The 57,671-nt window shown below is 41.1% G+C and carries 48 protein-coding genes and 1 tRNA gene (2 of these 49 only partly in view); 35 read left to right on the top strand and 14 right to left on the bottom strand.

Annotated elements, in window-relative coordinates:
- Positions 1–659: the 3' portion of a class I SAM-dependent methyltransferase gene (locus tag ACE01U_RS03095; protein WP_395578678.1), read on the top strand. The gene continues 94 nt to the left of window position 1, outside the view; only the last 659 of its 753 coding nucleotides appear in the window; the start codon falls outside the window, past its left edge; its stop codon occupies positions 657–659.
- 10 nt (positions 660–669) lie between these two features.
- Here ACE01U_RS03095 and ACE01U_RS03090 read toward each other — a convergent pair whose 3' ends face one another.
- The 4 genes from ACE01U_RS03090 to ompR all read right to left on the bottom strand — a co-directional run bounded on the left by ACE01U_RS03090 (position 670) and on the right by ompR (position 5,406).
- On the bottom strand, positions 670–1,089 hold the full coding sequence (locus ACE01U_RS03090) for a GNAT family acetyltransferase (protein WP_086209068.1): 420 nt from the start codon (positions 1,087–1,089) through the stop codon (positions 670–672).
- Positions 1,090–1,216: 127 nt separating this feature from the next.
- Positions 1,217–2,734, bottom strand: a complete 1,518-nt coding sequence (gene scpC, locus ACE01U_RS03085; protein ID WP_086209067.1) for a succinyl-CoA:acetate CoA-transferase ScpC — start codon at positions 2,732–2,734, stop codon at positions 1,217–1,219.
- A 205-nt stretch (positions 2,735–2,939) separates the two neighbouring features.
- On the bottom strand, positions 2,940–4,400 hold the full coding sequence (locus ACE01U_RS03080) for an ATP-binding protein (protein WP_110974190.1): 1,461 nt from the start codon (positions 4,398–4,400) through the stop codon (positions 2,940–2,942).
- Between the two features lie 241 nt (positions 4,401–4,641).
- On the bottom strand, positions 4,642–5,406 hold the full coding sequence (gene ompR / locus ACE01U_RS03075) for an osmolarity response regulator transcription factor OmpR (protein ID WP_086209065.1): 765 nt from the start codon (positions 5,404–5,406) through the stop codon (positions 4,642–4,644).
- 335 nt (positions 5,407–5,741) lie between these two features.
- Here ompR and ACE01U_RS03070 point away from each other — a divergent pair, with 335 nt between their 5' ends.
- On the top strand, positions 5,742–8,093 hold the full coding sequence (locus ACE01U_RS03070; protein ID WP_151706967.1) for a Tex family protein: 2,352 nt from the start codon (positions 5,742–5,744) through the stop codon (positions 8,091–8,093).
- A gap of 57 nt (positions 8,094–8,150) precedes the next feature.
- On the opposite strand, the gene ACE01U_RS03065 is transcribed toward ACE01U_RS03070, so the two are convergent.
- From ACE01U_RS03065 to ACE01U_RS03050, 4 genes are all read right to left on the bottom strand, one after another.
- Entirely contained in the window at positions 8,151–8,468 is a 318-nt protein-coding gene (locus ACE01U_RS03065; RefSeq protein ID WP_151706968.1) for a hypothetical protein, read from the bottom strand.
- A 93-nt stretch (positions 8,469–8,561) separates the two neighbouring features.
- Positions 8,562–8,885 carry a hypothetical protein gene (locus tag ACE01U_RS03060; RefSeq protein WP_395578677.1) on the bottom strand — a complete coding sequence of 108 codons (324 nt, stop codon included), beginning with the start codon at positions 8,883–8,885 and terminating at the stop codon, positions 8,562–8,564.
- A gap of 117 nt (positions 8,886–9,002) precedes the next feature.
- Complete coding sequence (locus tag ACE01U_RS03055; protein ID WP_086209061.1) at positions 9,003–9,890, bottom strand: SDR family NAD(P)-dependent oxidoreductase; 888 nt, start codon at positions 9,888–9,890, stop codon at positions 9,003–9,005.
- 307 nt (positions 9,891–10,197) lie between these two features.
- Positions 10,198–11,475, bottom strand: a complete 1,278-nt coding sequence (locus ACE01U_RS03050; protein ID WP_395578676.1) for an O-acetylhomoserine aminocarboxypropyltransferase/cysteine synthase family protein — start codon at positions 11,473–11,475, stop codon at positions 10,198–10,200.
- 295 nt (positions 11,476–11,770) lie between these two features.
- Between ACE01U_RS03050 and ettA the strand changes: the two genes are divergently transcribed.
- Positions 11,771–13,432, top strand: a complete 1,662-nt coding sequence (gene ettA, locus ACE01U_RS03045; RefSeq protein ID WP_086209193.1) for an energy-dependent translational throttle protein EttA — start codon at positions 11,771–11,773, stop codon at positions 13,430–13,432.
- Between the two features lie 65 nt (positions 13,433–13,497).
- Here ettA and ACE01U_RS03040 read toward each other — a convergent pair whose 3' ends face one another.
- From ACE01U_RS03040 to ACE01U_RS03020, 5 genes are all read right to left on the bottom strand, one after another.
- Positions 13,498–14,301 carry a DUF4198 domain-containing protein gene (locus ACE01U_RS03040; protein WP_395578675.1) on the bottom strand — a complete coding sequence of 268 codons (804 nt, stop codon included), beginning with the start codon at positions 14,299–14,301 and terminating at the stop codon, positions 13,498–13,500.
- A gap of 143 nt (positions 14,302–14,444) precedes the next feature.
- The gene (locus ACE01U_RS03035; RefSeq protein WP_395578674.1) at positions 14,445–14,786 is read right to left on the bottom strand and encodes a hypothetical protein; all 342 of its coding nucleotides are present in this window, start codon (positions 14,784–14,786) and stop codon (positions 14,445–14,447) included.
- A 153-nt stretch (positions 14,787–14,939) separates the two neighbouring features.
- Positions 14,940–15,015: transfer RNA gene (locus ACE01U_RS03030), tRNA-Glu, on the bottom strand.
- A gap of 92 nt (positions 15,016–15,107) precedes the next feature.
- Complete coding sequence (gene gltX, locus ACE01U_RS03025; protein ID WP_086209058.1) at positions 15,108–16,616, bottom strand: glutamate--tRNA ligase; 1,509 nt, start codon at positions 16,614–16,616, stop codon at positions 15,108–15,110.
- 144 nt (positions 16,617–16,760) lie between these two features.
- A complete protein-coding gene (locus tag ACE01U_RS03020; protein WP_086209057.1) occupies positions 16,761–17,045 on the bottom strand; it encodes a hypothetical protein in 285 nt (94 codons plus the stop codon).
- A 402-nt stretch (positions 17,046–17,447) separates the two neighbouring features.
- Between ACE01U_RS03020 and ACE01U_RS03015 the strand changes: the two genes are divergently transcribed.
- The 9 genes from ACE01U_RS03015 (at position 17,448) to ACE01U_RS02975 (ending at position 27,915) form a co-directional block, all read left to right on the top strand.
- A complete protein-coding gene (locus ACE01U_RS03015; RefSeq protein WP_086209056.1) occupies positions 17,448–18,446 on the top strand; it encodes a sulfate ABC transporter substrate-binding protein in 999 nt (332 codons plus the stop codon).
- A gap of 252 nt (positions 18,447–18,698) precedes the next feature.
- Entirely contained in the window at positions 18,699–19,718 is a 1,020-nt protein-coding gene (locus ACE01U_RS03010; protein ID WP_086209055.1) for a sulfate ABC transporter substrate-binding protein, read from the top strand.
- Between the two features lie 187 nt (positions 19,719–19,905).
- Positions 19,906–20,829 (top strand): 16S rRNA (cytosine(1402)-N(4))-methyltransferase RsmH, encoded by a 924-nt coding sequence (gene rsmH / locus ACE01U_RS03005; RefSeq protein WP_086209054.1) that lies wholly within the window; start codon positions 19,906–19,908, stop codon positions 20,827–20,829.
- Complete coding sequence (gene ftsL / locus ACE01U_RS03000; protein ID WP_086209053.1) at positions 20,829–21,161, top strand: cell division protein FtsL; 333 nt, start codon at positions 20,829–20,831, stop codon at positions 21,159–21,161. The genes rsmH and ftsL overlap by 1 nt, the downstream gene beginning before the upstream one ends.
- 12 nt (positions 21,162–21,173) lie before the next feature.
- Positions 21,174–22,997, top strand: coding sequence for a penicillin-binding protein PBP3 (ftsI, locus tag ACE01U_RS02995; RefSeq protein ID WP_395578673.1), 1,824 nt, complete (start codon positions 21,174–21,176; stop codon positions 22,995–22,997).
- Positions 22,998–23,004: 7 nt separating this feature from the next.
- Complete coding sequence (locus ACE01U_RS02990) at positions 23,005–24,501, top strand: UDP-N-acetylmuramoyl-L-alanyl-D-glutamate--2,6-diaminopimelate ligase (RefSeq protein ID WP_291373356.1); 1,497 nt, start codon at positions 23,005–23,007, stop codon at positions 24,499–24,501.
- A 9-nt stretch (positions 24,502–24,510) separates the two neighbouring features.
- Complete coding sequence (locus ACE01U_RS02985) at positions 24,511–25,920, top strand: UDP-N-acetylmuramoyl-tripeptide--D-alanyl-D-alanine ligase (protein ID WP_395578672.1); 1,410 nt, start codon at positions 24,511–24,513, stop codon at positions 25,918–25,920.
- Positions 25,921–27,039, top strand: a complete 1,119-nt coding sequence (gene mraY, locus ACE01U_RS02980; RefSeq protein WP_058870423.1) for a phospho-N-acetylmuramoyl-pentapeptide-transferase — start codon at positions 25,921–25,923, stop codon at positions 27,037–27,039.
- 69 nt (positions 27,040–27,108) lie between these two features.
- Positions 27,109–27,915, top strand: coding sequence for a putative RNA methyltransferase (locus ACE01U_RS02975; protein WP_395578671.1), 807 nt, complete (start codon positions 27,109–27,111; stop codon positions 27,913–27,915).
- A 39-nt stretch (positions 27,916–27,954) separates the two neighbouring features.
- Here ACE01U_RS02975 and ponA read toward each other — a convergent pair whose 3' ends face one another.
- Positions 27,955–30,486, bottom strand: a complete 2,532-nt coding sequence (gene ponA / locus ACE01U_RS02970; protein WP_119063244.1) for a penicillin-binding protein PBP1a — start codon at positions 30,484–30,486, stop codon at positions 27,955–27,957.
- Between the two features lie 165 nt (positions 30,487–30,651).
- On the opposite strand from ponA, the gene ACE01U_RS02965 reads away from it, so the two are divergent.
- From ACE01U_RS02965 to glf, 23 genes are all read left to right on the top strand, one after another.
- Positions 30,652–31,710 carry a pilus assembly protein PilM gene (locus ACE01U_RS02965; protein WP_110974177.1) on the top strand — a complete coding sequence of 353 codons (1,059 nt, stop codon included), beginning with the start codon at positions 30,652–30,654 and terminating at the stop codon, positions 31,708–31,710.
- Complete coding sequence (locus ACE01U_RS02960; protein WP_110974176.1) at positions 31,710–32,366, top strand: PilN domain-containing protein; 657 nt, start codon at positions 31,710–31,712, stop codon at positions 32,364–32,366. Before ACE01U_RS02965 ends, ACE01U_RS02960 begins: the two co-directional genes overlap by 1 nt.
- Positions 32,363–33,088 carry a type IV pilus inner membrane component PilO gene (locus ACE01U_RS02955; protein WP_110974175.1) on the top strand — a complete coding sequence of 242 codons (726 nt, stop codon included), beginning with the start codon at positions 32,363–32,365 and terminating at the stop codon, positions 33,086–33,088. Before ACE01U_RS02960 ends, ACE01U_RS02955 begins: the two co-directional genes overlap by 4 nt.
- Positions 33,085–33,612: a pilus assembly protein PilP gene (locus ACE01U_RS02950; RefSeq protein ID WP_110974174.1), complete on the top strand. Its 528-nt coding sequence runs from the start codon at positions 33,085–33,087 to the stop codon at positions 33,610–33,612. Before ACE01U_RS02955 ends, ACE01U_RS02950 begins: the two co-directional genes overlap by 4 nt.
- A 19-nt stretch (positions 33,613–33,631) precedes the next feature.
- Positions 33,632–35,707: a type IV pilus secretin PilQ gene (locus ACE01U_RS02945; protein ID WP_291374970.1), complete on the top strand. Its 2,076-nt coding sequence runs from the start codon at positions 33,632–33,634 to the stop codon at positions 35,705–35,707.
- Between the two features lie 37 nt (positions 35,708–35,744).
- The gene (gene aroK / locus ACE01U_RS02940; RefSeq protein ID WP_086209042.1) at positions 35,745–36,278 is read left to right on the top strand and encodes a shikimate kinase AroK; all 534 of its coding nucleotides are present in this window, start codon (positions 35,745–35,747) and stop codon (positions 36,276–36,278) included.
- A gap of 30 nt (positions 36,279–36,308) precedes the next feature.
- Complete coding sequence (aroB, locus tag ACE01U_RS02935) at positions 36,309–37,394, top strand: 3-dehydroquinate synthase (RefSeq protein ID WP_086209041.1); 1,086 nt, start codon at positions 36,309–36,311, stop codon at positions 37,392–37,394.
- 7 nt (positions 37,395–37,401) lie between these two features.
- Positions 37,402–38,238, top strand: a complete 837-nt coding sequence (locus ACE01U_RS02930) for a hypothetical protein (protein WP_395578670.1) — start codon at positions 37,402–37,404, stop codon at positions 38,236–38,238.
- A gap of 447 nt (positions 38,239–38,685) precedes the next feature.
- A complete protein-coding gene (gltB, locus tag ACE01U_RS02925) occupies positions 38,686–43,161 on the top strand; it encodes a glutamate synthase large subunit (RefSeq protein WP_171264439.1) in 4,476 nt (1,491 codons plus the stop codon).
- 72 nt (positions 43,162–43,233) lie between these two features.
- Entirely contained in the window at positions 43,234–44,655 is a 1,422-nt protein-coding gene (locus ACE01U_RS02920) for an FAD-dependent oxidoreductase (RefSeq protein WP_395578669.1), read from the top strand.
- 223 nt (positions 44,656–44,878) lie between these two features.
- Positions 44,879–45,757 carry a metal-dependent hydrolase gene (locus tag ACE01U_RS02915; RefSeq protein WP_395578668.1) on the top strand — a complete coding sequence of 293 codons (879 nt, stop codon included), beginning with the start codon at positions 44,879–44,881 and terminating at the stop codon, positions 45,755–45,757.
- A gap of 148 nt (positions 45,758–45,905) precedes the next feature.
- A complete protein-coding gene (locus ACE01U_RS02910; protein WP_058870410.1) occupies positions 45,906–46,496 on the top strand; it encodes a LemA family protein in 591 nt (196 codons plus the stop codon).
- Between the two features lie 37 nt (positions 46,497–46,533).
- On the top strand, positions 46,534–47,613 hold the full coding sequence (locus ACE01U_RS02905; RefSeq protein ID WP_395578667.1) for a TPM domain-containing protein: 1,080 nt from the start codon (positions 46,534–46,536) through the stop codon (positions 47,611–47,613).
- Positions 47,607–48,167 (top strand): TPM domain-containing protein, encoded by a 561-nt coding sequence (locus ACE01U_RS02900; protein ID WP_395578666.1) that lies wholly within the window; start codon positions 47,607–47,609, stop codon positions 48,165–48,167. Before ACE01U_RS02905 ends, ACE01U_RS02900 begins: the two co-directional genes overlap by 7 nt.
- A gap of 196 nt (positions 48,168–48,363) precedes the next feature.
- A complete protein-coding gene (locus ACE01U_RS02895; RefSeq protein ID WP_395578665.1) occupies positions 48,364–48,789 on the top strand; it encodes a pilin in 426 nt (141 codons plus the stop codon).
- Positions 48,790–48,868: 79 nt separating this feature from the next.
- A complete protein-coding gene (locus ACE01U_RS02890; protein ID WP_395578664.1) occupies positions 48,869–50,836 on the top strand; it encodes a hypothetical protein in 1,968 nt (655 codons plus the stop codon).
- Complete coding sequence (locus ACE01U_RS02885; RefSeq protein WP_395578663.1) at positions 50,829–51,683, top strand: glycosyltransferase family 2 protein; 855 nt, start codon at positions 50,829–50,831, stop codon at positions 51,681–51,683. The genes ACE01U_RS02890 and ACE01U_RS02885 overlap by 8 nt, the downstream gene beginning before the upstream one ends.
- 6 nt (positions 51,684–51,689) lie before the next feature.
- Positions 51,690–53,402, top strand: a complete 1,713-nt coding sequence (locus ACE01U_RS02880; protein ID WP_395578662.1) for an ABC transporter ATP-binding protein — start codon at positions 51,690–51,692, stop codon at positions 53,400–53,402.
- A gap of 408 nt (positions 53,403–53,810) precedes the next feature.
- On the top strand, positions 53,811–54,653 hold the full coding sequence (locus tag ACE01U_RS02875; RefSeq protein WP_395578661.1) for a glycosyltransferase family 2 protein: 843 nt from the start codon (positions 53,811–53,813) through the stop codon (positions 54,651–54,653).
- A gap of 1 nt (position 54,654) precedes the next feature.
- Positions 54,655–55,719 (top strand): glycosyltransferase family 2 protein, encoded by a 1,065-nt coding sequence (locus ACE01U_RS02870; RefSeq protein ID WP_395578660.1) that lies wholly within the window; start codon positions 54,655–54,657, stop codon positions 55,717–55,719.
- Between the two features lie 11 nt (positions 55,720–55,730).
- Positions 55,731–56,711 (top strand): glycosyltransferase family 2 protein, encoded by a 981-nt coding sequence (locus ACE01U_RS02865; RefSeq protein WP_395578659.1) that lies wholly within the window; start codon positions 55,731–55,733, stop codon positions 56,709–56,711.
- Between the two features lie 8 nt (positions 56,712–56,719).
- A complete protein-coding gene (locus ACE01U_RS02860) occupies positions 56,720–57,625 on the top strand; it encodes a glycosyltransferase (RefSeq protein WP_395578658.1) in 906 nt (301 codons plus the stop codon).
- Between the two features lie 9 nt (positions 57,626–57,634).
- Positions 57,635–57,671 carry the beginning of a UDP-galactopyranose mutase gene (gene glf, locus ACE01U_RS02855; RefSeq protein WP_395578657.1) on the top strand. The gene runs 1,055 nt beyond the window's last position, so only the first 37 of its 1,092 coding nucleotides appear in the window; its start codon is at positions 57,635–57,637; its stop codon lies beyond the right edge, outside the window.

The following is a 57,671-nucleotide window of genomic DNA, read 5'->3' as shown; positions in this document are numbered from 1 at the left end:
TTACTCCGCAATTTGCATGGGATTGTGGTGCGGGGTCGGGACAGCTGACTCAACTGTTGGCACCTTATTTTGATGCCGTGGTGGCGACAGATATCAGTACCCAGCAGTTACAGCATGCGCCATATTTTGAAAATGTCAGTTATCAAGTTCAGTCCGCAGAGCACACCAGCTTTGCTGAGCAGAGTTTTGATTTAATTACAGTGGCACAAGCGATTCATTGGTTTAACTTTGATCGGTTTTATGCAGAGGTGAATCGCACATTAAAATCAGATGGAGTTCTCGCTGTCATCGGCTATGGCCTTATTCAACTGCAACATCCTGAGCTACAAGCTTGTATCGAAAGGCTCTATTTTAGAACATTGAAAGGCTATTGGGATGCTGAGCGATGTTATATCGACGAGGCCTATCAAACGATTCCCTTTCCCTATGAAGAAATTCCCATGCCTGAATTGTCGATGTCGTTTCAGTGGTCTGCTGACCAATTGTTGGATTACTTCAATACTTGGTCTGCGTTGAAGCATTATCGAGTGAAAAATGCCGATGACCCTTTATACGAGTTAAAAGTATTTTTTGCGCTTGATGATCATGTGAGCCAAATCTTTGACCTTACATTTCCAATTTTTGTAAGATTGGGACGTCTAGCGGTATCGGTGCATTAAATGTCTATGCTTAATCGGTAATCAAGCGTTTCCCAAAACAGACCACATCAATTTCTTCATAGCCCAGTTGTTCATAGAAGCTCTGCACGTCGATATTTTCTTTACGTACAAGCAACTGTAGTTTGGGGCAGCCCAAAGCAATCAGGCGCTTCTCTAGCTGCTGTATGAGTGCGGTTGCGACCCCATTGCGTTGAAAGTGTGGATGTACCGCCAAATAATTAATCCAACCACGGTGACCGTCATAACCCCCCATCAAGGTTGCGATCAGTTGCTCATCTTTGACAGCCAATAAAAACAGACCATCTTTTTGTGCAGTCTTTCTAAAAATATCAATTTCAGGGTTGTTCCACGGGCGAGTGAGGTCACACACCTCCCAGAGGGCAATGACGTCTTCTAAATCGGTTTCGAAATAGGGGCGAATAATGAACATGAGCTTGGCATTTTTATTTTTTGGATGCCTTTAGATTAATTGAGTTTTTTTATTTTGATAAGTGTTTTATTACACTTTTCATCAGATATAAAAAAACGCCCAACTGGGCGTTTTTTAAAGCTTTGAATTAAGCCGATTTTGCTTCTGCTTGTACAGGAAGCATGTGACCTGTTTCTTCAAAGTTAGAATGCCAAGACAATGCTTCACGAAGGATATGAGGAGTATGACCGCCTTTCTCACATGAACGTGTGAAGTAGTCATTTAATGCATCACGGTAAAGTGGGTGAGCACAGTTGTCGATAATCGCACGTGCACGCTCACGTGGTGCTAAACCACGAAGGTCAGCCAAACCTTGTTCAGTGACTAGGATGTCAACGTCATGTTCAGCATGGTCTACGTGAGAGGCGAATGGAACGATTGATGAAATATCACCGCCTTTTGCAATTGATTTGGTCACGAAAATTGCCAAGTGTGCATTACGGGCGAAGTCACCTGAACCACCAATACCATTCATCATTTTCGTACCGCAAACGTGAGTTGAGTTTACGTTACCGTAAATGTCGAACTCAAGTGCAGTATTGATGCCGATAATGCCAAGACGACGAACCAATTCAGGGTGGTTTGAAATCTCTTGTGGGCGCAGTACTAACTTATCTTTGTATGCTTCAAGGTTATTAAATACTTTCTCGCCATATTTAGCAGAAAGGGTAATTGAAGAACCTGATGCAAATTTCATTTTACCCGCATCAATCAATTCAAAAGTACAGTCTTGGAGTACTTCTGAGTACATGACCAAGTCTTCGAAGTTTGAATCTTTAAGGCCTGTAAGTACAGCATTGGCAATTGAGCCAATCCCTGCTTGTAATGGGCCTAAGTTTTTAGGTAAGCGATTTTCAGCTACTTCTTTTTCAAAGAAAGCAATGAGGTGATCTGCAATACCTTGAGTTTCATCATCTGGTGCCGTTACGGTAGATGGAGAGTCGTGTAAGTCGTTGTTGATGACGATACCGACAATTTTTGCAGGGTCGATATTGATTGCATGTGTACCAATACGCTCATCGACTTGAGTTAGTGGAATCGGTTGGCGTGTTGGACGGTAAGTTGGAATATAAATATCGTGTAAGCCTTCAAAAGCAGGGCTTAAGTTGGTGTTGATTTCAACAATGACTTTTTCAGCAAAAATGGCGAAGCTTGCAGAGTTGCCGACAGACGTTGTAGGAATGATGCCACCATCTTCAGTAATTGCGACTGCTTCAATCACAGCAATATCAGGTTTTTTCAACTGAAGGTTACGCATTTGTTCAACAGTTTCAGACAAGTGTTGGTCAATGAACATCACTTCGCCTTTGTTGATTGCTTTACGTAAAGTGTTGTCTACTTGGAACGGTAAACGACGTGCCAATACACCTGCTTCAGTCAATTGCTTGTCTAGGTCATTGCCTAAAGAAGCGCCTGTAATTAGTGTGATTTTTAAAGGATTTGTGTGTGCACGTTTAACCAATGCCAAAGGTACAGCTTTTGCTTCGCCTGCACGAGTGAAGCCACTCATCCCTACAGTCATGCCATCTTCAATAAAAGCAGACGCTTCTTCTGCACTGATGACTTTATCGTGAAGTGAAGCTAAACGGATACGATCTAAAGACATGGTTTACTCTCGTTAATATTCTGGATCTGGCACCGATTGTACCGATCAAGAACGACATTGTGCATACCTGTTAGGCTAAGGTCTAATTTTTTGAAAAAATGTGGGTATAAGCTTTTCTGATGATTTGTAAGTATTTGAAATATATTTGGTAAAATTAAATTGTTGAATAGTTAAACAAAATCATTTGCTCAACTATTGTTCAATATTAAAAATGCTCTACTAGTGTTTGCTTGAGTTTTTCGAGCGGATTGTTGTTTGAAATTTCAACATCTTGCTGAGTATTTAAGGGGAGAGAAATAATTGCTTCGAGTCCACCTTGTGCACGATTATGAATAATCAATTCGCCTTGATGAATATCCACAATTCGCTTCACAATCGCGAGACCTAAGCCACTACCTTGTACGGTTCGGGCTTCATTACCACGGACAAAAGGTTGCATGAGTTCTTCAATTTGGTCTTCTGGGATCCCTTCGCCATGATCCGCTACGCTAATTAAAATGTGTTCATTTTCAAGTGTTGCGGAGAGTTCAATAGGTTCAGCACCATAACGTTTTGAATTATTGATGAGATTACCGATTAGGCGTTTGAGAGATAAACTGCGTGCTTGAATAATGGGAAGTTCTGTTGCGTCAAAACGAATATCTAGAGGTTTGAACTGCACCACCAATTCTTGTAACAACATATTTAAATCGGTGTCTTGGATTTCCTCATCTGAACCGTCGCGCATATAGGAAATGAACTGATTTAAGATCGCATCCATGTCCTCGACATCATAAATCAGACCTTCTTTTAAAAAATCATCATCAGGCATCATTTCTGCACTGAGTCGGATACGGGTCAATGGTGTACGTAAGTCGTGGGAAATCCCTGCCAACATAATTCGACGGTCACGTTCAGTTTGATCTAAGGTATAGATCATGTGGTTAAAAGCCTGATTGACCTCACGGATTTCTTGTGGCCCATGGTTGGTCTCGAGATAAGGGGCTTTTCCTGTCTTACTGTAATTATTGGCAGCATTTTGCAGTCGACGTAGCGGGCGGTTAAGTTGGCGAACAAGGGTTAAAATAATGGCCGCTGCAATCAGGGGAACACCAAGTAACCAGCCAAAAATCAGCTCTGGACTATAGTTGGCATAGGTTTTGAGTGGTTCACGTACCCAGTTACCATTCATTTCTGGGGTTTGAATCCAAATACGTGGACTCGGTTTAAATTGAAAATAAACTGTAGCATGTTCTACATTCAGCTCTTTGGCGAGCTTGGCTTCAATTTGGTTGGTAAAGAATTCAGCAATGACCTTGTCTTTGACATTTGGATATTCTTTGGGGTTGGTAACGTATTCAATGCCCACCCGACTTCTTAGCCAGTCATCGACATCAACTTCCGCATCTTTATGATAAATACGCAAATCAGGGTTGTTGAGTATTTCTAATTCAACCGCAAGATAGCGGGCGTGTTGTTGAATTTCAGGTAGATATAAAGTTCGCCAGAAGAACCATAAGGACATAAATAAACTAAAGAACACCACAAACAACACCAGCACAGTGGTGCGCATGGCAGCAGAGCGTGGCTTAATTTTGTCGAGAAACCGTTCCCAACGCGTGCGCTTTCTCTCTGAGTAAGCTTCGTAATCTGTAAATTTTTGAGGGTCGATGGGTTCGAGTTTCACGCCAGCTTCCTGTGGACTATTTTTTATCAATATTACTGAAATATACACGGTGGAGTCTTACCGTATTTATCAGTAATAGAAGGAGCTCATTCTGTTACTTTTTAAAAAGTAACCAAAACTTTTGCCATTCGCTGAACTCGCAATTAAAGTTGACAAGCCTTGAAAGTAAAATTGGCTCAAACAGCAGCGAATGGCTTTTAGGGACAATAAGTTCGGTGAACGTTTACATTATTGGAGCTTATTATTCCGCGCCATCTGGAACAAAGACATAACCCACACCCCAAACGGTTTGGATATAACGCGCACGAGCAGGGTTTTCTTCTACTAGACGACGTAGGCGAGATACTTGAACATCAATCGAACGTTCCATTGCACCCCATTCACGGCCACGCGCAAGGTTCATCAATTTGTCGCGAGTCAAAGGCTCACGTGGGTGTTGTACCAAGGCTTTCAGTACCGCAAACTCACCTGTAGTTAAAGTCACGACTTGACCTTCACGCGTTAGGGTACGTGTTGATAAATCAAGTGACCATGGACCAAAGCTGACCACTTCCATTTGTTGGCTTGGTGCGCCTGGAACTTCACGGACTTGGCGGCGTAATACGGCGCGAATACGTGCTAATAACTCATTTGGATTAAATGGTTTCGGTAAGTAGTCATCTGCACCTGCTTCTAGACCTGCAATACGGTCTGAATCACTGCCACGTGCGGTCAGCATGATGATAGGTGTGTCAATATTGGATTGGCGTAGACGACGACAGATACTTAAGCCATCTTCTACAGGGAGCATGAAGTCGAGCACAATCAGTGAAAACAGTTCGCGCTGTAAGAGACGATCCATTTGGGTCGCGTCATGCGCTGTTTTTACCACAAAGCCTTTATCTTCTAAAAAGCGTTGGAGTAGCGTACGTAAACGTACATCGTCATCTACCACTAAAATGCGTTCAACGCGATCGGCGTCGTTATGTACGGCATCTGTTTTTTCAGCAGGTACAACTAAACTCATTGAAGTGCTCCTTTATTCTTTATTGTCATCGTAAACAAAAGTCGGGGTAGTCTTGAGTATACGACTCATTTGTATGTCTTTACTATGCTCTAAAGCAACAAATATTGCAGGTAAAATCAAGACATAGATACCAAATGTATACATCTTAGCCCATAGAAAAACATGGCAAAGAATGACTAAAAATAAGATTTAACACTGAAAATAATATGGATTTATGAAATTTGCCCGAAATATGTCACATTTAAGCGGTGAAATTCATAAAACAGTTGTGGATTTTATAGTCTTGGTCTTTATAATCATGGCTTTTAGTACATATCCTTGTGGGATCACATACGATGACTGACTTAGTTCAGCAGTTGGCAAAAGAAATTGCCGTACGTCCAAATCAAATCGAGGCTGCCATCAAGTTGATTGATGAAGGTGCTAGCGTTCCATTTATTGCGCGTTACCGTAAAGAAGTCACGCAAGGCTTGGACGATGCGCAGTTACGTCAGCTCGATACACGTTTGGCTTATTTGCGTGATTTATTTGAACGTCGCGAAAAGGTAATCGAATCATTAAAAGAACAAGATAAATTGTCTGATGATTTGTTGGCACGTGTAAATGCTGCTGAAACTAAAAATGCCTTAGAAGAAATTTACGCACCGTACCGTCCAAAACGGACCAGTAAATCATTTAAAGCTAAAGAAGCAGGCTTGGGCCCGATTGCAGAAAAAATCTTTGCAGAAGCGGTTGATCCTGCTGAAGCATTGGCAGGCTTTAGCCATGAAGATTATCCAGATCTAGAAAGTCAGTTGGATGCGATTCAACATATTTTAATTGATGACTGGGCGCAGAATATTGCACTGACAACTGAACTTAAAGCAATGTTTGCAAAAACAGCCACTTTAAAAAGTTTAGTGGCAAGTGATGAGAAGAAAGAAGTTGGCAAAAAATTCCGCGATTACTTCGATTTTTCTGAAAATTTAAACAAAGTCCCATCACACCGTTTATTGGCGATGTTACGTGGTCGTCAAGAAAACGTTTTAGGTTTAAAAGTTGATGGCGAAGATGATGCAGCATTGGCGCGTATTGAAACAGAATATAGCCTTGAAACTGCACAGCCACAAGCGCGTCAAGATTACTTAAAGCAAACGGCAAAATTGTTCTGGTTAGGCAAGGTTCGTCCAAGCATCGAACACTCGTTGCTCACTGAAAAACGTCTCGCAGCTGAATCTGAAGCAATGGATGTTTTCGCTGAAAATTTACGTCATTTATTGTTGTCTGCACCTGCGGGTGCACGTACAACCTTAGGTGTAGACCCTGGCATCCGTACAGGGGTGAAATTGGCTGTGGTGAATGCATCAGGTGATGTACTTGCACATAGCACGGTTTATCCATTTGCACCTAAAGAAGATAAAGCAGGTTCAATTGCAGAACTGGCGCGTTTATGTCGCGAGTTCAATGTTGACCTGATTGCCATTGGCAATGGTACAGCAAGCCGTGAAACAGAAAGCGTTGTGGCTGAAATGATGGCTGCAAACAGTGATTTAAAACTGACCCGTGTTTCAGTATCAGAAGCGGGTGCATCAGTTTATTCAGCATCTGAATTGGCATCTGCGGAGCTACCAGAGCTAGATGTGTCGATTCGTGGTGCTGTGTCGATTGCACGTCGTTTACAAGATCCATTGGCTGAGCTGGTAAAGATTGATCCAAAGTCGATTGGTGTAGGTCAGTACCAACATGATGTGAACCAAACTGGTTTGGCAAAAACGCTTGAAGCGGTGGTTGAAGACTGTGTGAACTCGGTGGGGGTGGATGTTAATACTGCATCATCTGCTATTTTGGGTTATATCGCAGGTTTGAATAAGTCGATTGCACAGCAAATTGTCGATTTCCGCAAAGAAAATGGTCGTTTTGACAACCGCCAAGATTTGAAGAAAGTGCCACGTTTAGGCGAGCGTACTTTTGAACAAGCGGCAGGTTTCTTACGTATTCAAGATGGTTCAGAGCCATTGGATGCTTCTGCAGTTCACCCAGAGTCTTATGCATTGGTTGCTAAAATTGTTGAAGCGAAAGCGACAACAGTAAAAGACATCATTGGTAACTCTGAAATTATTCGCCAAGTGAATGCAGAAGAATTTACAGATGAGAAATTTGGTCTACCAACCATTCAAGATGTGTTGTCTGAACTAGAAAAACCAGGTCGGGATCCGCGTCCAGAGTTCCGTACCGCAAAATTCCGTGAAGATATTACGGAAGTAGCGCAGCTAGCAGAAGGCATGCAGCTTGAAGGTGTTGTGACCAATGTGACGAACTTCGGTGCTTTTGTGGATGTGGGTGTACACCAAGACGGTTTGGTCCATATTTCAGAATTGGCGAATGAATTTGTTGCAGATCCGCATAAAGTGGCGAAACCAGGTCAAATTGTGCAAGTGCGTGTACTCAGTGTAGATGCGGAGCGTAATCGTGTGAATTTGTCGATGCGCCCTGAAGGTGCTGATGCGCCTAAAGCTGTACGTCAACCACGCCGTGAAAATGCAGAGCGTAGTGAACGTAAACCACAAGGTAAACGTCCACAACAAGCACGTCCGCAAGGCGAGCGCACTCAAACAAACAAGAAGCCACAAGCGACTAAACCTCAAGAAAATAAAATTGGTGGTTTAGGTGCATTGTTGCTTCAAGCGGGGATTAAAGGTTCTAAATAATCTTTTAATGTTTAAATAAAAAAACCTCCCAAGTGGGAGGTTTTTTTATGGTTTCTTTTATCCGTTGATGATTGGCACGATCCAACTGGTGATGATTAGCATAATGCCAAAATGCCCTAGCTTTCGACATACTTTGACAAAAGTCGGTGCAGGTTGTTCTAGTCTCGTCGCATAATCTTTCAGGCTCATAGCTTGCGTGCTACGACTATGCCAAAGGAAAACAGCAAGGTCGATACAGATCAGAATCGTGCCGATATTGGCCACGACATCCATCATCACATAATCTTGTAAATACAGGCTGCTGCCTACGCGGTAGCTGAGGTAAATCGCAAAGGCGATACATACGTATTGCAGGACGAAAGAAAAATTGCGCATAGACTCACAAAACAAAAAATGACGGCTGTTTATAACACAAAATGTGAGATTGCATCGTCATCTTTATTTTTGTCTATAAAAAATAGTGGGTCTCTAGTTTATTACACTTTGAGCAAGTAGCCCTGAAAGCGTCGATATCAGCCCTATTTTTAATAAAATATTGCTATATAAACGAGACGGTGGGGGAGTTTTTACTGGTGTAGAGTCTGTGTGATTTTTATTGTTTAAATGAGAGCTTGAGCATTGGGCAGCGAGTCGGCTACTGAAAGCAAATTCGATCAAAATCATCATTAGCCCACCATAAACCATAACTTGCCAAATTGAATGATCAGGAAGGCGAAGTTCTATATATAGATTAAAAGCCATAAGTGAGGCAAAAATGAAACAAAAGAGTTTGAAAATATAAAGTGCCTGCATTTTTATCTCCTTTTCTTCTTATTTTTATATTGGATTTTATTTCTTAACGATCTGTTAAAACTTGCAAAATGTGCAAACCCAGCCTTTCAATGAAAAGCTGGGTCATGATCAGGAAGCTTACCAGTGTTCACCTGGGAATAAGCGTGCATACGCTTTTTGTACCCAGTTGAGTTTTTGTGGCTCACCTACCGATGCGCTAGAGCTTGGGAATAAGTTATAGCCAATCGACATGAGTTTGTTGTTGATATCTGGTGCAATTGAATAAGTGATAGATGCCAAACGACCGAGGTTGGTTGCGACTTTCTTCGGACGCTTCACAATCGCGTACGCGACTAAATCTGCTGCTTGTTCAGGTGAAAGCGTGGGTACGTACTTATAAATTTTTGTTGGTGCAATCATCGGTGTGCGGACTAAAGGCATATACACTGACGTAATCGCAATTTTATGTGAATGTACTTCGGCTGAGAGACAACGGCTGAACGCATCTAAAGCAGCTTTAGATGCTACATACGCTGAGAAACGGGTAGCATTTGCCAATACACCAATTGAGCTAATGTTAATAATATGACCATCACGACGAATCATCATTTGTGGCAAGATGTTCATCACTAAACGCACGGCACCAAAGTAGTTGAGCTGCATGGTGCGTTCAAAATCATGAAAGCGCTCTGTTGACTCATGTACCGCGCGGCGAATTGAGCGTCCTGCGTTGTTAATCAAAATATCAATATGATCTACTGAAGCTAAAATTTGTTTAGAAACTTCATCAATGGAATCTAAATCATTTAAGTCACAAGGGAAAACCGTAGCTGAACCACCTTTGGCTTCGATATCTGCTTTGACTTCTTCTAAGGTTTCTTTGGTGCGTGAAACTAATAGTACATGTGCGCCTGCATCAGCCAGTTTATGTGCAACTGTTAAACCAATACCACTTGAAGCACCTGTAATTAAGACGGTTTTTCCGTTTACACGTTCTTTAAAAAGTCTATCAATTCTTGAATTCACTTTATCTTTCCTGATCTAAATAGAATATTTGAGGGTTATGGCTGTTTTTGTATTCGATTATTTATGCTGGATTTTTGGACCAATGCAGCTGCTTTCCTTAACAATATGATACCTAAACTGCTTCAAAATATCACGGCATAAGTTATTGAATTAATAAATAATTTTAGAGTAAAAACTCTATTTTGCTTATTCTAATAATTAACTTTTATCACGAATCAAAATGAAATTAAAGGGCTATAAATATAAAAGACAGCTGTATAAAAAACCTCAATCATGTGATTGAGGCTTTTATTTTATAGGATGCATTTCAGACTTGGGCTAAGGCTTGCTCTAAATCTGCAATTAAATCATCAATATGTTCAATCCCTATGGATAGGCGCACCATATCGGTACTCACGCCTGCTGATAGCAGTTCCGCTTCATTCAACTGACGATGCGTGGTCGTTGCAGGGTGGCACGCTAAACTTTTGGCATCGCCAATATTAACTAAGCGTGTAAACAGTTGTAGGGCATCAATAAAACGAGTCCCACCTTCAAGGCCATCTTGTACCCCAAAAGATAAAATTGCGGACGGCTGCCCTTTGACATATTTTTGTGCCAAACCATGCTGAGGGTGATCTTTCAATCCAGCATAGTTAACCCATTTTACTTTGGGATGGGCTTGTAAATGTTCTGCGACTTTCTGCGCATTGAAGATGTGACGTTCCATACGCAAGTTGAGTGTTTCTAAGCCTTGCAGAATCAGGAACACACTGAGTGGGCTAATCGCAGCGCCAGTATTGCGCAATGGAACGACACGAGCGCGAGCAATATAGGCTGCTTCGCCCAAAGCTTCAACATAGTTCACGCCGTGATAACTTGGGTCGGGTGTATTCAGCACTTTAAAGCGCTCAGGATATTTGCCCCAAGGAAACTTGCCACTATCAACAATCGCACCGCCAATCGAATTGCCATGTCCACCAATATATTTAGTGAGCGAGTGAATCACGATGTCAGCACCATATTCAAACGGTTTAAGCAAAGCAGGGGTTGCAACCGTATTATCGACCACTACAGGTACTCCATATTCGTGGGCGATTTTGGCAATTGCTTCTAGGTCGATAATATTGCCCAGTGGATTACCAATGGATTCAACAAACACCAACTTGGTTTTTTCATCAATTAAACCACGTAGGGCTTCCGGATCTTGATAATCAAAGAAGCGTACCTCAATGCCTTGTTTCGGCAGAGTGTGGGCAAACAGGTTATAAGTGCCACCGTACAAGGTCGATACTGAAGCAATGTTGTCACCTGCTTCAGCAATGGTTTGAATAGCATAAGTAATGGCAGCCATGCCCGAAGCCAAAGCCAAAGCTCCAATACCTCCCTCGAGTGCAGCTAAACGCTGTTCGAGCACCGCAGTGGTTGGATTCATAATACGGGTATAAATATTGCCTTGGACTTTCAGGTCAAATAGGTCAGCGCCGTGTTGCGTATTATCAAAGGCATACGAGGTCGTTTGGTAAATCGGCACAGCCACAGCTTTAGTGGTGGCCTCAGGGCTATAACCAGCATGGATAGCCAAAGTTTCGTCTTTATAGGTCATGTGACTTCATCTGCGTGAGTTAAATATTACACAGTCTACCATTAATGAATATAAGTGAAATTGCAAAAAAATATGAATGTTTATCTAAAATTTTCATAATGAAGTGTAAGTTTTAACTTGGTAAGCATATAAAAACTGCTGAAAACAAGCGTTTAAAAAACACTCGAACTGAAAGTTGTAACATTGCATTGAAGATCGGTTTAATGCCTTATTTTTTCAGCGCATTCATCGTATAATGCCCCAAAATATTTTTCGCTGTTTTGCGATTTTTTGGTTTTCTATTGAGGAGTCCTGCGTGGCCCAATATATTTATACGATGAACCGAGTGTCTAAGATGGTTCCGCCTAAGCGCGAAATCTTGAAAGACATCTCTTTGTCATTTTTCCCGGGTGCAAAAATTGGTGTGCTTGGTTTAAACGGTGCAGGTAAATCGACCTTGCTTCGTATTATGGCTGGCGTAGACAAAGATTTCTCTGGTGAAGCTCGTGCGCAACCGGGTATCAAAATCGGCTATTTAGAGCAAGAGCCACCACTCGATCCAAATAAAGATGTTCGCGGTAACGTTGAAGATGGTTTACGTGAACCATTAGATGCTTTGGCACGCTTGGATGAAGTATTTGCTGAATATGCGGCTGAAGACGCAGACTTTGACAAATTGGCAAAAGAGCAAGAAAAATTAGAAGCGATTATCCACTCATGGGATGCACATAACCTGAGTAACCAAATGGATCAAGCTGCTGCAGCATTGAACCTTCCAGCTTGGGATGCAGACGTAACTTTACTATCAGGTGGTGAGCGTCGTCGTGTTGCATTATGTCGTTTGCTTTTATCTAAGCCAGACATGTTGCTTCTAGACGAACCGACGAACCACTTGGATGCAGAGTCTGTATCTTGGTTAGAGCGTTTCTTGAAAGACTTCGCGGGCACGATTGTGGCGATTACGCACGACCGTTATTTCTTGGATAACGTCGCTGAATGGATTCTTGAGCTTGACCGCGGTATGGGCATTCCATATCAAGGCAACTATTCTGCTTGGTTAGAGCAAAAGAATGCACGTTTAGAGCAAGAACAGAAGCAAGAAGAATCTTTTGCTAAAGCATTGAAAAAAGAACTGGAATGGGTTCGTTCAAATGCTAAAGGTCAACAAAAGAAAAACAAAGCACGTATGGAGCGTTTTGAAGAACTTAACTCACGTGAGTTCCAACAGCGTAACGAAACGTCTGAAATCTATATTCCACCTGGTCCGCGTCTAGGCAATAAAGTGGTTGAAGTAGAAGGCATCAGTAAATCATTTGATGGTCGCGTACTCTACGAAAACTTAAGCTTTACCGTACCACCTACAGCAATTGTGGGTATTGTGGGACCAAACGGTGCAGGTAAAACCACACTATTCCGTATGATGACGGGTGAACAACAGCCTGATACAGGTACGGTGACACTAGGTGAGTCGGTTAAAGTCGCTTATGTGGGTCAGATCCGTGATACTTTGGATAACAACAAAACCGTTTGGGAAGAAGTTTCTGGCGGTTTGGATATCCTAAGAATTGGCGAATACGAAATTGCATCACGTGCTTATATTGGCCGTTTTAACTTTAAAGGCCAAGATCAGCAAAAACGTGTAGGTGAATTGTCAGGTGGTGAGCGTAACCGTTTACAACTGGCGAAAATCCTGCAAATGGGCGCTAATGTCATCTTACTGGATGAGCCATCGAACGATTTGGATATCGAAACTTTACGTGCACTTGAGGATGCAATTCTTGTATTCCCAGGCACGGTAATGGTGGTATCGCATGACCGTTGGTTCCTTGACCGTATTGCAACGCATATCTTGTCGTTTGAGAACGAACAGCCTGAGTTTTATGAAGGCAACTATGCCGAGTATGAAGCATACCGCTTGGCTCGTTTAGGTGAAGATGCTGTACAAAAACGTACTAAATACAAGAAAATTGGCGGTTAATACTGTCGTTAGCCAATAAAAAAACCAGCCTTCGGGCTGGTTTTTTTATGTTTGTTAATTGTTTTCTAAGGAGTTTTAGAGGCATTCACTTGTAAGCTGATAATGCTGTAATACTGATTTTTAGGTTTTGCTTTGGCATCGACCTTTTCGCTCACTTCAATCAAGTATTGTCCAACCTGTTCAAAAGTGAGCGTGGCATTGCCTTGTGCATCAACAGGTGTGCTTTTTGCTTGCTGTTCAAGCTCACCTTGAGCGCGAACCATAAGCTCTGCATGCGCAAGAGCTTTGCCTGCTTGCGTAATTTGCAGTTGTACAGGTTGCTGTACATTGATTTGGTTGGGATGGGTTTTAAAGCTGACTTGAATTGGGGCTGGTGTTACAGCGACAGGTGAGGTGCTGTCCTTGCTGACATAGCTTTGAATGCTCCATTCACGAACCGTAGAGACCTTGCTTGGCACTTTACCTTTAAAGTCACTTGGAATGACATAGTCACGCTCACTCAGAGCAGGAACTTTGTCTGCTGCTACATCGGCAAAAATTTTCCACTGATGATTGTGTTGTACGTAATCAATTGGATACGAAGTCTTTGCGAAAATGGTATAGGTACCCTTTTCAGGAAGTTTGAGATCAAACGTTGCTGCTGAGTTTAAATTTTTTACGGGTTGAACGGCACTTTGAGTTTGGTTGGGCTGAAAAACAGTGAAGGATGTATCTTTTAAAGCGTATTCAGGATGAAAAGCTTGTTCTGCATAAGCACTGAGAACAGGAACTTGGGTATTCTCTGTGAGATAGGCTAAGGGTGCGACATAGGGTTCATGGGCTTGAGTCGCAGTGCTTAGAGCAAGCGCACAAAAGAGCATATTTCTCATGGCAATAAAGTTCCGAATAAAATCAAAAAGTGGGTTGATTATATCGAGAAAAAATACCATTTGATAATAATTATTATTTATAATTTGCCTGAAGAAAAAGGAGAGCTTGGCCTCTCCTTGATCTGCTGATATTAAGAGGGGATTTAAATTTCCCACTCATGGTCGCATTCGCGGCATTTCCATTTTTTTTGGGATTGCATAAAGCCTTGCATCGAAATTTTAAAATCTGGAAGATCTCGGTAAAACAAGAAACCCGCAACTACACATACGATAAACACGACAACCGTTGCAATTTGAAGTGTTGAGCCTGCACCATCCCCAAAGATCCACATTGCAATGCTAATTAACACCAGAAGTAATAACACAAAGATAGCAGGGATTAGAAAAACTAAACTTTTAGGCACAACTGGACGTGTTGCTGGAGCGCCTGCTTGAGCAACAGGCATAATTTTTGGACTTTGGCATTGAGGACAGCGGTATTGCATGACGACTCCGAAATTCTAATCTATGTTGTATTCTAATCGGATTAGTGCAGAAAGCCAAAAAAAGCGTTGGAATGGATGGCTAAGAAATTTCAGGCAATAAAAAACCCAAGTCATTATGCTTGGGTTTTTTATCAGATGTTGCCATCTTAAATATGGCGTCCCTACGGGGATTCGAACCCCGGTTACCGCCGTGAAAGGGCGATGTCCTAGGCCTCTAGACGATAGGGACTTATTGAGGCATCACGTTGAGTGGTTAACACCGTCTCTCTGTGTGAGCGCTATATTAGGGATATAACGTTCATGCGTCAACTAAAAAATCAATTAAGCGTTATCAACTGCATCATTTTTCGGCAATTTTAAGCTTTCATTTAGTTTTTCCCATACTTTTGCTTCTTTTTTGCTTGGACCGCCTACAATTTCAAGTGCATGACGTAAGCGCGCGAAGGTTAAGTCAGGGCCGATGGTAACCATGGTTTGCATCACAGGGGTTGAAGCAGTCGAACCTGCAATCGCAATAAAGAACGCTGGCATAAAGTCACGCAGCTTAATCTCCATCTGGGTGGCTAAGTCCATCAATGTTTGGCTTACTGTATCATTGTTCCACGTAAACATGCTTTCTAAGCGCCAAATCGCAAATTGAAGGCTCTGACGAACTTGCTCTTCGGTCAGCTTTTTGCTTTCAAACTGTTCTTTGCTCAGTGCGGGGAACTGATTAAAGTAGTGCGCAGACCAGTTTACGGCTTCTGAAAGTAAGTTGATCCGCGGTTGAATCGCTGCTGCGATGTCTTCGAGCATCTTGCGGTCAGATTTCCATGCCAGTAGTGTATCTAATAGTTCAGCTGGGCTTAAGCCTTTGATCCATTGACCATTGAGCCAATTGAGTTTTTCTACATCAAAAATTGGGCCACCTAAAGAAACACGGTGAATATCAAAATGCTCAATCATCTCAGCCAGATTGAACTTTTCACGTTCATCTGGCATTGACCAGCCCATACGACCTAAATAGTTCAATAGGGCTTCTGGCAAGACACCAATGTTTTTATAGTACGTGATTGATGTTGGATTTTTACGTTTTGACAATTTTGACTTGTCTGGGTTACGTAGCAAAGGCATATGACCCAGTACAGGCATTTCCCAACCAAAATATTGGTAAAGGAGCTGGTGTTTCGGTGCAGAAGGCAACCATTCTTCACCGCGGAACACGTGAGTAATTTGCATGAGATGGTCATCGACCACATTGGCAAGGTGATAGGTTGGCAAGCCATCTGTTTTCAATAAAACTTGCATGTCCACTTGTGCCCAAGGAATTTCTACTTCACCACGTAGCAAGTCATTGACTGTACAAATCCCTTCTTCAGGTACTTTCATTCGAATCACATGTGGCTCACCTGCAGCAAGTCTGCTTTGAACTTCTTCGGCAGATAGTTTTAAACCACGACCATCATACTTTGGTGTTTCACCACGGGCTTGCTGTTCAGCACGCATTTGATCAAGTTCTTCGCTTGTTGCAAAGCAGTAAAATGCATGACCTTTCTCAACCAAATCAAGAGCATATTGTTTATAGATATGCATTCGCTCAGACTGGCGATATGGTGCATGTGGACCACCGATGTCTGGACCTTCTGACCAATTCAGGCCTAACCAACGAAGAGAGTCTAAAATCATTTTTTCAGATTCAGGTGTTGAACGCAGTTGGTCGGTATCTTCGATACGTAGAATAAATTCACCACCGTGTTGCTTGGCATAGCATAAGTTAAATAATGCGATATACGCTGTGCCCACATGTGGGAAGCCTGTTGGAGAGGGAGCAATACGAGTACGAACAGTCATGGCCAATAATGATTCAGAATGTAAATTGAGGTCTATTATAACGAAAAAGCCCGACCACTTAATGCTTAATTCAACATTCCGTGATCAGACTTTTAATCGGCAACATCATCGCTTGAGAGAGGCGCTGATGTGATGCTTTTTTATTTAGAGGAAGAGCGATTGCACAAAACGACTGAAGCGTTGGTTTTGTGTAGCAAAGAAATTTTGTGTCGGTGCAACTTTAATTGAGGTCATGATTTTTAAATCAGTATCCGTCAATGTGTTTTTTTCACCACTTTTTTGTTGGCTGAGCGCTTTCTCAATCAACGATGTTTTTTCAGCAGGCATTGCAACTTTATCGTTGTTTTGAATTGCGGCACTGTGTCCTATTTGGCTCATACATGCCAAGCCGATACTTAAAGTAACGCTGTGTAAAAATGTTGCTTTCATGTCCTTATTCCCCCTCTCAACATGGTATTAGAACAGATTTTTATTAAAAGTCTTTTTCAATCTAGTTTCAATTTAACCAGTTTTACCAATAAAAAAGTGTAACTGTGTCACAAAATTTACAAAAATATAAAGAAAGTTTGGTTAAATTGACATTTCTAAATAGAAAATACAAATCGTTTGGCTTTTTGTACCAAACAAGTGTGGAGATAACATGAAGATTTCAAAATTTTAAGTGCGTAAATCAGTGTTTGCTCCGCGATGATTATGAGAAAAAGTATAGAGCTTAGTCATTCAAAAGATATCTTTTTATTCGATTTTGAAGTCATAATTAATTATAACTAGATGATTGTATTGATTTTTTGTTGTTTATATAGTGGGAAAATTCACTAAGAGTATAAAGCAATGAAAAAAATATTAGCGACATCTGTTTTTGTGTTACTGGGGGGCTGGGCTGCAACGACGTATGCAGCAAAAGATTTCTTAAATGTGTCTTATGATCCGACTCGTGAGTTCTATCAAGAATATAACCAAGCTTTTGGGCAATATTGGAAAACCCGAACAGGTCAGGAGGTAAACTTTAAGCAGTCGCATGGTGGTTCTGGCAAGCAAGCACGGGCGGTTGCAACCGGGCTACAAGCTGATGTAGTGACTTTAGCATTGGCCAATGATATTGATGAAATCGTCAATACGGGACAAATTGATAAAAACTGGCAAAAAGAATTTCCAAATAACTCTGCTCCTTATACTTCAACCATTGTGTTTTTGGTACGTAAAGGTAATCCAAAGCACATTAAAGATTGGAATGATTTAACCAAGCCAGATGTTGAAATTATTACCCCTAATCCCAAAACGGGAGGGGCTCCACGCTGGATTTATTTATCAGCTTGGGGTTATGCATTGAAACAGCCAGGTGGAAATGATGCCAAAGCCAAAGAGTTGGTCAAAAAGCTGTATCAAAATGTCAAAGTACTGGATTCAGGCGCACGCGGTTCATTAACCACATTCGCTGAGCGGGGGATTGGCGATGTGCTTTTGTCTTGGGAAAATGAGGCTTTACTGGCAACGCAAGGTTTGGGTAAAGACAAATACGATATTGTTTACCCGTCTATTTCGATTCTTGCTGAGCCATCAGTTGCGATTGTGGACAAAACCGTCGACAAAAATGGCAATCGGAATTTGGCCAAAGGCTATTTAAATTATTTGTATTCGCCTAAAGGGCAAGAGTTGGCTGCGAAGCATTTTTTCCGCCCGCGAAATAAACAGGTCGCGAATAAATATATTGCACAATTTCCAAAACAAAAAACATTTAATATTAATGATGTCTTTGGTGGATGGGCTAAAGCGCAAAAGACTCATTTTGTGAATGGTGCGATTTTTGATCAAATTTATACTGAAAAATAAGTAGCTTAGCTTAATAAATGAATGTTTGATCAGTGAAAGTGAATAGTTATATATTCACTTTCTGCATATTTAAAGCATAAAAATCTATTTAATTGGAAGAAATAAAGAGCGGATTATTATTTTGAATAAAAACAGTGGATTAATCCTGTTTAAATTAAAGGTCGCAACAATTTAATCATGAAACACGAATTGTGGTTTGTGATTTTGTTTCATATATTTAGCATAATTTTAGATATTTAATTTAATGTTGCTATGAAAACCCATTTAAAATTTATTCTGACTGCTGCTTTATTTGCATCAGGCCTGACATTGAGTGTTACTTCAGCACAAGCTGCGGATCGTACTATGCTCAATGTATCTTATGATGCAACACGTGAGTTTTATGATGAATTTAATCAGTCTTTTGCTGCTTACTGGCAAAGTCGTACAGGACAAACGGTCGAGTTTAAACAGTCACATGGTGGTTCAGGTAAGCAAGCACGTTCGGTGGTGGATGGTTTAAAAGGCGATGTAGTGACTTTGGCTTTGGCCAATGATATTGATGAAATCGTGAAGTCTGGTCAAATTCAACCAGGCTGGCAAAAAGAGTTTCCAAATAACTCGGCACCTTATACATCGACCATTGTATTTATGGTGCGTAAAGGTAACCCGAAAAAAATTAAAGACTGGTCTGATTTAACCAAACCGGGTGTACAAATTATTACGCCAAATCCAAAAACAGGCGGATTGCCACGGTGGGTGTATTTGTCCGCTTGGGGTTATGCATTGAAACAACCTGGTGGTAATGACACCAAAGCGAAAGAGTTTGTCAGTAAAATGTACCGTAATGTAAAAGTCATGGATTCTGCAGCACGTGCTTCAATGACGACATTTGCGGAACGTCGCATAGGTGATGTGTTATTGACGTGGGAAAATGAAGCCTTAGTGACACAAAAAACATTAGGTAAAGACCAGTTCGAGATTATTTATCCTTCGATCTCGATTTTAACTGAGCCTTCTGTCGCAATCGTAGATAAGACCGTTGAAAAAAATGGCAATAAGTGGTTAGCCAAAGGTTATATTAACTATTTATATTCACCGATCGGTCAGGAAATGGCTGCGAAATATTTTTACCGTCCGCGTAATGCTGCGATTTTAGAAAAATATAAAGCGCAATTTCCACCCTTACAAACTTTCACCATTGATGAGGTTTTTGGGGGCTGGGCGAAAGCGCAACAGACTCACTTTGTGAATGGGGCAATTTACGATCAGATCTCAAATAACCGTAAATGAGTTAGGCTCGCTTTGCTGATGCTGTTTAAAAAGTCTCCTACGGGAGGCTTTTTTTATGACAGTGGCTGTTTTGAAACGGTTTTGTCTATGAAAAGTAATATTTCCGTACAAAAAGTCGTTTGGAGCTTTGTTAAAACAAGGTAATAATGTGCAGTTACATTTTTCCTTCCGATCGTATTGAGTCTTTATGTCGCATATTTCTGTATTACTTCACGAAACTGTTGATGCTTTGGTAGCAGATCGCAATACAGGAATTTTCATTGATGGCACGTTTGGTCGTGGCGGACATACCCGTTTATTGTTATCTAAACTGGATGAAAATGCGCGTGTCTATGGCTTTGATAAAGACCCACAAGCACTGGAAACAGCGGCTATTTTAGAACAAGAAGATCCACGTTTTAAAATTATTCATGCCAGCTTTGCTGACCTGAAATATGAGCTCGAAGCACGTGGGATTGGCTTGGTTGATGGAGTCATGGCAGATTTGGGTGTGTCTTCACCGCAGCTTGATCAGGCGGAGCGTGGCTTTAGTTTTATGAAAGATGGTCCGCTTGATATGCGTATGGACAACTCGCAAGGTCCAACGGCAGCGCAGTGGTTGGTGAATATTGAAGAAGAAGCCTTAGCCAATGTTATTTTCCAATATGGCGAAGAGCGTTATAGCCGACGTATTGCGAAAGCTATCAAGGCTGCAGGGTTGATTGAAACCACAGCTCAACTGGCCGAGATTGTGAAAGTGGCACACCCGAAATGGGAAAAAAATAAACATGCTGCAACCCGAACTTTTCAGGCCATTCGTATTGCCATTAATAAAGAATTAGAAGATATTGAAGTTTTTCTACCGCAGGCGGTAGATGTGTTAAAGCCGAATGGTCGTTTGGCGGTCATTAGCTTCCATTCACTAGAAGATCGCTTAATTAAACAATTTATTCAAAAAGAGTCGACACTTGAAGAAGATTTGGGCTGGGGCATGCCACAACAACGCGTAGATACGCGTCGTTTAAAGAAAGTATCACGTGTGAAAGCAAGTGATGCCGAAGTGAAAGCCAACCCACGTTCACGTAGTGCATGGCTTAGAGTTGCAGAACGCTTAGTAGCAAAAGGCGAATAATGAAAACTGAAGTCGTTGAAAAAACTCCAACAAAGTTAAAGTTTAAGAAGTTCATTGCTTATGCCATTTTATTGGTGCTGGTGTTTATCAGTGCCATGATGGTGGTCTTACAAGTTTTTGAATATCGACATGACTATCGTGAAATGAGCTCTTTTATGCGAGAGCGCGATGACCTGAATGCAGAATGGGGGCGTTTGTTGATTGAACAGCAAACCTTTGGCGCAACTGCACAAATTGGAACGCGCGCAGTGACACAACTTCGAATGTATTCACCTCCTGCGGCACAAACCGTAGTAATTTCTTTACCCACGACTTCAGAAAATAAAAAATAAGGCCGCTGCAACATGGTAGAAAAGCGTAAACCCACCCGTAAAAAACAGCAAGCGGTGACTGAAAAATCAGCGTTACAGGTTGAGATGTGGCGTTTTTATCTGATGTGGGCAGTGGTTTTAGCCTGCTTCTTTGCTTTGGTCGGACGTGCTTTTTATGTTCAGGTGATTAATACTGAATTTTTACAAAACAAAGCCAATGCCAATATTTTAAGAACTGAAAAAATTAAGGCCATGCGTGGCGTAATTTATGACCGTCATGGTGTACCTTTGGCGATCAGTACACCAATTATGAAAGTGGTGATTGATCCTCGTGATTATTTTGATAATAAAAAGTTATTTGATGAAATCACCGCTGAATTAGCCAATGATCCGCATAATCGTAAATTGAAACGTCAATTGCCTGATAAAAATTTAAATTTAGATGAGTTGGCTGATGCTGTTGGCATGGATCGGGCCGAGTTAAAGCAAAAGTTGAACGAGCGCCCTCGTTCACGGTATTTGGTTTTGCAAAAAGAAGTCCCGCCACAGCAGGCAGAGCTGATTATGAAGCGAGGCTTCCAAGGGGTGTATACCGAAAAGAACTACAAGCGCTATTATCCTCAGCCCCAGCCGAATGCACAGATTATTGGTTTGACCAACAGTGAAGGTTCAGGCATTGAAGGTCTGGAAATGCAGCTCAATCAACGTCTTTCAGGTATTGATGGTGAACAGCAAGTCGTTCGTGACAAAAAGGGCAATCGCTTTAAAGATCCAGAAGTAATCAAAGAAGTTGAGCCAGGGGAAAATATTACCCTCAGTATAGATTCGCGTTTGCAGTACATCATGTACCGTGAGTTGACTGCTGCGGGTGTAGCGAACAATGCCCGTTCTGCAACAGCCATTGCGGTGGATGTAAAAACGGGTGAAATTTTAGCGATGACGTCATGGCCATCGTATAACCCGAATGATAAAAATAGTTTATCGAATAAAGATGCCATGCGTAACCGTGGAGCGGTTGACTCTTTTGAACCAGGTTCAACCATGAAACCTTTAACCATTTCTATGGCTTTGGAAAGTGGAAAATATCAACCTAATACCGTGGTGAATACTACTCCAGGTTCGATGCGGGTCGGCAACCATACCATTCGTGATACGCATAACTATGGCCCATTGACTTTGGGTGGCATTATTCAAAAGTCCTCGAACGTCGGTGTGGCAAAAATTGCGCTTTCACTCCCTTATTCAACTTTGCCAACGTTTTATAAGCGTTTGGGCTTTGGTCAACGTTCGGCAGTGAAATTTCCGGGTGAAAGTGGTGGTCTAATCTTACCACCAAGTAAATGGAATATTTCCGAAGTTGCAACAATGGCTTATGGCTATGGCTTGAATGCCACTGTGCTGCAAATGGTAGATGCTTATGCCATGTTGGCAAACAAAGGGGTAAAAATGCCTTTGAGTTTGTATAAGTTGGATGCACCACCTCAAGGTGAGCAAATGATTGATCCAAAAATTGCGGATCAAGTCTTGCTGATGATGGAAACTGCAACCTTGCCAGGTGGTACAGCGACTCGTGCGACCATTCCGGGCTACCGTGTAGGTGGTAAAACAGGTACAGCACATAAATTACGTGCTGACCGTAAAGGTTACTCAACCAACGAATATCGTGCGCTTTTTGCTGGCGTTGCACCTGTGAGTGATCCACGTTTGGCGATGGTGGTCGTGGTTGAAAACCCACAAGGCACTTACTATGGTGGTACTGTATCGGCACCTGTGTTTGCCCGTGTTATGCAAGAATCCTTGCGTTTAATGAACGTTCCTTTAGATAAACCCTTAGATTCTCCCGAAATCAAGAGATAGGTGATGAATGTCTATTACATTTCAACAACTCTACACCGTTAACTCAACTGCTGAATGGATGACACAGCCATTTCAGGGTTTTGTTCTTGATAGTCGTAAAGTACAGGCAGGACAAATCTTTATTGCCCTGACCTCGTTCTCACAACCTGAAAAGACAGCTCAATTTGCACAAACGGCCTTAGACAAAGGTGCCTTGGCGGTGGTGAGTGAAATTGACCTCGGGCTTGAAAACAGCATTGTAGTGCCGAATGTGCGTCACCTCATGGGAGAGTGGCAGAAACGATATTTGTTGACGTGTCATCCTTTTACGCCTGCGCGGATTTTAGCGGTCACGGGAACCAATGGTAAAACCACGATTTCTCGTTTGGTTGCAGAACTGTTGATGCTCCAAGGTAAATCATGTGCGGTGATGGGAACCACAGGCAATGGTATTTTGCCGAATCTAGAAGCCTCTTCACATACCACATTAGATGCTGTGCATTTACAAAATGCGCTATATACCTATGCGACTCAAGGTGCGGAATTTGCTTCTATTGAGGCTTCTTCACATGGTTTAGAGCAAGGCCGTTTAGCGGGTTGTGAAATTGAAATTGCAGCCTATAGCAATTTAAGTCGTGATCATTTGGACTATCACGGCACACTTGAGGCTTATGCCGAAGCCAAATCTCGCTTGTTTCAATTTCCGTCATTGAAGGTCGCTGTGATCAATCTGGATGATGAGCACGCTGGGGTCATGATGCAAGCCGCGCAAAATAATCCAGCTCAACCAAAAATATTGACTTACTCAACTACCCAGCCTGCCGATTATCAGGTGAAGAATATTCAATATAGCCTGACAGGTGCAAATTTTAGCTTGTGTACGGAACATGCTGAATATCACATACAAAACCCATTACTCGGTCATTTTAATATTGAAAATTTGGTCGCAAGTTTAATTGTGGTGGAACAAGCAGGGTTCGATCTGACCACTGTTGTTGCAACAACAGCACAGCTCAAAGGTGCACCAGGCCGTATGCAAGTGATTCGAGATGATGCACGTTTGTTTGTGGTTGATTATGCACATACGCCTGATGCTCTGGTGCAAGTTTTAAGCACGTTGAAGCGTCATGTAGAACACCAGCTTTGGGCAGTATTTGGCTGTGGTGGAGACCGTGATCGCGGTAAACGCCCACTCATGACCCAAGCTGCATTAAATGGGGCAGATGTGGTGATGTTAACTTCAGATAATCCACGTACCGAAGATCCTGAGCAAATTTTTTCAGATATGAAAGCAGGCATTGATTTTGCAGATCGCGTGGTGCATGAAATCCGTGATCGTCGTGAGGCAATTAAATTTGCCGTTCAGCATGCCAAAGCGGGTGATATTGTGGTTATTGCAGGCAAGGGTCATGAAAATTATCAAGAAATAGAGGGTGTTCGGCATTGGTTTGATGATGTCGTTGAAGTCCAGTCAGCCATTGATACCCAAACCCACACTACAGATTCTGCTTACCCTGCACACTAAGGAAGTCGTATGCATACCTCTACAACAAGCACAGTGCCTTTAATGCCATGGACAGCAGCACAATTGGTCGAAGCAACCCAAGGTTATTGGTTGAACGACAAAGCACCCAATACGGAGATTAAGCGTATTTTGACGGATTCACGTCATGCAGAAGTGGGTGATGCATTTTTGGCACTCAAAGGTGAGCGTTTTGATGCGCATACTTTTATTGCACAAGTTACTGAACAAGGTTGTCAAGTTGCCATTGTGAGCCAACCTATTGATGCAGAGATTTGCCAGTTGGTGGTACCTGATACGCGTTTGGCACTGGGGCAGCTAGGAGCTTACCGCCGTGCACAGTATCCACAGTTAAAAGTGATTGCGCTGACGGGCAGTAGTGGTAAGACCACCACCAAAGAAATGCTAGGCAGTATTTTGTCACGTATAGCGCCCACCTTGGTGACACGAGGCAATCTGAATAATGACTTGGGTGTACCAGTCATGTTGCTTGAGCTTCGTCCTGAACATCAATATGCGGTGATGGAGCTAGGGGCAAGTCATCAAGGTGAAATTGATTATACTTCGAACTTGGTCCAACCTTTGGTTGCAGGCATTATCAATATTGGTACAGCACACTTGGGTGAATTCGGTGGACGCGATGGTATCTGCCGTGCCAAGTCTGAGATTTATGCGCATATTACTGCAAATGGTACAGCGATTGTTCCTGCGGCCGATGACTTTGCCGATAGCATTCGCCAAGCTGTACAAACTGAACAGGTGCTCAGTTTTGGTCAAGGTGGTGACATTTTTGCCACTGAGATTGAATTACATGCACAATCGGCAACCTTTCGCCTAAATACACCTCAAGGGGGGCGTCAGGTAGATTTGCCGTTTGCTGGGGAACATAATGTTCAAAATGCAACTGCTGCAGCCGCTTTTGCGTTGGCAATTGGTATTGCTTTAGATGATATTGTACTGGGTTTAGAGCAAGCGGTCGGGGCGAAGGGGCGTTTAAACTTTATTCAACAGGGTGCGCATTTGTTTATTGATGATACCTATAATGCCAATCCAACCTCTATGCGTGCTGCTGCCGAAGTACTTGCACAGCAAGATGGTATTCGTGTGATGGTGACGGGTGATATCGGTGAGCTAGGCAGTGCTGCGGCACAGCAACACTATATGTTGGGACGTGATTTGGTTTCGGTGAAAGGGCTGAATTTCGTCGTTGCTGTAGGTGAGTTTGCACCTGCTGCACAAGAAGGTGCACGCAGCACTCAATATGGCAAAAAAATGCAGGCTTTTTTAACTCAAGAGCAGGCATTGCCTTTTTTACATAGTTTAATTGAAACACATCAACCCCAGTCAATGAGTTTCCTCTTTAAAGGTTCTCGTTATACCCATATGGAAACGTTGATGGCTGATTTGATGGAGAAACTCTAAATGTTGTTATGGTTATTTGAACAACTGGCGGGCTACCATAGCTCGTTTCAGGTGGTTCGTTATTTGACATTGCGTTCTTTGCTCAGTGTTTTAACCGCACTGACCATTGGTCTAGTGCTCGGTCCTGTGATGATTCGCAAGTTGCAAGCACTCAAATATGGTCAAGCCGTGAGTTCATATGCTCCTGAAAATCATGCCAAAAAAATGGGCACGCCAACTATGGGTGGTGTGTTGATTTTAATGTCGATTGGTATTTCAACACTGTTATGGGCAGACCTATCTAACCCTTATGTGTGGATCGTCTTGGCGGTGATGGTGATTTTTGGTGCCGTGGGTTGGGCCGATGACTGGATCAAGATTCGCTATAAAGACAATGCGGGTTTACCTGCACGTAAAAAATTCTTTTGGACATCGGTTGCGTCATTAGGGGCAGGTATTGCACTGTATGTGATTGCACAGCAACAGACCAATCCTGTGCATACTGCAAATATGCTGGATTTGCTGATCCCGTTTTTTAAAGATTTAAGTATTCCTTTGTCGGTGATTCCACTGGGGATTGGTTTTATCATTTTCACCTATTTGGTGATTAATGGTGCTTCTAATGCTGTAAACCTCACTGATGGTTTGGACGGTTTAGCAATTATGCCCGTGGTGTTGGTTGCTGCGGGTCTGGGGGTATTTGCTTATTTGGCTGGCGATGTGCGGTTTGCCAATTATTTACATATTCCTTATGTGCGCTTTGCTTCAGAGTTGGTAGTGATTTGTGCTGCGATGATTGGTGCAGGTTTAGCTTTCCTTTGGTTTAATGCACATCCTGCACAGGTCTTCATGGGTGATGTGGGTGCATTATCATTGGGTGCAATGCTCGGTACAATCGCTGTAATGGTTCGTCAGGAAATTGTCTTTGCCATTATGGCTGGTGTATTCTTGGTGGAAGCCATTTCAGTCTTCTTACAAATTGGTTCACTCAGAATGCGTAATAAGCGGGTATTTCTGATGGCACCTTTACACCATCATTATGAGAAAAAAGGCTGGCGTGAAACTCAAGTGGTGATTCGCTTCTGGATTATCACAATTATGCTGGTAGTTTTAGGGCTAATGACCTTAAAATTGCGCTAAGCAAAAGGATGAAAACAGTCGGCATTTGCCGGCTTTTTTTATGCCTGAGGTAATGTCTTGGAGAAAATAATGAATCTGCTCATGTGTCCTGTGTGTCGTGAGGCTTTAACTTTAAACGAAAGAACATGGCGCTGTGCGAATTCACATAGTTATGATGTGGCAAAACAAGGCTACGTCAATCTGCATGTCGTACAACACAAGCACAGTAAGAACCCGGGGGATACACCAGCGTCTGTACAAGCACGCCGTGCATTTTTAAGTGCAGGGTATTATGCGCCTTTACAGCAAGCCGTAGTGAACAAAGTACGCGAGCTTCGGATTGAAAACTTACTGGATATTGGTTGTGGTGAAGGTTATTACACAGACGCGATGCAGGCAGAAGTGCTGCAATGTGTTGGTGTCGATATTGCGAAAAATGCAGTGCAAGTGGCTGCGAAAATCAATAAAAATATCACGTGGGTGGTGGGTACTGGGGCGACCTTACCTGTACTGGATCAGTCAATTGATTTATGCAGCAGTTTATTTAGTCCGATTCCAAAACAGGAAATTTTAAGGGTGCTCAAGCCGCAAGGATATCTATTGGTGGTGACGCCTGCGCCTCAGCATTTATATGCAATGCGTGAGGCTTTGTTCAAAGAGGTCAAGCCGCATGAACCAAGCAAATTTGTAGAACAGTTGAGTGATGTGTTCGACTTGGTGAGTGATGATGTGGTTGATGCTGAATTTAAGCTTAATCAGCAGGACTTAAAAAACCTGATTGCGATGACGCCTTATGCCTATAAGGCAAAATCAGAGCGCCGTGAAGCTTTGGAGGCGCAAACAGCTTTTGAGTTACACGCCCAGTATCAAATTTTACTGTTTCAGAAAAAAGCATGAGTATAAAAAAGCCCGCAATCTAATCTGCGGGCATTTTTATTATTGGACTTGATCAATCAAATGATCGAGTGCATCGGCTTTCGGTTTAGGTTGTTCTTTGGGCGGCGTTTGCATGGTTGGCGGAGCACTGTTCTGTGGAACCAGTGTTTCCTCTTCACCCGGTAAATCATCAAAGTCTCGTTCAGGAGAACGCGGCACCACCACTGGTGCAGGTCGATACAAGGGCTGTGCTAAAGGCGGAGTCGGGCCTAAATTACTTTGAACAGCTCCTTTTTGATGGCGCTGAACTGGAGCTTTGGCTTTGGCGTCCAGTTGAACCCAAGAAGAAGGTGTACCTTGTAAGGCTTTAGCCATAAAATCTGTCCAAATTGGCAAGGCAGCTACACCACCGTATTCACGGCGTCCTAAAGTCGTCGGTTGATCGAAACCGACCCATGCCACAGTTACCAATTTACTATTAAAGCCTGCAAACCAAGCATCTTTCGCATCATTGGTGGTTCCCGTTTTCCCCCCTAAGTCATCCCGCCCAATGCGTAGAGCAGCACGACCTGTACCATGTTGAATCACGTCTTTTAAAATATTGGCCATATCATAAGCAGAGCTGGATTTTAAAATACGTTGTGCTTGGCGATAGTCACTATTGATCTCCACTGGATTCGCTGATTTTTCAGCAGAGTTTAGATCTTGGTTGGTGACTTCAATCACTTCATCATCAGGTGTTATGGTCTCAGCAGATTGAGGGTTTGATTCTTGTTGAGAAATACAACTGATACATGCATATTCAGGGTTGTTCTGATAAATGATTTTGCCATAAGCATCTTCAATACGATTGATGAAGTGTGGTTGAATGCGATAACCACCATTGGCAAAGGTTGAGTAACCTGTAGCCATTTGAATTGGTAAAACCTGAGGTGTTCCGAGTGCAATTGTATAGTTGCGTGGAATCTGTTCATCGGTTAAGCCGAAGTCCATGAATAATTGGCGTGTCCGCTCAATCCCCACTGTTTGTAAGAGTCGAACAGAAACGGTATTCCGCGATAAATACAATGCACGACGCAGGGGAATCATACCCAAATAGCGACCATCAGCATTACGCGGTGACCATTTTCCAATAGTGATTGGACTGTCATTGACCATGCTATACGGTGTCATACCGCGTTCTAAAGCGAGTGCGTAAACAAAGGGTTTAATAATTGAACCGGGTTGGCGCCAACCTTGTGTGGTTCGGTTAAATTTAGACTGATAAAAGTTATAACCACCGACCAACGCTTCTACAGCCCCATTGTTTGGGTTCAGTGCAATCAGCTGGCCCTGAACTTTAGGTAGTTGCACCAAAGCCCATGAGGTTTTGTTGTCATTCGGGCGCAGGCGTACAATGTCTTTCACTTGAACAATTTGGGATGCTCTTGATGGCGCACCACCTACCGCATTGGCATTGCGATAAGGGCGTGTCCAAGACATACCAGACCATGGCACGGTTACTGTTGAGCCATCTTGCATTAAGGCATCAAAACTATTTTGATTGACACGGGTGACTTCGGCAGGGAAGGTGTTGGCAAACGCACTAAAGTTACTTAAAGGTTTGTCATGAGCTTCTGCACCACGCCAGCCATGACGACGGTCATAGGCTTCTAAACCATCTTGCACCGCTTGTTCAGCATAGGCTTGGCGTTCACTGTTGATGGTGGTGTAAACCTTATAACCAGAGTCAATGGCATGCTCGCCAAACTTTTCAATCAGTTCGCTACGGACCATTTCACCGATGTAGGGAAATCGGTTACTTACCCCGCGATCAGGCATATCGAGGTTAATCGGTTCCGCAATGCCTTTTTCATATTGGCTTTGATTGATGTAGCCGAGTTGGAGCATGCGACCCAAAATCCAGTTACGACGTTCTAAAGCACGTTCTGGGTTGACCACTGGATTGTATTTCGAGGGTGCTTTAGGCAGACCTGCAATCATCGCCATTTGTGCGATGCTAAGCTCATCTAAGTTTTTGTTGTAGTAAATTTTAGCTGCCGCTGCGATACCGTAGGCATTTTTACCCAAGAAAATTTTGTTGACATAGAGGGTTAAGATTTCCTCTTTCGTCAAATTCTGTTCAATTTTTCGTGCCAGAAAAACCTCAGTCAATTTACGTTTTAATGTGCGCTCGGGACTGAGATAATAGTTTTTCGCTACTTGCATGGTGATGGTCGAACCACCCGTTTGTACATTTGAGCCTGTAATGCTCTCACTCACAGCACGGCCTAAACCTTTAAAGCTAATGCCACTATGTTCAAAAAAGGAAGAATCTTCCGCCGCTAAAAAGGCATGAATAAAACTTTGTGGGATCTGATCGTAATCAACGGGTACAGATAGCTTGCCACCATATTCCGAAATGAGTTGGTTATCCGCACTATAAACCTGTAAAGGTTTTAGTAATGGTGCCTTTTTTAGAGTTGTCATTTGCGGCAAAGATGGGGCAATATAGAGATACATGCCATAAAAACCCATTGGAATTGAGACCAACATTATAATAATGATCAAAAAAAATGGATGAACACGGCCCGAACAAGATAGCTTTTTCATAACAAGTAAGTTTTAATAAGAGCTAATGGCAAACTAATTAGCGGTCAGTATATCCTGTACACATACGGAATGTTAGATGAGTTATTGTATCCGTATAAAAATATAGACGTAGACTAATTAGTGAGTTACTTTTTTTGGGGATAAAAAAATAATAGGAATGATATTGTGCTCAGGTTATATCGTAAGCCAAGTAAGGGGTTAATAGGAGTAGATATTAGTTCGACTTCTGTTAAGGTTTTGGAACTTTCTGTTAAAAACAATCGGTATTGGGTGGAGAGCTATGCGCTTGTCCCTTTACCAGAAGGAAGTGTGGTCGAAAAAAATATATTGAATCCAGAAGCAGTTGGTGATGCCCTTGAGCGTGCGGTAAATTTGGCCAATGTCCAATCCACTGATGTCGCGTTGGCTGTTCCGACCTCCATGGTGATTACTAAAATCATTGAAATGGATGCCGATATGAACGATGACGAACGTGAAATTCAGATTCGTGATGATGCTGAGCAATATATTCCATTCCCATTAGATGAAGCGAGTTTGGACTTTGAAGTCCTTCCAGACCGTTTGGCCAATCCCAATCGTGTCAATGTACTCCTTGTTGCAACACGCATTGAGAATGTTGAAGCACGTGCTGAAGCATTAGAGCTTGCGGGTTTGACACCGAAGATTGCCGATGTTGAAAGTTTTGCCATAGAAAATGCATTTAAGGTCTTTTCTGACACTCTACCGATGGGTGTGAATACAGTTGGTATTTTAGATATTGGTCACACCATGACCACACTCTCTGTCATGCAAAACAATAAAGTGATTTATACGCGTGAGCAGGTCTTCGGGGGGAAACAATTGACCCAAGAAATTCAAAACCGTTATGGTTTGTCTTTTGAAGAAGCTGGGCGTGCCAAAAAAAGTCGTACATTACCTGATGATTATGACATTGAAGTACTTGAGCCTTTTCTTGAGGCTGTGGTACAGCAAGCTGCACGTTCTTTACAGTTCTTCTTTTCATCTTCTCAATTCAATGAGATCGACCATATTTTATTGGCAGGGGGGAATGCCAATATCCCAGGACTGGCGAAATTATTACAACAAAAATTAGGTTATCGGGTCACCATTGCCAACCCATTTTTACAGATGGGCTTTTCTCCACAAATCGACATTAAAAAAATTGAAAATGATGCTTCATCACTCATGGTGGCATGTGGATTGGCATTGAGGAGTTTTGATTAATGGCAAAAATAAATTTACTCCCTTGGCGTGATGCGTTAAGAGAGAAACGAAAAAAAGAATTTATTGCTTACTGTATTGGGGCCGCATTTGTTGGGGTTTTAGCTGTTGCCTTAGCTTGGTTTTATTATGGTCAAAAACTTGAAGACCAAGAGCAAGCCAATCAGTTGGTGATGAGTACTAATCAAAACTTAGATGTGCAATTAAAGTCATTGGAAGGTCTACAAGAACAGCGTAATGCAATTGTAGAGCGAATGAAGTTGATTCAAGGTTTACAAGGGCAACGCCCTGTAGCAGTTCGCTTAGTCGATGAAATGGTACGTGTCACCCCAAGTAATATGTATATTACTAAATTTGTGCGTTCTGGGGATAAGTTTACTATTGAAGGCAAGGCCGAGAGCCCAAATACGGTGGCTGAGTTCTTACGTAACTTAGAGGCGTCTGCTTGGTATCGAAATGCATTTATGAATTCGTTCTTGGCTGTAGAAGAAAATAAAGATAAGGCACCAAGTTCAATTGTGCCACGAGTGGAAGAGGGATATGGCACATTTGTGGTTACGGCTGATTTGGATGAAATTGCTCAGCCAGTTGCATCTGATGCAGCTGCGCCAGAACAAGCAAATGCAGTGAATAATTCAACAGCGGGGGCAGCACAATGAGTCGCGATGAATTTGACGAATTAACACTAGAAAATCATGCTGCACCAAAGAAAAAGATGACTGTTGATAAATTTTTTCAGCAGTTCAATACGCTGGATCCGAATAATTATGGAAGCTGGCCTTTTTCGGTTAAGTTGACCTGCTGGCTCTTTATCATTTTACTGATTTGTGCTTTAGGTTATTTTGTTGTGATCAAGCCTAAACTAGATGCAATATCTAATGCCCGGGCACAAGAGCAAAATTTACTGAATGAGTTTCGCGAAAAGGACTCAAAACTGCGTAATTTGCAACAATACCAAGCGCAGCTTCAGGAAATGCAAGCAAATTTTGAACAGCAATTATTACAACTGCCGAAAGAAACCGAAATTCCAGGCTTGGTTGAAGACATTAACGTCAGCGGCGTGAATTCAGGTCTTAAATTTAAAAATATTCGTTTAGAGCCAGAAATACGCCAAGAATTCTTTATTGAACAACCAATCTCAATTGAAGCGACGGGTGATTATCATTCCTTTGGTTCATTTGTTAGTGGGATTGCTGCTTTGCCTCGTATTGTAACTTTGCATGATTTTGATATCTCGGCATCAAGTGCTAATGATAAAAAAACGGATATTCCACAAATTTCATATAGTGTGAAAGCTAAAACCTATCGTTATGTAGGAGCGACAGCGACTACAGACGCAGAAAATACGACGAAAGCCGATGCAGGGGAGGCTAAAAAATGAAATATCAAAAACTTTTCCTAAGTCTCTGTATTGGGTTATTCGTTGTGGGCTGTGATTCACGCATTGATGCAGTCAATATGCAAATGGCAGAAATTCGCAATCAACCTCCTTTAGCAATTGATCCTGCACCAAGCTTTCCCCCAGTGCCAACATTCAGTTATGCTGCGCACCAATTAAAGAGCCCCTTTATGCCAAGTTCTTTGGCAGCTGAATTGCGAATTATGGCTGGGAAACGTGTTTATCCGAATTTGTCTCGCCAACCGCAGCCTTTAGAAAGTTATGCGATTGAAACGCTTAATATGAAAGGCAGTATGCGTGGTCAAAATGGACAAATTTTGGCGCTGATTCAAACACCAGATGGGGAAATTGAGCGCGTGCAACGGGGAAGTTACTTGGGGATGAATCATGGTCGCGTGATCAATATCACCGCAACGCAGATTGATTTGGTTGAAATTATTCCAGATGGGCGTGAGGGCTATGTCGAGCGCCCAAGAAGCCTAGTGTTAATTGGGCCAGCGCCTTAAAAAAGGAAAAGGAATAAAAATGAAAAATAGTGTTAGAGATTCTATATTTGGGGATGGCAATACGATGAACCATATGTTCCGTCAGTTTTCAATGGGTGCAATTGCAATAGCGGTGATGCAGGTTGCAAATGCGCAAGTGAGTATTACCAATATTGTCCCGATGCAAATTCCAGGACAAGGAACAGAAATTCGTGTCATGTTTAACGGGTTGCCACCCCAACCACAAGCATATCAACTAGAGCAGCCATCTCGACTGGTATTAGACTTTGATAAAGCACAACAAAATTTGAAGCAAGGCAGCATTGCAGTTGCAACGACTGAGGCAAGTTCAGTAGATGTAACTTCAGATGCGCAGCGTTCGCGTTTAACAGTGAATTTGGCAGATGCGGGTGCATTTACGACACGAGTTGAAGGTAATACTTTTATTTTAAAGATTAATTCGGCAAATCCGACTACCGCAACGCCTATAGCAGCACCACGTTATGAACAAGGGATTTCAAATATTGGCTTCCAACGCGGTTCAGACGGTGAAGGTCAAGTTGTTATTGATTTAAAAGGTAATAACACTCCTGTCGATGTGAAGCAACAAGGCAGTAAAATTGTGGTGCGTGTTTTGGGGAATAAAATTCCTGCGCATTTATCACGTCGTTTGAATGTGAACGATTTTGCAACGCCTGTCTCAACGATTGATGCTCAAAATGATGGTTCAAATGGATTGATTACGATTCAATCTAATGGCAGTTTTGAATATATGGCTTATCAAGCGGAAGATAAGCTTACGATTAGTTTGAAGCGTCCTGAAGATAAGAACCCTCTGAAGCCTAAAGCACCTGGGGCATATACTGGCAAAAAGATTTCTTTAGATTTTCAAGATATCGAAGTGCGACGTGTGTTACAGCTATTGGCTGATTTTACAAGTATTAATATGGTGGCTTCGGATACGGTACAAGGCAATATTACCCTACGCCTGAAGGATGTACCTTGGGATCAGGCACTTGATATCATTATGAAAACCAAGAATTTGGATAAGCGACGTAATGGTAATGTAATTTGGATTGCGCCTGTAGCCGAATTGATTAAATCTGAGGAAGATGAAGCGAAAGCCATTGCACAGAACCTTAAACTTGCACCGATTCAAACAGATTATATTCAACTAAGCTATGCAAAAGCAGCAGATGTGTTGAAACTGTTAGAAGATTCTCGTGATGGCAAAGGAAGCGTAGCAAACCGTACGGCGGGCACAGATTCTTTGGCGTTGGAAAGTCTGCTAAGTGCTCGTGGTAGTGCTGTTTCTGATTCTCGTACCAATACTTTAATTATCAATGATACGCAACAGAATATTGATAAAATTCGCCGTATGATTGATTTGCTTGATGTGGCGGTAAAGCAGGTGATGGTGGAAGCCCGTATTGTGACTGCGACTACAGATTTTTCTCGTCAGTTGGGGATTAAGTGGAGTGCAGATAAGCTTGGTACTACAACTTGGGGCGGGGACTATCAGCCAAGTTTTGATTTGGGTGTGGATTTAACGACATCAACAGCTGGAACTTTTAGCTTTGGCCTATTAAAAATTTCTGATTATATGTTGAATCTCGAATTAACGGCACTACAGGCGGATGGTCATGGTGAGGTTTTGTCTGCGCCGAAAGTACTGACAGGGGATAAACAAAAAGCCTATATTTTAAGGGGTACAGAAATCCCATATCAAACGTGGAGTGCGACAGAGGGTTTAAAAACAGAATTTCGTGCGGCTAATTTAAAATTAGAAGTTACGCCAAGTATTACCCCTGATGGTAGAGTACAAATGGCGCTTATGGTGGAAAAAGACTCGGTTGGTGATATTACCAACGACGGTCTTGCAATTGACACCAGTGAATTGCAAACTAACGTACTTGTGGATGATGGCGAAACTGTGGTGCTTGGTGGTATTTTTGATGACACAAAGCGTAGTGACTATCAAAAAGTGCCATTCTTTGGGGATTTACCAGTAGTGGGTAATTTATTCAAGAGTAGTACTAAAACCACGATACAAACTGAGCTATTGATTTTTGTGACACCACGAATTGTTAATGACACTGTTTCAAGAAATCATTAATATATTTTCAATTTGAACAAATCTAAAAGGTGACTCCTTGCCAAGCAAAGAGTTTGAAACCCTACCAAATATTTATTTGGTAGGGCCTATGGGGGCAGGAAAAACAACTGTAGGACGACATTTAGCTGAACTGTTAGGGCGAGAGTTTCTTGATAGTGATCATGAGATTGAACGCAAAACAGGGGCAACGATTCCATGGATCTTTGAAAAAGAAGGTGAACTGGGTTTTCGTAGTCGTGAAACAGTTGTTATAGATGAGTTAACGTCTCGACCTAATTTGGTCTTGGCCACAGGGGGTGGGGCAGTAACTCAGGCTTCCAATCGCGCATTTTTAAAACAACGTGGTATTGTTGTTTATCTTTATACTCCTGTAGAAATTCAACTGCAGCGAACCTATCGTGATAAAAATCGCCCACTGCTTCAAGTGGAGAATCCAGAACAAAAGTTACGTGACTTGTTGAACGTTCGTGATCCTTTATACCGTGAAGTTGCACACTATATTATAGAGACTAATCAAGGGGCTGCTCGTGATCTTGCGCAGCGTATTTTAAGCTTGATTCTTGTAAAGTAATTTTGATTCAGTTTTGAAGTGATTTGATCCATGCAAACCTTATATGTTGAACTTGGCGAACGCCGTTATCCGATTTTTATTGGTAGTGATCTAGATCCGAAAGCCTTGCTTGAGCCTTATATTCACGGTCGACAAGTGATGATTGTGAGTAATGAGACTGTTGCGCCGTTATATTTAGACCGTTATGTTACAGCGATTGAAGCGTTGGGAAAAACAGTAGCAACCTGTATTTTGCCTGATGGTGAAAAATATAAGAACATTGAGCACTTGAACCTGATTTTTGATGCATTACTAGAGTCGGGCTTTAATCGCGATTGTACGGTTTTAGCTTTGGGTGGCGGTGTGATCGGAGATATGGCTGGTTTTGCGTCGGCATGTTTTCAGCGCGGAGTTTACTTTATTCAGGTGCCAACCACACTTCTTTCGCAAGTCGATTCCAGTGTAGGTGGAAAAACAGGGATTAATCATCCACTCGGTAAAAACATGATTGGGGCTTTCCAACAGCCCCAAGTGGTTTTGGCAGATATGTCTCAGCTTAAAACATTACCACCACGTGAGCTATCTGCGGGTTTGGCTGAAGTCATTAAGTATGCGCTTTTAGGGGATGCTGATTTTCTCATCTGGCTAGAACAGCATATGGATGCGTTGGTGCAGGGCGATGAAGCTGCACTGGCAGAAGCTGTGTATCGTTCTTGCGCACATAAAGCCCGTATCGTTGCAAATGATGAAAAAGAGCAAGGCGAAAGAGCTTTATTGAACCTAGGGCACACCTTTGGTCATGCGATTGAATCTTATCTGGGCTATGGTGAATGGTTACATGGTGAGGCGGTTGCGACAGGTATGGTGATGGCGGCGGATCTCTCTCAGCGTATGGGTTGGATCAGTGCCGAAGATGTACTACGTACAAAAAATATCATTCAACGTGCAAATTTACCGATAGTATGTCCGCAGATTCCCCTTGATGACTTCTTGGCATATATGGCACATGACAAAAAAGTACTTAATGGGCAACTTCGCTTAGTCTTGATGCAAGCTGTTGGACAGGCCATCATTACGAGAGCGTTTGATGTAGAATTGATGAAACAGGCAATTTTAGCCAACCAAGAACAGGCATAACCTTACTATGGCAACAACCCTTCGAACCAAGTGGCAGACAAAGCAAAATTATATTTGGCTTGCATTCGGAGGAGCGTGCTTGTTTGGCGCTTTGGTTTTTTGGGCAATCACAGATCAAAAAACTGTGGTTGAGGTGGAGAGGAAAGCCGAATCAGAAGTTGAGCTGCAAATTCAACCAGAGAAAGTTGCGACAACTGCACATTTAGGCTCATTCATTGATGAAGTAAAGCCTTTGGATATGACTACCCGTGTAGCCGTAGTTGCACAACATGAGGCTGAATTTCGTGGCAGCAAATTCATTCAGGAAAATAAAAAGAACAGCACAATTGAACTGTTTCGAGTATCAGAAGAAGCGATTATTAAGCGTTTTTTGCAAAGGCAATCTGATCGTCAAGCTTTTAGTTACTTAAGGTTGACGGGTGAAAACCAGATCGAACAATATGTTCTGCTCTATGGGGTTTATAAAAATGTGAGCGAAGCGAAAAATGCGCTGAGCGAATTAAAGCTAATTTTACCAAAATCGGTACAACCCAAAGTCGAAAAAATTGAAAGCTATGCAGAGTATGTCAATGACATGGGGGCTGATGAGCTTGGATTGAGTAATAAACTCTATGCAGTACAATTGAAACCAGCCGCTGTACCTGTAATTGATGAAGCAACCATAGCAGCACGTCAACAGGCAGCACGTGTTGCTACGCAAAATAACCAGTCTACCACCACAACGACGGTTACTCGTCGAGATGCAGAAGGCAATGTGGTTGATGTGCAGAAGTCGCAAAGTGCGGTGGATGGTGCGTCGCAAAATAAAACAATTGAGCCAGAAGTGACCGATCCATTTAATTAAAATTGGGTCATTATGGAGCAAAAAAGTTTCGCAACCCTTATATTGCATTAATTTGGTGCGATTAATTAGCCAAATCTTGAGCTTAATTTACAGTAAAAAACATAAACCTAAGAAAACTAAGGTGTTTAATGCTTGTATTAAATTATTGGCATAAAATTTGCTTTAATGGTGCATGAATTGAGTTGATGTCACTGTTTTGGCGCAAAAAAGATTCGATTTATGAGCGAAATAGTAGCGATCAAGCGCCTTAAAAAAGTGCGTGACTGTTGCATACATTTTTTCAATTAAGACATGCATAAAGATGAAAATCAGTCTATCTTGGGTATGAGGAAAAAATGCTGTACTTCAATCAGAATCTGAATATGAGTCAATTGAACGAATCGGCAAGAAGTAATTAGATTGTTAGACGCCCGACAGGGCCTGTAGAAAGAAGGGTACGCTATGCACATGCCATCGCCTAATACTGTAGCTCCCGCTCAAGGTTTATACCAACCGGATGAGTTTAAAGATAACTGTGGTTTTGGTTTAATTGCCCATATGCAGGGTGATGCAAGCCATGACCTTGTGAAGACTGCTATGCATAGTCTGAGCTGTATGACCCACCGTGGTGGTATTGCTGCAGATGGTAAGACAGGGGATGGTTGCGGTTTACTCTTAGCAATGCCAAAACAGTTTTTCCGCGAAGAAGCGAAAAAACTCAGTGATATTACACTCAGTGAAGTTTTTGCTGTCGGTACGGTGTTTTTAAGCCTCGATCCAGCAATTGCAGCACATGCGAAACAAATTCTAAATAAAGAAATTGAATCTGAAGGCTGTCGAGTCTTGGCGTGGCGTGTAGTCCCGACCAATAACGATGCTTTGGGTTCGATTGCGATGCAGTCACTTCCTGCATTTGAACAAATTATTGTGAACTGCCCAATGGGTGTCTCTGAAGTTGAGTTTAACCGTAAACTCTTCTTGGCACGTCGCCGTGCAGAACAGCAGCTCAGCAATGACTCATCATTTTATGTGACTACATTATGTTCAACAGTGATTAGCTATAAAGGCTTGATGATGCCTGAAGCGATTGCTGACTTCTATACAGATTTGGCAGATCCACGTCTTGAGTCGCATATTGTGGTGTTCCACCAACGTTTCTCGACCAATACTTTACCGCGTTGGCCTCTGGCTCAGCCATTCCGTTATCTGGCGCATAATGGTGAAATTAATACCATTACTGCGAACCGTAACTGGGCGATGGCGCGTACGCCGAAGTTTGAAAACCCATTATTGCCAGGTTTAACTGAACTCAACCCAATTGTGAACCGTACTGGTTCAGATTCTTCAAGCTTAGATAACATGCTTGAAATTCTTGTAGGTGGCGGTATGGACTTGTTCCGTGCATTGCGTATGTTGGTTCCGCCAGCATGGCAGAACGTTGAAACTTTAGATGCCGATTTACGTGCATTTTATGAGTTTAACTCGAAGCACATGGAAGCGTGGGATGGTCCTGCTGGTCTCGTGATTCAAGATGGCCGTCATGCAATTTGTATGTTGGACCGTAATGGTTTACGCCCAGCACGTTGGGTGATTACCAAAAATGGTTACATCACACTGGCATCTGAAATTGGTGTATGGGGTTACGAGCCTGAAGATGTGATTTCTAAGGGGCGTGTTGGTCCAGGTCAAATCTTAGTGATTGATACCTTCACAGGTAAAATGCTCGATACTAAAGATGTCAGCACGCATTTGAAAAAAATGCGTCCATATCGTGAATGGTTACGTGAAAACTCAGTTCGTGTACAAGGTAGTCCAGAGCTAGAAGAATATTTATGTGATCAAGGCTTAAAAGGTGATGACCTGAAAGCATCACAAAAAATGTTTATGGTGACCTTTGAAGAGCGTGACCAATTGCTTCGTCCAATCGCTGAAAGCGGTCAGGAAGCAGTGGGTTCAATGGGTGATGATACGCCAATGGCAGTTTTGTCTCGCCAAGTACGTCATGTGTCGGACTACTTCCGTCAACAGTTTGCTCAGGTCACCAACCCACCAATCGACCCATTGCGTGAATCAATTGTGATGTCATTGGAAACTTGTTTGGGGCGTGAACAGAACGTCTTTGAACAAGGTCCTGAGCATGCAGATCGTTTGATTATTTCAAGTCCAGTGTTGTCAAATTCGAAAATGCATCAAATCCGTACGTTAGGTCGTACAGGCTATGAAATTGCAGATATTGATTTAAATTATGCTGAATCTGAAGGTCTAGAAGCAGCGATTGCGCGTATCTGTGAAGAAGCAGCACAGGCAATTCGTGACGGTAAAACCTTATTGGTGTTGTCTGACAAGAAAATCCGCCAAGGTTTCTTACCTGCAAATGCGTTAATGGCAACAGGTGCTGTGCATCACTACTTAATTAATGTCGGTTTGCGTACGGATGCCAATATTATTGTTGAAACAGCATTGGCACGTGATCCGCATCAATTTGCGGTTATTCTAGGCTTTGGTGCGACAGCAATTTATCCTTACCTTGCTTATGATGTGATCAATGACTTGGTTGCAAAAGGTGAGCTATTGGGTGACCCAATCCAAGCACAAGTGAATTTCCGTAAAGGCATTGAAAAGGGCTTGTTAAAAGTGCTTTCAAAAATGGGGATTTCTACGGTTGCCTCTTACCGTGGTGGTCAACTATTTGAAGCGGTGGGTCTGTCTGAAGAAGTGGTTTCAAAATGCTTCACTGGTGTACCGAGCCGTATCAAAGGTGCAACCTTTGTTGATCTGGAAAATGATCAGAAGAAATTGGCTGAAACTGCATGGAAAACACGTAAACCAATTGATCAAGGTGGTTTGCTGAAATTTGTCTTTGACAAGGAATACCATGCATTCAACCCAGATGTGATCAATGCTTTGCATAAATCAGTGCGTTCTGGTCAATATGCAGATTTTAAAGAATATGCTGAATTGGTGAATAACCGCCCAGTGGCGACAATTCGCGATTTGTTAAAGTTAAAAACAGACAACTCGATTGCTCTAGATCAAGTCGAGTCTGTAGAAGCGATTTTACCGCGCTTTGACTCTGCTGGCATGTCTTTGGGGGCATTGTCTCCAGAAGCACACGAAGCGATAGCGATAGCGATGAATACTATTGGTGGTCGTTCAAACTCTGGTGAGGGCGGTGAAGATCCAGCGCGTTATGGCACCATTCGTAACTCGAAAATCAAACAGATTGCTTCAGGTCGTTTTGGTGTAACGCCTGCGTATTTAACCTCTGCTGAAGTCTTGCAGATTAAAGTAGCGCAAGGGGCGAAACCGGGTGAAGGTGGTCAATTGCCAGGGGGTAAAGTGAATGGCTTAATTGCACGTTTACGTTATTCGGTACCGGGTGTGACCTTAATTTCTCCTCCGCCGCACCATGATATTTATTCAATTGAAGATTTGTCGCAATTGATCTTTGACTTAAAACAAGTCAATCCTCAAGCGATGGTCTCAGTGAAATTAGTATCTGAGCCGGGTGTGGGTACTATTGCGGCAGGTGTGGCAAAAGCTTATGCCGACTTCATTACTATTTCAGGTTATGACGGTGGTACAGCAGCATCGCCATTGTCTTCAATTCACCATGCGGGTTCTCCTTGGGAGTTGGGGCTTTCTGAAGCGCATCAAGCACTTCGTGTCAATGACCTACGTGGTAAAGTCCGTGTTCAAACTGATGGTGGTTTGAAAACCGGTCTAGATGTGGTGAAAGCAGCTATTTTAGGTGCAGAAAGCTTTGGTTTTGGTTCAACGCCAATGATTGCTTTAGGTTGTAAATATCTGCGTATTTGTCACCTGAATAACTGTGCAACAGGTGTTGCAACTCAACAAGATCATTTACGCCAAGAACATTATATTGGTGAGCCACAAATGCTCATTAATTTCTTCACGTTTATTGCTGAAGAAACACGTGAGTGGTTGGCAGCGTTGGGTGTTTCGAGCTTAAAAGACTTGATTGGTCGTACAGATTTGCTTGAAATGCTTCCAGGTGAAACTGAAAAGCATGCACACCTTGATTTGAGCGCATTACTGGAGTCACATCCTTCTGCACAAGGTAAGGCTCAGTACTGTGAAGTTGAAGGTAATGCACCGTTTGACAAAGGTTTACTGGCTGAGCAAATGATTGCTGAAATGTTGCCAGCCATTGAAGCAGGAACCACAGGTGAATATCATTTCAGCATTGGTAACTGTGATCGTTCAATTGGAGCACGTATTTCAGGTGAGATTGCGCGTCGTTATGGCAACCTCAGCATGGAAGCACATCCTGTTAAGCTGAATTTAGTGGGTACTGCGGGCCAATCTCTTGGCGTTTGGAATGCGGGTGGTTTGCACATTCGTTTAGAGGGTGATGCGAACGACTACGTGGGCAAAGGCATGGCGGGTGGTCGTGTGTCGATTTTCCCACCAAAAGGTTCACCTTTCCAAACCCAAGAAACAGCAATCATTGGTAATACCTGTTTGTATGGTGCAACGGGTGGTAAGTTGTTCGCGGCGGGTACGGCAGGTGAACGTTTCGCAGTGCGTAACTCAGGTGCCTTTGCTGTGATTGAAGGTGCGGGCGATCACTGCTGTGAATATATGACAGGTGGTATCGTGACTGTACTTGGTAAAGTAGGTCACAACTTCGGTGCAGGGATGACAGGTGGTTTTGCTTACGTTCTTGACCTTGATAATGACTTCGTTGATCATTACAACCACGAGCTGATTGAGCTGAATCGTATCTCGACTGAGTCGATGGAAGAACATAAAGAGTTCTTAAGCCGTATCTTAGATGAACACATTGCTGAGACTGGTAGTGCTTGGGCGTACAAGATCCGTAACGAGTTTGATTTCTACAGTCGTAAATTCTGGTTGGTGAAACCAAAAGCTGCCAACTTACAGACGTTGTTGAAAACGACTCAAGCTGATCCACAATAATTCCACTACTGCTGATACATAGGCAGGTGCAGACGAGAGATAAACGGGCTGCACCTACCCACGGAGAGAGACATGGCAGAGCGCCTAAACAATGACTTTCAATTTCTGGATGTAGCACGCCAAGATCCAGAGAAAAAAGAGATTCAGGTCCGCAAAGCAGAGTTTGTGGAAATTTATAAACCTTTTACAGCGGAAGTGGCAGCAAACCAAACCCACCGTTGTTTAGGGTGTGGTAACCCGTATTGTGAATGGAAATGCCCAGTACATAACTACATTCCAAACTGGTTAAAGTTAATTGCTGAAGGTCGTATTTTCCAAGCTGCAGAATTGTGTCACCAAACCAACACGTTACCAGAAGTGTGTGGTCGCGTATGCCCGCAAGACCGTTTATGTGAAGGGGCTTGTACCTTAAATGATGGTTTTGGTGCAGTAACGATTGGTAATGCTGAAAAATACATCAATGACACCGCTTTTGCACTCGGCTGGCGTCCAGATATGTCAAATGTAAAGTGGACTGATAAAAAAGTCGCGATCATTGGCGCGGGCCCCGCAGGTCTAGGCTGTGCTGATATTTTGGTGCGTAACGGGGTGAAACCTGTTGTATTCGACAAACGTCCTGAAATTGGTGGTCTATTAACCTTTGGTATTCCAGAATTTAAAATGGAAAAAGATGTAATGAAGCGTCGCCGTGAAATTTTCACAGGCATGGGCGTGGAATTCCGCTTAAATACTGAAATTGGTACAGATGTCACTATTGATCAACTGCTTGCAGAATATGATGCGGTGTTCATGGGTATGGGTACTTATACCTACATGAAAGGTGGCTTCGCAGGTGAGGACCTTGAAGGTGTTTATGATGCACTCGATTTCTTGATTGCCAATGTCAACCGTACTCAAGGTTGGGAAAAAGACCCAAGCGAGTACATCAGTGTTGAAGGTAAAAAGGTGATTGTTCTTGGTGGTGGTGACACTGCAATGGACTGTAACCGTACTTCGATCCGTCAGGGTGCAGAAGTGGTGAGCTGTGCATACCGTCGTGATGAAGAAAACATGCCAGGTTCACGTCGTGAAGTGCAAAATGCCAAAGAAGAAGGTGTGAACTTCTTGTTTAACCGCCAGCCGATTGAGGTTGTAGGCGAAAACGGTAAAGTTACAGGTGTTAAGGTGGTTACGACTCAACTTGGCGAGCCTGATAGCCGTGGTCGTCGCAGCCCAGAACCAATTCCAGGTTCAGAAGAAATTTTACCTGCAGATGCAGTTTTATTGGCATTTGGTTTCCGTACCAGCCCTGCGGATTGGTTTACAAATGTGAATATTAACCTTGATGGTTCGGGTCGTGTAGTTGCGGCTGAACAGCAAACCTATAAATTCCAAACCTCAAACCCGAAAATATTTGCAGGTGGTGATATGGTTCGCGGTTCAGACCTTGTTGTCACAGCGATTTGGGAAGGTCGTCAAGCGGCTGAAGGTATTTTGGATTATTTAGACGTTTAATCTAAATCGTTCAACATAAAAACCCGCTACGGCGGGTTTTTTTATTATTACTAGTTGCCTGATATGATATGAATGAGGTGGTTCGGGATAAATCGAAAAAGATCTGGTGGAGAGTCCGATAAAAATGGATGAATTTGCAAATGTACTAAGCATTTTTGCCATATGTGTCGCATTGATAAATTCAGATACTGAAGATCGCTCGGTTAAATGTTAGGAAAGAGACATGACTCAAGTGACGACAGAAAAATTATATCAACATCGTCCAAAAGCTCAGGGTATTACAATTCGACGTTTGCAATTCAACCCCAAAGCCATTCGCCGACATTATTTTGCCAATTCACCAGTCATGTCGCATTTGTTGACAGCATTGTCTTCGACCTTTCCCATAGGTGAGCAGTTCTTTGTGCATAGTGTGCGCAATGTCCGTGATCAAGTGAAGGATGAAAATCTGCAAGCGCAGATTGCGGCATTTATTGGTCAAGAGGCGATGCATTCTCAAGCACATACGGCATTTAACGCTGCTTGGCGACGGGATGATTATAATCTCGATCGTTTTCAGGCGTGGTTGGCGCGTAAAGATGATTATGTGAAAAACCTGCATCCTAAAATTCAGCTCGCAATCACCTGCGCTTTTGAGCATTTTACGGCATTGCTAGGTGGCTATATTTTAAGGCATCCTGAGGTATTGAGTACCTTGGATGATGATGCCGTTAAACTTTGGGTCTGGCATGCTATTGAAGAAATTGAGCATCGCTCGGTGGCGTTTGATGTTTATCAGGATATCTATGGTGATGACAAAATTCGTCGTTTAATTATGCGCAGTGTAACGACAGGTTTCGCCAGTTTAACTTTTTATTCAGCCAGCCGTTTATTTTTACAAGACCTTAAAAAGAGTGTACCTAAATTGGGTGGGAATCTCTTTGGATTGTATTTACTGGCCAAGATGTTTGTGCAATTGCTGCCTGAATATTTGTCCTATTACAAAAGCAACTTTCATCCCTCAGAGATTGATTACGCCGAACTGTTGAAATACTGGAAAACCCGTTTGGCAGAAGACTATCAACTAGAAGGTTTTCAGCAGGAATTGCACACGGTTGCTTAGTTTAAGCATAAAAAACGAATAATCAAAACCGAGTCAAGATCACTCGGTTTTTCATTTTTAAAAGCTTTAACTAAATGCAACAAAAGGATATTCAAATGTGTTTACAATCAGGTTATTGCAATAAATACAAAAGAAAGAGGATAGCTGAATGAATTTTATGAAAAAAACTGCTGTCGTTGTTGCCCTTGCGAGCACCTTAACCCTATCGGGCTGTGGTTATAATACCTTGCAGGTCAAAGATGAGGCAGTTACAGCAGCATGGTCAGAAGTACAAAACCAATATCAACGCCGTGCAGATTTGGTGCCGAACTTGGTGAATGTGGTAAAGGGTTATGCCAAACATGAAGAACAAGTCCTAACCGAAGTCACACAGGCTCGTGCCAATGTCGCGGGTTTAAAAGTCGATAAAGAGGTATTAGAAGACCCTGCATTATTCCAAAAATATCAAGAAGCGCAGGCGCAAATGACAGGCGCATTGTCGCGTTTAATTGCAGTCTCAGAAAACTATCCTGACTTAAAAGCCAATGAGCAATTCCGTGATTTACAGGTTCAACTCGAAGGTACCGAAAACCGTATTGCTGTCGCGCGTAATCGCTATATTACTACGGTGCAAGACTTTAACTCCTATTCACGCCAGTTCCCACAAGTCATGACCGCCAAGGTGATTGGTATGGACACCAAACCGAACTTTAGTGCGGAGCAAAGTGCACAAAAAGCACCAACGGTATCATTTAACTAAGTCGGGTTTCTTGTCGTTATGAATAGAGGGTGAATGAATGAAGGGAGCACAACAGGGGAAACGGTTTCCGTATCAATGGATGGTTGCATTCATTTCATCAGGACTGTTGTGTCTAAGTTCATTAACGTGGGCGGAGGTTGCGACTGCAACAGATAGTGCGACTGAAACAGTCATCGCTGGAAAGATGATTCAAGATCAGCAAGCAGAGACCTCCAATAACGTGACTTCTAAAAGCGCTGATGCTGTATCTCAACCTCAACCGCCTGTTGCGAATGATATGGCAGAGGGCGAGTCGATACGGGCCTTACCGACTTTAAATGCGCCAGTAATCGACCAAGCTCACGTCCTCAGTGTTGAAGAACAACAAGCGATTGGTCAAAAAATTCGTGCTTTACATGATACAGGAAAGGCACAAATAGGCGTAGTGATAGTTCCGAGCACAGGGCAAGAGGATATTTTCAGTTTTGCCATGCGTATTGCAGATCAATGGCAACTTGGTTCGGCCAAGCAGGACAATGGTTTATTGATTGCAATTGCTATTAATGATCGGCGCATTCAGATTCTTACAGGCTATGGCTTGGAAGGGGTCATTCCTGACATTATTGCGAACCGTATTATTAACCAACAAATCACCCCCTATTTTAAACAAGGTCAGTATGCCCAAGGGATTAACGCAGGACTGACTGAAATTGAACGTATTTTAAATCTTGACCCTGAAGTTGCGGCTCAAGCAGCGCAAGAGCTACAACAACGTCAAGACCAAGCCAATCGGGAACAAGAAGCCAAAAGTAAAACGTTGAGTACTGCTTTATTTATTCTCATTGCAGGGGCCATTGGATCTTTGGTGGTGGGGAAGCGTTTAAGTGCGTCAACTGCTGCAGTTGCAGGAATAGTTGCAGGTTTGGTGAATGGAGCAGGCTTAATCACCAGCTTACTGATTGGGGGAGGGATTTTCTTTCTACTCATCACCACCTTAGCCCAAACAATTTTTCAGCTTTTTCTCTCCTCTGGCGGTGGAGGTGGGCGTGGAGGTCGTGGTGGCGGTGGTTTTGGCGGAGGTGGATATAGTGGCGGGGGCGGCGGCTTCGGCGGTGGAGGAGCATCAGGGTCATGGTAACAACAACGGAAACGACGGAAATCGTCACTGAACCAAAGTTAGATGAAGCAATACAACCTAGTTTTAAACGGTGGTTAAAGCATTTATTGCATATGCCTGCGAGTAAACGTTTTTTTAATCAGCAAGATCAACATGCAATTGCACAAGCCGTGGTAAATGCTGAACAGGGCCATGTTGGGGAGATCCAAGTGGTGATCGAAGGACACATGCCTGCTCGAGAGGCTTATTATCTAGACACACGTGGACGTGCCAAACAGCTTTTTGCTGAGCTTGGGGTGTGGGATACTGAGTTTAACAGTGGGATTTTGTTATACCTTAATTTGTGTGAGCGTAAGGTTGAAATTGTTATAGATCGTGGCATACAACAAGCCACGACACAGCTGGTATGGGATGAGGTTTGTCAGTCCATTATTGCGAAAATGGCACAACAGCAGTATCGACAGGCTTTGCTTGATGGTGTAATTCAAATTGGCGTAATTTTGGATCGGTTTTATGCCAACAAAATACAGGACCAAAACGATGAACTTGAGAACGCCCCAATCATGCTGAACTAAAATGTGATAAAGTTGACATTCTTTGTCACTTTGTCACATAAAAAAACAAAGCACAAAAAATAATTTTTTAAATAGTGAAATAAAGTGCTGTTTTTTATTTGAAAATAAATATAATAAAAGTTGGCATAATACATGCTAATTACAAAGTAGCCTTAAAAGCTTATAAGAAATTAACAAAACATTTGTGGAGAATGTTATGAAATCAGTTCAAAAGGGTTTCACCCTTATCGAATTAATGATCGTTGTTGCGATTATTGGTATTCTTGCTGCGATCGCGATTCCTGCGTATCAAGACTATGTAATCCGTACGCAAGTTGGTGAGGGTGTTAACTTAATGGCTGGCGCTAAATCAGGTGTAGCTGACTTCTGGGCAGACAAAGGTCGTTTCCCTACTAGTAATGAGTCTGCTGGTGTACCAGTGGAAACTTCTATTGTAGGAACTTATGTAACTCAAGTTAAAGTAGGAACAGGTGGGGCTATTACTGCAACTTATGGTAATAATGTGAACTCGAAAATTACTGGTAAAACCTGTACAGTTACGCCACGTGATGCTGGCGGCAGTGTGGTTTGGGCTGGTTCATGTAACTTTGATGACAAATGGGCACCTAAAGCGTTCCGTTAATTAATCAAAGATTTAAAAAATCCAGCTTTATGCTGGATTTTTTACATAACATGTACTTATTGGGGATGATGATTTAAACATGCAGGTTAAAAAAGCACAAAAAATACAACTATGCTGTGTATTCTTATTGGTCATAACTCTCTGTTTATATTTTATTTATGCTCAAGCAAAGGGATTAACTTGGCAATTTGATGATTTTGCCAATTTAAAAGGTTTGGCAACTGCTGATAGTTATCAAGGCATCATCAATTTTGTATTTGGCGGTGGTGCAGGGCCTACAGGTCGGCCAATTTCTTTATTGAGTTTTATTCCAAATGTGAATGATTGGCCCAATAATCCATGGGGATTTGTGCAAGTTTCACTATTCTGGCACGTATTAAATAGTCTCTTGGTTTTTTTTATCGCCTATAAGCTTTTTAGCATTCAAGATAAATTCCAAAATAATGCATGGTGGATGGCTTGTTTTGCGACTTTTTTTTGGTGTTTTTCACCAATGCAGGTGAGTTCAATACTCATGCCTGTACAACGGATGACGCTCGTTTCTGCCTTTTTTAGTCTTATAACTTTAGCCTATTATATATGGTGGCGTATCAAATATGCTGGTAAGAGCAGTTTGTGGCAACTTGTCACTATGAGTCTATTTGTATCATTAGGTGTATTATTAAGTCTATATTCTAAAGAAAATGGGGTTTTAACCATCCTTTATATTGGGTTGTGCGAGATTCTTTTATTAAAAGGCTTAGCTACGCCAGTATATAAAAAATTATGGTTTTTTTGGTCTAAATTGTCATTAATAATTGTTCCTCTTTTCTTGTTACTTTATGGGCTTGTAACATGGAAGGGTATTACAAATAATTTTAATTATTATAGAGAGTTTGATTTATCAGAAAGATTAGCAACAGAATTAATTATATTATTTGATTATATTAAACAGATTGTTATACCTAGAGCAATTGATTTTGGACCATTCCATGATGATTATAAGATATATGATTGGTCAATGTACCAAACATGGCTAGCCCTAAGTTTCTGGGTTTTAATTATTATATCGGTAGTATATTTATTTATAAAAAAACCTAAGACTGTTTGGGTGAAATTTTTAACATTTTCTATTTTATTTTTTTTAGCAGCTCATTTAATAGAATCTACATTTATTCCACTAGAGTTATACTTTGAACATAGGAATTATGTTGCAATACTTGGGATTTCACTTTTAATAGCTGTTTTGATTGCTGAAAGTTTATATGTTGTAACATCTAAGTTTATTGTTTGGTTTTTTGTCCTTATTTATAGTGTTATTCAGATTTATTCAACTCAGCAAGTAACATCCATTTGGGGGCAACCATTAGAGGCTGCTGAATTATGGGCTATGCGACATCCTGAGTCTGCGCGAGCAATTCAGACCTTATCATGGCAATATCGCTTATATGGTTTTGAAGATGCATCTATTAAAATTTTAAATGAATTTTATCAGAAGCATCCTGAACATATTAGTGTTGGGATGGGAAGCATGATACAAATGTGCTCAACTAGTGCACATAATCCAAAGAATCTAAAAGTATATTTTTATGGCTTAATTAATCATTCTTCAAAAGTTAAAGCGCCTTTGGAATTAACTACAGGCCTTGCTTCTCTTGGAGGATTAATTCGAGAAGGGCGCTGTACAGGAGTTACACTTGGTGATTATCAGAATTTTTTATATAAATTGTTGACACTACCACGAGTGCAAAAAAACCCAAAAATCAGACATCATATAAACTATGAAATTGCACTAAATTATCAATATTCTGGTAATCAGCAGTTATATATTGATTTTGCTAAGAAAGCATTTTATGACTATCCAAGTCTTTCCATTGCGCAGATAATTGCCTTAAAACTATTTCAGATGCATGAGAATCAGGCTGCAATGAGATGGATAGATGAATCACTATCTTATGCGCCTACGAATGCTGCCAAGAAATCTTGGATAGTTAGTCTTAGTAGTTTAAAAAACTCTATTAAACAAACAGATGAGTCTTTAAAAATTGTGGATAAGAGTCATGAATAAAATTACAGTGGTTCTACCAGCCAAAAACGAAGCGGGGGCTATTCTGCAGACAGTTAAGGCAATTAAGCAACTTAATAGAGTTGATGAAATTATTGTGGTCAATGATGGTTCAACTGATGATACTGCACAGATTGCAGAACAAGCAGGTGCTAAAGTAATTAACCATCCTTATTCCAAAGGGAATGGTGCTGCTATAAAAACTGGTGCGAGAAATGCAATAGGTGATGTCATTGTATTTATGGATGCTGATGGTCAGCATGATGCCAATGATATTCTTAAACTCATTGAAAAAATTGAACAAGGGTATGACCTTGTTGTAGGTGCCCGTCAGAAAGGATCACAAGCCAGTGTGGGGCGTGGTATAGCAAATAAACTTTATAATAATCTAGCCTCATACATGTCTGAACATCAGGTCGAAGATTTAACTTCAGGATTTAGGGCAGTACGTGCAGAGAAATTTAAGGAGTTTATCTATTTATTGCCAAATGGCTTCTCATACCCTACAACGAGTACTATGGCATTTTTTAGAGCTGGGTATTCTGTGACATACGTACCGATACATGCTGCAAAGCGAATTGGAAAGAGTCATATTCATCCTATAAAAGACAGTGTTCGATTTTTTCTAATTATCTTTAAAATTGCGACGTTATATTCACCTTTAAAAATGTTTTTACCATTTGCTGTATTACTTTTTGCTTTAGGATCAGGTTGGTATGGATATACTTTATATGAATATCAGCGTTTTACAAATATGAGTGCTTTGTTGTATACGGGCAGTATTATGATTTTCTTAATGGGACTGATCTCTGAGCAGATTACGAGTCTGATGTATAAAGATAGTGAATAATCATATATGCAAAATATTATTTTACGTTTATGGGGGAGTTTGACGCCCTTAGAACGAAGAAAATTTATAATAGTTTTGATCTTAACAATATTAATGGCTTTTTTAGAAATGTTGGGTGTAATTTCTATTGTGCCATTTTTAGCTGTTCTTTCAAGTCCAGATATTATTCAAAGTGATCCGAGAATTCACTATTTTTATCAAATATTGAATTCAAGTTCTTATGTTAATTTTGTTATTAAATTGGGCATATTTTCTATGATATTAATTTTAACTTCTGCTTTATTTAAAATTATTCATAGCTATGGAACAAGTCGTTTTATTAGTTTGCAACGCCACTATCTTTCAACACGATTATTGTCGATATATTTGAAACAAGATTATGAATTTTTTATACAAAAAAATAGCTCAGAATTAACAAAAAATATCCTTTCTCAAATTGATCAACTTGTAGATAATATTATTCAACCTATTATGACCATTATTTCTTATGGTTTGGTTATTGTTGCAATGATTGTTTTGATATTTTTGCACAACCCTTATATGGCAATTACGGTAGCTATTTTGTTTTTTATGGTATATGTTGTAATTTATTTAGGTGTCAGAAAATTTTTAAGCCGAATTGGACATGAATTTCATCATTCAAATAGTGAACGTTTCAAAGCATGTAATGAAGTACTGGGTGGAATTAAGGATGTAAAAATTAATCAAGCGGATCAGGGTTATTTAAAGCACTTTCAAGAACAATCTCGAATTTTTGCACGCCATCTTGCTGCAAATCAGACAATAGGAAATGTTCCACTATTAATGGTAGAAGCAATTGGGTATTGTGCAATTATTGGATTGGCAGTTAGTCTGGTTTTAAATAATCAAAATATTTCGACAATATTGCCATCTCTAGGTTTATTTGGTTTTGCTGCTTACCGTATGTTGCCTGCAGCACAAAATATTTATCGTGCTGTATCTAGTATGCGTTTTTCATTGGAATCAGCGAATAAAGTTTTGAATGATTTATATTTACCCACTCAAGTAAACCAAAAACAGGATTATTCGCAATTAAAATTTAGGCACCAAATTGAATTACGACAAGTAAGTTATGCTTACCCGACTTATCCCGAAAAAAATGTATTAGAACAATTTAATCTTGTTATTCCTTATAAGAGTAGTATTGGAATTATTGGAAAGAGTGGGGCCGGCAAAAGCACATTAATGGATATAATGTTGGGGTTGTTGCAACCACAACACGGTGCATTGTTGGTCGATGGTGAGGTGATCAATAAAAAAAATGTTCATTTGTGGCAAAATTTGGTGGGTTATATTCCTCAGTTTATTTATTTAGCAGATGATACAGTTGCGCAAAATATTGCGTTTGGTACCCCAAAAGATAGTATTGACCTAGATGCTGTAGTAAAAGCAGCAAAGGCTGCACAAATTCATGATTTTATCGTGCATAATTTAAAAGATGGTTATGATACTTTTGTAGGTGAGCGTGGGGTTATGCTTTCTGGTGGGCAGCGTCAACGTATAGGTATTGCTCGGGCTTTATATAAAGACCCTCAAGTGTTGTTTATGGATGAAGCAACCAGTGCTTTAGATACAGAAACTGAGCAAGCAGTAAATGAGGCTATTCAGGGGCTAAGTGGGGAAAAAACGATGGTAATTATTGCACATCGAGAGAGTGCTGTGGCAAAGTGTAATAGTATGATAATACTGGGGAAATGAGATTATTCTAAGAATATTATATATTCATCATTATTGAACTGTTCAGAACTTTTACTTAGTAAGATTAGCATCTATAGCGTTACTGATGATGGCACAGTACGCCATGATTCTAATTTGGATATAAATTCTTATGTTAATAGGTGCAAGTTCTTTTTCAATTAAACAAGATAATTGACATTCTGTTGACGTGGATAAGTGGCAGTATTCAAGTTACAACATTTGAATATTTTGTAGGAGTAAAAATGTTTCTACAGTATTTGTATCCTGAGGTAATCAGTTACCCAAAGCAGGCGTATGTATTAACCTACTTGGGGATATATGGTTGATGGAACATGATTTTTTTAATGTAAAAAGATGATTTTTATGGATCAGTAATGTTTAGTTAAACACTTTTATGGCGGAATAGTGATGTATCCTACAGTAGCAATAGGAATTATTTTTTATAACAATTCTACCGATGATATTCTAAAATGCTTTAGAGGTATTTTAAGCCAGACAGCTATAGCTCAAATACCTGAAGTAATAGTAATTGATCAAGGAACGGGAGAAAATGCAGATTATATACTTCAGTGGAAGGAATCCCAAGATAACCTAAGTTTCAATCTAATTATTTTGAAGGGCGAAAATAAAGGCTTCGGAGGAGGTCATAATAACCTTGTAAATCATTCCACCTCTGATTTTTATCTTGCACTAAATCCAGATGGTTTTATGCATCCAACTTGCCTTGAGGAATTATTAACTTTAGCAAAAAGTAAAAATTTGAATGGCTTGTTTGAAGCGATTCAAGAGCCAATTATGCATCCTAAATACTACGATCCTAATACAGGCCTTACAGATTGGTGTTCTGGTGCATGTTTACTCATGTCTAAGAGTATTTATAAGTATTTAAATGGGTTTGATGAAGATTTTTTCCTATATTGTGAGGATGTTGATATTTCTTGGCGTGCAAGAGCTAATAATATTCAATGTTTTACATGTAGTACTGCACTTTTTTTTCATTTTGCAGAAGATAGGAAGAGTAGGGAGATAGAGATTTGGAAATCTGCTATGATCTTGGCCTATAAATGGCGATCTAGGAGTTTTTATGATTTTTCTAGAAAGATTTTAATGGGGATTTCTAATAATGCCGCACAATCAGTTGAAAAAAATATGATAAATATAAAAAAGCAGTCACACAAAAGCGTTAGGAGTATTAGCCCTAATTTTAATTATGGCTTAAATTTTAGTAAGCCGATGTGGAAGAAAGTTTAATATGAATAAGACTGTCTCTGTAATTGTTCGGACTATGCCAGATAGACATAATTTTTTAGATAAATGCCTATTTATCTTGAGCGGGCAAAATTATGATGACCTTGAAATTATTGTCGTATGTCAGACAACAATTAATAATCAAGATTTAAGTTTAATAGAGCCTGTTTTATCGAGGTGGTCTATTTTTTTTGCTAAAAAAATAAAATTTATTCATCATTATGCTGATTTTGATGCGAGGTCAAAATCATTAAATATTGGGATCGATAATGCCACAGGTAGATATTTGTCATTTTTAGATGATGATGATAAAATTTATCCAGATCATTTTCAGGTCTGCATTTCAAATTTAGAAAATAGCACTTCAGTTTGGTGCTTTACTGATTGTGATTGGGCTATTTATAATAAAGACAATCAATTAAATTATAGATATAATATTTTTCATGGAAATTATTATTCATTTTTGGAACATTTGACGAAAAACTTTATACCAATACATTCATTTGTTATTGATACTTATAGATTGGAAAAAGTTTGTTATTTTAATGAAAGCTTGTCGAAATATGAGGATTATGACTTTTTGCTTCAATTAGCTTATAAGTATAAACCTTGCTACATACCATTAGAGTCAACTCAATATTGTCTGAGAGCAGATGGTAGTAATACAAATATTGCTGGTGTAGAGAATGAAGCTGTCATAAAAATGAAAAAACAGGAATGGAAAGTGGCAGGAGATCATATTAAGAATTTAAAGTTAGCACATTTTGGATGGTGGGCGCTTGAGGTGGAGACAGTAACTTATTCAAGAGAGGATGTCTTTTACTATCGGAATTTATGTGCTAGCTATTATAACTCTTTATCATGGCGTCTTATGAAGGTAATCAGAGGGGTGCTATATAGAGTATTGAAAGGCACTCAGTGCCCCCCAGATAAGATTCCTGAATCTGAGCAAGAGGCTAGATGGATTATGGAGAAAATCCAGTCGTCATTTTCTTGGGAATTAACAGCGCCACTTCGTGTTGTAACCAGAGTCTTTAGATTCATAACCAAGAAGAATCGTCGATTATAAGGCCCTCTAATATGTTAATTATAACTAGTATAATTATACCTAGTGCGGGTCGTCGTCCTGAACTGTTACAAAGAGCAATTAAAAGTGCACTGATTGATGATGCAAGAATCCAAACGGAAATTATTGTAATTTTGAATGGCAAAAATGGCATGCTTTTTGATGAAAGCACATCCTTTCAACATCGTTTAGTCAGATATTATAAATTAGAGGAAGGGAATGTTTCTAAGGCTCGTAATTATGGGCTTTCTATTGCACAAGGAGAATTAATTCGCTTCTTGGATGACGATGATTATTTAATACCTGAAGTAGCCTACAAGCAATATATTGAGTTATATAATTCAGATGCCGATTTAAGTACTTATATGCTTTTTTGCTTAGATGAGTTAGGTGGTAAATATCCTGTAAGTTATTTACATAAATATAAGAGTGGTTCAGAAGCAATCCTTTCTGGAGAAATAATAGGAACAACATTAAATAATTTATATAAGAAAAGATCTGTAGAAAATTTAATTTGGAATGAATTTAATCATAATGGAGAAGATTTTGAATGGTTTTTTTCTGTTTTATTAAGTAAAAAATGTAAATGGATATATAGGGATCAAGTAGTTGGGGCTTGGTTTCAACACTCTAATGATCGATTGTCGACACCCTATATCTATTATCCAGCTTTTAAGAACAATACTGAGAATATTCTAAAATATTATGAGTATTATCAGTTGGAAGAAAAAAGTAAGAAATTTTTAGCAATTGGGTTATGGCGAAATTTACATTTAGCATTTTGTCAGGCGCCAATATATTGGACAAAAATTGGTTTATATGCACGTACACTCGATCCAAATTCACGACCAAGCGATCTTTTTTTTCAGAAATTACCTAATTGGATTCATCCGCTTATTATAGAATGGTTAATGTTGCCTAAACGGTGGATGAATCATCAATTCAGGCGATTGAAATATAAGCTAGGTTGTAGCTCTTATATTCGGAAGATTTGAGATAAATTATGCAAAATTTTATGGTTGTTGTTGTAACTTTTAATAGAAAGCAATTATTGTTGCAATGTTTACAAGCATTATCAGTACAAACACAGCAGCCATCAAAAATCTTGATTGTGGACAATGCCTCAACAGATGGAACAATTGAAACATTGCAACAAAATGGTTGGCTAGAACAGTCAAAAATTCAGTTAATTGCTTTGAAAGAAAATACAGGCGGAGCAGGCGGTTTTGCAGCAGGTATGCAATATGCTTTTGAACATGGTGCAGACTATGTTTGGATGATGGATGATGATGCTATACCTCATCCTACCGCCTTAGAAGAACTTATGCGGTATGTAACCCCTGAGCATATTTATGGTTCGCTGGCTGTAAATGGAGAGGATACTGCATGGGCAACCACATTATTGACTGACAATAAGACGGTTCATCTAAAAAAACAGGTTTCTGAACTCGCCGAAGTGCAATCTTTGCCCTTTTTAGGATTCTTAACCAGTAAAGAAATCTATCAAAACATTGGCTTGCCAGATGCTTCATACTTTATTGCAGCGGACGATGTTGAATATTGTATGCGTGCACAGCATGCAGGGCATAAAATTTTTATTTGCGGGCAAAGCCAAATTGAGCATCCAAAATCAGATCGTTATGAATTTAATTTTTTAGGAAAGAAAATTACATGTTTGAATTTGGTTGCATGGAAGCGTTATTACGATACACGGAATCGACTCTTAATCGCCAAAAAATATTATGGATTTAAGTATTATACACAAACAATTCCAGCATCATTTATTCGATTGTTTGCAGCTTTGCTTAATGAAAAAAAACGCCTAAAACAAGTAAAGGCATTTTTTGCTGGTTTTTATGATGGTGTATTTCATAATACTGGAAGACGTCATGACAAGTGGGATTTATAAGGAAATAGTATGCAGTTTTTAATTGTTGGGGCAGGATTTGCTGGTG

The organism is Acinetobacter halobius, from assembly GCF_044130335.1.
Taxonomy (GTDB): Bacteria; Pseudomonadota; Gammaproteobacteria; order Pseudomonadales; family Moraxellaceae; genus Acinetobacter.
This window is presented reverse-complemented; position numbering and strand designations above follow the sequence as displayed.

Bases quoted from the DNA above. Each gene is read 5' to 3' on its own strand.
- ACE01U_RS02890 (WP_395578664.1), top strand. From the start codon at position 48,869: ATGCAGGTTAAAAAAGCACAAAAAATACAACTATGCTGTGTATTCTTA.
- ACE01U_RS02915 (WP_395578668.1), top strand. From the start codon at position 44,879: ATGACTCAAGTGACGACAGAAAAATTATATCAACATCGTCCAAAAGCT.
- ACE01U_RS03070 (WP_151706967.1), top strand. From the start codon at position 5,742: ATGACTGACTTAGTTCAGCAGTTGGCAAAAGAAATTGCCGTACGTCCA.
- ACE01U_RS03060 (WP_395578677.1), bottom strand. From the start codon at position 8,885: ATGCAGGCACTTTATATTTTCAAACTCTTTTGTTTCATTTTTGCCTCA.
- scpC (WP_086209067.1), bottom strand. From the start codon at position 2,734: ATGTCTTTAGATCGTATCCGTTTAGCTTCACTTCACGATAAAGTCATC.
- ACE01U_RS02880 (WP_395578662.1), top strand. From the start codon at position 51,690: ATGCAAAATATTATTTTACGTTTATGGGGGAGTTTGACGCCCTTAGAA.
- ftsI (WP_395578673.1), top strand. From the start codon at position 21,174: ATGGTAGAAAAGCGTAAACCCACCCGTAAAAAACAGCAAGCGGTGACT.
- ACE01U_RS02990 (WP_291373356.1), top strand. From the start codon at position 23,005: ATGTCTATTACATTTCAACAACTCTACACCGTTAACTCAACTGCTGAA.
- ACE01U_RS02875 (WP_395578661.1), top strand. From the start codon at position 53,811: ATGTATCCTACAGTAGCAATAGGAATTATTTTTTATAACAATTCTACC.
- ACE01U_RS03040 (WP_395578675.1), bottom strand. From the start codon at position 14,301: ATGAGAAATATGCTCTTTTGTGCGCTTGCTCTAAGCACTGCGACTCAA.
- ACE01U_RS02900 (WP_395578666.1), top strand. From the start codon at position 47,607: ATGGTAACAACAACGGAAACGACGGAAATCGTCACTGAACCAAAGTTA.
- mraY (WP_058870423.1), top strand. From the start codon at position 25,921: ATGTTGTTATGGTTATTTGAACAACTGGCGGGCTACCATAGCTCGTTT.
- ftsL (WP_086209053.1), top strand. From the start codon at position 20,829: ATGAAAACTGAAGTCGTTGAAAAAACTCCAACAAAGTTAAAGTTTAAG.
- ACE01U_RS02905 (WP_395578667.1), top strand. From the start codon at position 46,534: ATGAAGGGAGCACAACAGGGGAAACGGTTTCCGTATCAATGGATGGTT.
- ACE01U_RS02910 (WP_058870410.1), top strand. From the start codon at position 45,906: ATGAATTTTATGAAAAAAACTGCTGTCGTTGTTGCCCTTGCGAGCACC.
- ACE01U_RS03015 (WP_086209056.1), top strand. From the start codon at position 17,448: ATGAAAAAAATATTAGCGACATCTGTTTTTGTGTTACTGGGGGGCTGG.
- ACE01U_RS02950 (WP_110974174.1), top strand. From the start codon at position 33,085: ATGAAATATCAAAAACTTTTCCTAAGTCTCTGTATTGGGTTATTCGTT.
- ponA (WP_119063244.1), bottom strand. From the start codon at position 30,486: ATGAAAAAGCTATCTTGTTCGGGCCGTGTTCATCCATTTTTTTTGATC.
- ACE01U_RS02930 (WP_395578670.1), top strand. From the start codon at position 37,402: ATGGCAACAACCCTTCGAACCAAGTGGCAGACAAAGCAAAATTATATT.
- ACE01U_RS03020 (WP_086209057.1), bottom strand. From the start codon at position 17,045: ATGAAAGCAACATTTTTACACAGCGTTACTTTAAGTATCGGCTTGGCA.
- ACE01U_RS03035 (WP_395578674.1), bottom strand. From the start codon at position 14,786: ATGCAATACCGCTGTCCTCAATGCCAAAGTCCAAAAATTATGCCTGTT.
- rsmH (WP_086209054.1), top strand. From the start codon at position 19,906: ATGTCGCATATTTCTGTATTACTTCACGAAACTGTTGATGCTTTGGTA.
- ACE01U_RS03065 (WP_151706968.1), bottom strand. From the start codon at position 8,468: ATGCGCAATTTTTCTTTCGTCCTGCAATACGTATGTATCGCCTTTGCG.
- ACE01U_RS02920 (WP_395578669.1), top strand. From the start codon at position 43,234: ATGGCAGAGCGCCTAAACAATGACTTTCAATTTCTGGATGTAGCACGC.
- ACE01U_RS03050 (WP_395578676.1), bottom strand. From the start codon at position 11,475: ATGACCTATAAAGACGAAACTTTGGCTATCCATGCTGGTTATAGCCCT.
- aroB (WP_086209041.1), top strand. From the start codon at position 36,309: ATGCAAACCTTATATGTTGAACTTGGCGAACGCCGTTATCCGATTTTT.
- ACE01U_RS02870 (WP_395578660.1), top strand. From the start codon at position 54,655: ATGAATAAGACTGTCTCTGTAATTGTTCGGACTATGCCAGATAGACAT.
- ACE01U_RS02985 (WP_395578672.1), top strand. From the start codon at position 24,511: ATGCATACCTCTACAACAAGCACAGTGCCTTTAATGCCATGGACAGCA.
- ACE01U_RS02885 (WP_395578663.1), top strand. From the start codon at position 50,829: ATGAATAAAATTACAGTGGTTCTACCAGCCAAAAACGAAGCGGGGGCT.
- ACE01U_RS02975 (WP_395578671.1), top strand. From the start codon at position 27,109: ATGAATCTGCTCATGTGTCCTGTGTGTCGTGAGGCTTTAACTTTAAAC.
- ACE01U_RS02895 (WP_395578665.1), top strand. From the start codon at position 48,364: ATGAAATCAGTTCAAAAGGGTTTCACCCTTATCGAATTAATGATCGTT.
- gltB (WP_171264439.1), top strand. From the start codon at position 38,686: ATGCCATCGCCTAATACTGTAGCTCCCGCTCAAGGTTTATACCAACCG.
- ACE01U_RS02955 (WP_110974175.1), top strand. From the start codon at position 32,363: ATGAGTCGCGATGAATTTGACGAATTAACACTAGAAAATCATGCTGCA.
- gltX (WP_086209058.1), bottom strand. From the start codon at position 16,616: ATGACTGTTCGTACTCGTATTGCTCCCTCTCCAACAGGCTTCCCACAT.
- ompR (WP_086209065.1), bottom strand. From the start codon at position 5,406: ATGAGTTTAGTTGTACCTGCTGAAAAAACAGATGCCGTACATAACGAC.
- ACE01U_RS03090 (WP_086209068.1), bottom strand. From the start codon at position 1,089: ATGTTCATTATTCGCCCCTATTTCGAAACCGATTTAGAAGACGTCATT.
- ACE01U_RS02960 (WP_110974176.1), top strand. From the start codon at position 31,710: ATGGCAAAAATAAATTTACTCCCTTGGCGTGATGCGTTAAGAGAGAAA.
- ACE01U_RS02945 (WP_291374970.1), top strand. From the start codon at position 33,632: ATGAAAAATAGTGTTAGAGATTCTATATTTGGGGATGGCAATACGATG.
- ACE01U_RS02865 (WP_395578659.1), top strand. From the start codon at position 55,731: ATGTTAATTATAACTAGTATAATTATACCTAGTGCGGGTCGTCGTCCT.
- ACE01U_RS03010 (WP_086209055.1), top strand. From the start codon at position 18,699: ATGAAAACCCATTTAAAATTTATTCTGACTGCTGCTTTATTTGCATCA.
- ACE01U_RS02860 (WP_395578658.1), top strand. From the start codon at position 56,720: ATGCAAAATTTTATGGTTGTTGTTGTAACTTTTAATAGAAAGCAATTA.